The 57671-nt window shown below is 66.5% G+C and carries 47 protein-coding genes and 1 pseudogene (2 of these 48 running past the window's edge); 20 read left to right on the forward strand and 28 right to left on the reverse strand.

What is annotated here, in order from left to right:
- Window positions 1-911: the 3' portion of a M10 family metallopeptidase gene (locus tag A9D14_RS16035; protein WP_157668285.1), read on the forward strand. Its footprint begins 592 nt before the window's first position; 911 of the gene's 1503 nt are visible here — the last part of the coding sequence; its start codon lies off the left edge, out of view; its stop codon occupies window positions 909-911.
- Between the two features lie 90 nt (window positions 912-1001).
- Here the strand turns inward: A9D14_RS16035 and A9D14_RS16040 are convergent, their stop codons facing one another.
- From A9D14_RS16040 to A9D14_RS16065, 7 genes and pseudogenes are all read right to left on the reverse strand, one after another.
- Window positions 1002-2300, reverse strand: coding sequence for an HlyD family type I secretion periplasmic adaptor subunit (locus A9D14_RS16040; RefSeq protein ID WP_066850168.1), 1299 nt, complete (start codon window positions 2298-2300; stop codon window positions 1002-1004).
- Complete coding sequence (locus A9D14_RS16045) at window positions 2297-4069, reverse strand: type I secretion system permease/ATPase (protein ID WP_066850172.1); 1773 nt, start codon at window positions 4067-4069, stop codon at window positions 2297-2299. The genes A9D14_RS16040 and A9D14_RS16045 overlap by 4 nt, the downstream gene beginning before the upstream one ends.
- On the reverse strand, window positions 4066-5568 hold the full coding sequence (locus A9D14_RS16050; RefSeq protein WP_087910591.1) for a TolC family protein: 1503 nt from the start codon (window positions 5566-5568) through the stop codon (window positions 4066-4068). The genes A9D14_RS16045 and A9D14_RS16050 overlap by 4 nt, the downstream gene beginning before the upstream one ends.
- Window positions 5569-5637: 69 nt before the next feature.
- Window positions 5638-6273: a TetR/AcrR family transcriptional regulator gene (locus A9D14_RS16055; protein ID WP_157668286.1), complete on the reverse strand. Its 636-nt coding sequence runs from the start codon at window positions 6271-6273 to the stop codon at window positions 5638-5640.
- A gap of 60 nt (window positions 6274-6333) precedes the next feature.
- The gene (locus A9D14_RS20190; protein ID WP_066850689.1) at window positions 6334-7332 is read right to left on the reverse strand and encodes an NADPH:quinone oxidoreductase family protein; all 999 of its coding nucleotides are present in this window, start codon (window positions 7330-7332) and stop codon (window positions 6334-6336) included.
- A gap of 84 nt (window positions 7333-7416) precedes the next feature.
- Window positions 7417-8142 (reverse strand): annotated as a pseudogene (locus A9D14_RS20195) (tyrosine-protein phosphatase); the annotation flags it as partial.
- The gene (locus A9D14_RS16065; protein WP_087910606.1) at window positions 8139-8615 is read right to left on the reverse strand and encodes a MaoC family dehydratase; all 477 of its coding nucleotides are present in this window, start codon (window positions 8613-8615) and stop codon (window positions 8139-8141) included. The pseudogene A9D14_RS20195 and the gene A9D14_RS16065, both read right to left, overlap by 4 nt.
- A gap of 285 nt (window positions 8616-8900) precedes the next feature.
- Between A9D14_RS16065 and A9D14_RS16070 the strand changes: the two genes are divergently transcribed.
- From A9D14_RS16070 to A9D14_RS16100, 7 genes are all read left to right on the forward strand, one after another.
- Window positions 8901-9878 carry a phosphotransferase family protein gene (locus A9D14_RS16070; protein ID WP_083988164.1) on the forward strand — a complete coding sequence of 326 codons (978 nt, stop codon included), beginning with the start codon at window positions 8901-8903 and terminating at the stop codon, window positions 9876-9878.
- 32 nt (window positions 9879-9910) lie between these two features.
- Window positions 9911-10672: an SDR family NAD(P)-dependent oxidoreductase gene (locus A9D14_RS16075; protein WP_066850177.1), complete on the forward strand. Its 762-nt coding sequence runs from the start codon at window positions 9911-9913 to the stop codon at window positions 10670-10672.
- Window positions 10669-11463 carry an SDR family NAD(P)-dependent oxidoreductase gene (locus A9D14_RS16080; protein WP_066850178.1) on the forward strand — a complete coding sequence of 265 codons (795 nt, stop codon included), beginning with the start codon at window positions 10669-10671 and terminating at the stop codon, window positions 11461-11463. Before A9D14_RS16075 ends, A9D14_RS16080 begins: the two co-directional genes overlap by 4 nt.
- Window positions 11457-12233: an acyl-CoA thioesterase gene (locus tag A9D14_RS16085; protein WP_066850180.1), complete on the forward strand. Its 777-nt coding sequence runs from the start codon at window positions 11457-11459 to the stop codon at window positions 12231-12233. Before A9D14_RS16080 ends, A9D14_RS16085 begins: the two co-directional genes overlap by 7 nt.
- A 258-nt stretch (window positions 12234-12491) precedes the next feature.
- Window positions 12492-14546, forward strand: a complete 2055-nt coding sequence (locus A9D14_RS16090; protein ID WP_066850692.1) for a 3-hydroxyacyl-CoA dehydrogenase NAD-binding domain-containing protein — start codon at window positions 12492-12494, stop codon at window positions 14544-14546.
- A complete protein-coding gene (locus A9D14_RS16095; protein ID WP_066850184.1) occupies window positions 14539-15723 on the forward strand; it encodes an acyl-CoA dehydrogenase family protein in 1185 nt (394 codons plus the stop codon). The genes A9D14_RS16090 and A9D14_RS16095 overlap by 8 nt, the downstream gene beginning before the upstream one ends.
- Before the next feature lie 3 nt (window positions 15724-15726).
- Complete coding sequence (locus A9D14_RS16100; protein WP_066850187.1) at window positions 15727-16863, forward strand: acyl-CoA dehydrogenase family protein; 1137 nt, start codon at window positions 15727-15729, stop codon at window positions 16861-16863.
- Window positions 16864-16898: 35 nt separating this feature from the next.
- Here A9D14_RS16100 and A9D14_RS16105 read toward each other — a convergent pair whose 3' ends face one another.
- The 4 genes from A9D14_RS16105 to A9D14_RS16120 are packed head-to-tail and all read right to left on the reverse strand — an operon-like array spanning window position 16899 to window position 21680.
- Window positions 16899-17984: an acyl-CoA dehydrogenase family protein gene (locus A9D14_RS16105; protein ID WP_066850190.1), complete on the reverse strand. Its 1086-nt coding sequence runs from the start codon at window positions 17982-17984 to the stop codon at window positions 16899-16901.
- A 3-nt stretch (window positions 17985-17987) separates the two neighbouring features.
- The gene (locus A9D14_RS16110; RefSeq protein ID WP_066850199.1) at window positions 17988-19184 is read right to left on the reverse strand and encodes an acyl-CoA dehydrogenase family protein; all 1197 of its coding nucleotides are present in this window, start codon (window positions 19182-19184) and stop codon (window positions 17988-17990) included.
- A gap of 13 nt (window positions 19185-19197) precedes the next feature.
- The gene (locus A9D14_RS16115; protein WP_066850693.1) at window positions 19198-20406 is read right to left on the reverse strand and encodes a thiolase family protein; all 1209 of its coding nucleotides are present in this window, start codon (window positions 20404-20406) and stop codon (window positions 19198-19200) included.
- A gap of 8 nt (window positions 20407-20414) precedes the next feature.
- Complete coding sequence (locus tag A9D14_RS16120; protein ID WP_066850203.1) at window positions 20415-21680, reverse strand: acyl-CoA dehydrogenase family protein; 1266 nt, start codon at window positions 21678-21680, stop codon at window positions 20415-20417.
- A 162-nt stretch (window positions 21681-21842) separates the two neighbouring features.
- On the opposite strand from A9D14_RS16120, the gene A9D14_RS16125 reads away from it, so the two are divergent.
- Window positions 21843-22925 (forward strand): Zn-dependent alcohol dehydrogenase, encoded by a 1083-nt coding sequence (locus tag A9D14_RS16125; protein ID WP_066850694.1) that lies wholly within the window; start codon window positions 21843-21845, stop codon window positions 22923-22925.
- A gap of 9 nt (window positions 22926-22934) precedes the next feature.
- Here the strand turns inward: A9D14_RS16125 and A9D14_RS16130 are convergent, their stop codons facing one another.
- Window positions 22935-23792 carry an acyl-CoA thioesterase gene (locus A9D14_RS16130; RefSeq protein ID WP_066850205.1) on the reverse strand — a complete coding sequence of 286 codons (858 nt, stop codon included), beginning with the start codon at window positions 23790-23792 and terminating at the stop codon, window positions 22935-22937.
- Between the two features lie 287 nt (window positions 23793-24079).
- On the opposite strand from A9D14_RS16130, the gene A9D14_RS16135 reads away from it, so the two are divergent.
- The 3 genes from A9D14_RS16135 to A9D14_RS16145 all read left to right on the forward strand — a co-directional run bounded on the left by A9D14_RS16135 (window position 24080) and on the right by A9D14_RS16145 (window position 29952).
- Window positions 24080-25258, forward strand: coding sequence for an amidohydrolase family protein (locus A9D14_RS16135; RefSeq protein WP_066850214.1), 1179 nt, complete (start codon window positions 24080-24082; stop codon window positions 25256-25258).
- Between the two features lie 300 nt (window positions 25259-25558).
- On the forward strand, window positions 25559-26968 hold the full coding sequence (locus tag A9D14_RS16140) for a carboxylesterase/lipase family protein (protein WP_232468984.1): 1410 nt from the start codon (window positions 25559-25561) through the stop codon (window positions 26966-26968).
- A 56-nt stretch (window positions 26969-27024) separates the two neighbouring features.
- Window positions 27025-29952, forward strand: coding sequence for a TonB-dependent receptor domain-containing protein (locus A9D14_RS16145; protein ID WP_232468986.1), 2928 nt, complete (start codon window positions 27025-27027; stop codon window positions 29950-29952).
- Between the two features lie 64 nt (window positions 29953-30016).
- Here A9D14_RS16145 and A9D14_RS16150 read toward each other — a convergent pair whose 3' ends face one another.
- Window positions 30017-31252, reverse strand: a complete 1236-nt coding sequence (locus A9D14_RS16150; protein ID WP_066850216.1) for a serine hydrolase domain-containing protein — start codon at window positions 31250-31252, stop codon at window positions 30017-30019.
- Window positions 31253-31467: 215 nt separating this feature from the next.
- Here A9D14_RS16150 and A9D14_RS16155 point away from each other — a divergent pair, with 215 nt between their 5' ends.
- The 3 genes from A9D14_RS16155 to A9D14_RS16165 are packed head-to-tail and all read left to right on the forward strand — an operon-like array spanning window position 31468 to window position 35728.
- Complete coding sequence (locus A9D14_RS16155) at window positions 31468-32646, forward strand: acetyl-CoA C-acyltransferase (protein ID WP_066850697.1); 1179 nt, start codon at window positions 31468-31470, stop codon at window positions 32644-32646.
- 59 nt (window positions 32647-32705) lie between these two features.
- A complete protein-coding gene (locus A9D14_RS16160) occupies window positions 32706-34442 on the forward strand; it encodes a class I adenylate-forming enzyme family protein (RefSeq protein ID WP_083988165.1) in 1737 nt (578 codons plus the stop codon).
- A 50-nt stretch (window positions 34443-34492) separates the two neighbouring features.
- On the forward strand, window positions 34493-35728 hold the full coding sequence (locus A9D14_RS16165; protein WP_066850219.1) for a TetR/AcrR family transcriptional regulator: 1236 nt from the start codon (window positions 34493-34495) through the stop codon (window positions 35726-35728).
- Here the strand turns inward: A9D14_RS16165 and A9D14_RS16170 are convergent.
- From A9D14_RS16170 to A9D14_RS16200, 7 genes are all read right to left on the reverse strand, one after another.
- Window positions 35709-37022, reverse strand: a complete 1314-nt coding sequence (locus A9D14_RS16170) for an MFS transporter (RefSeq protein WP_066850222.1) — start codon at window positions 37020-37022, stop codon at window positions 35709-35711. The two genes, A9D14_RS16165 and A9D14_RS16170, sit on opposite strands and share 20 nt — an antisense overlap.
- Window positions 37023-37026: 4 nt before the next feature.
- Window positions 37027-38091, reverse strand: a complete 1065-nt coding sequence (locus A9D14_RS16175) for an acyl-CoA dehydrogenase family protein (protein WP_066850224.1) — start codon at window positions 38089-38091, stop codon at window positions 37027-37029.
- A 13-nt stretch (window positions 38092-38104) separates the two neighbouring features.
- Complete coding sequence (locus tag A9D14_RS16180; RefSeq protein ID WP_066850236.1) at window positions 38105-39316, reverse strand: acyl-CoA dehydrogenase family protein; 1212 nt, start codon at window positions 39314-39316, stop codon at window positions 38105-38107.
- 19 nt (window positions 39317-39335) lie between these two features.
- A complete protein-coding gene (locus tag A9D14_RS16185) occupies window positions 39336-40859 on the reverse strand; it encodes an MFS transporter (protein WP_083988127.1) in 1524 nt (507 codons plus the stop codon).
- A 288-nt stretch (window positions 40860-41147) separates the two neighbouring features.
- Window positions 41148-42416 (reverse strand): spinster family MFS transporter, encoded by a 1269-nt coding sequence (locus A9D14_RS16190; protein WP_066850239.1) that lies wholly within the window; start codon window positions 42414-42416, stop codon window positions 41148-41150.
- 118 nt (window positions 42417-42534) lie between these two features.
- Window positions 42535-43920 (reverse strand): sensor histidine kinase, encoded by a 1386-nt coding sequence (locus A9D14_RS16195; RefSeq protein ID WP_066850242.1) that lies wholly within the window; start codon window positions 43918-43920, stop codon window positions 42535-42537.
- A 13-nt stretch (window positions 43921-43933) separates the two neighbouring features.
- Window positions 43934-44608: a response regulator transcription factor gene (locus A9D14_RS16200; RefSeq protein WP_066850700.1), complete on the reverse strand. Its 675-nt coding sequence runs from the start codon at window positions 44606-44608 to the stop codon at window positions 43934-43936.
- 109 nt (window positions 44609-44717) lie between these two features.
- Here A9D14_RS16200 and A9D14_RS16205 point away from each other — a divergent pair, with 109 nt between their 5' ends.
- Complete coding sequence (locus A9D14_RS16205; RefSeq protein ID WP_066850245.1) at window positions 44718-46046, forward strand: hypothetical protein; 1329 nt, start codon at window positions 44718-44720, stop codon at window positions 46044-46046.
- 22 nt (window positions 46047-46068) lie between these two features.
- Here the strand turns inward: A9D14_RS16205 and A9D14_RS16210 are convergent, their stop codons facing one another.
- The gene (locus A9D14_RS16210; protein WP_066850247.1) at window positions 46069-47250 is read right to left on the reverse strand and encodes an acetyl-CoA C-acyltransferase; all 1182 of its coding nucleotides are present in this window, start codon (window positions 47248-47250) and stop codon (window positions 46069-46071) included.
- Window positions 47251-47331: 81 nt separating this feature from the next.
- Here A9D14_RS16210 and A9D14_RS16215 point away from each other — a divergent pair, with 81 nt between their 5' ends.
- A complete protein-coding gene (locus A9D14_RS16215; RefSeq protein WP_066850249.1) occupies window positions 47332-47967 on the forward strand; it encodes a TetR/AcrR family transcriptional regulator in 636 nt (211 codons plus the stop codon).
- A gap of 40 nt (window positions 47968-48007) precedes the next feature.
- Here the strand turns inward: A9D14_RS16215 and A9D14_RS16220 are convergent, their stop codons facing one another.
- The 3 genes from A9D14_RS16220 to A9D14_RS16230 all read right to left on the reverse strand — a co-directional run bounded on the left by A9D14_RS16220 (window position 48008) and on the right by A9D14_RS16230 (window position 50650).
- A complete protein-coding gene (locus A9D14_RS16220; protein ID WP_066850252.1) occupies window positions 48008-48937 on the reverse strand; it encodes an electron transfer flavoprotein subunit alpha/FixB family protein in 930 nt (309 codons plus the stop codon).
- Window positions 48938-48939: 2 nt separating this feature from the next.
- Window positions 48940-49686: an electron transfer flavoprotein subunit beta/FixA family protein gene (locus A9D14_RS16225; RefSeq protein WP_066850255.1), complete on the reverse strand. Its 747-nt coding sequence runs from the start codon at window positions 49684-49686 to the stop codon at window positions 48940-48942.
- A 202-nt stretch (window positions 49687-49888) separates the two neighbouring features.
- Window positions 49889-50650, reverse strand: coding sequence for an SDR family NAD(P)-dependent oxidoreductase (locus A9D14_RS16230; protein ID WP_066850257.1), 762 nt, complete (start codon window positions 50648-50650; stop codon window positions 49889-49891).
- A gap of 172 nt (window positions 50651-50822) precedes the next feature.
- On the opposite strand from A9D14_RS16230, the gene A9D14_RS16235 reads away from it, so the two are divergent.
- The gene (locus A9D14_RS16235) at window positions 50823-51704 is read left to right on the forward strand and encodes an HpcH/HpaI aldolase/citrate lyase family protein (protein WP_066850260.1); all 882 of its coding nucleotides are present in this window, start codon (window positions 50823-50825) and stop codon (window positions 51702-51704) included.
- 8 nt (window positions 51705-51712) lie between these two features.
- Window positions 51713-52972 carry a glycerate kinase type-2 family protein gene (locus A9D14_RS16240; protein ID WP_232468988.1) on the forward strand — a complete coding sequence of 420 codons (1260 nt, stop codon included), beginning with the start codon at window positions 51713-51715 and terminating at the stop codon, window positions 52970-52972.
- Here A9D14_RS16240 and A9D14_RS16245 read toward each other — a convergent pair.
- The 4 genes from A9D14_RS16245 to A9D14_RS20200 form a co-directional block, all read right to left on the reverse strand.
- Window positions 52969-53430 (reverse strand): MaoC family dehydratase, encoded by a 462-nt coding sequence (locus A9D14_RS16245; RefSeq protein ID WP_066850263.1) that lies wholly within the window; start codon window positions 53428-53430, stop codon window positions 52969-52971. The genes A9D14_RS16240 and A9D14_RS16245 overlap by 4 nt on opposite strands.
- 83 nt (window positions 53431-53513) lie before the next feature.
- Window positions 53514-54020 carry a hypothetical protein gene (locus A9D14_RS16250; RefSeq protein WP_066850266.1) on the reverse strand — a complete coding sequence of 169 codons (507 nt, stop codon included), beginning with the start codon at window positions 54018-54020 and terminating at the stop codon, window positions 53514-53516.
- 322 nt (window positions 54021-54342) lie between these two features.
- Window positions 54343-54636: a putative quinol monooxygenase gene (locus A9D14_RS16255; RefSeq protein WP_066850269.1), complete on the reverse strand. Its 294-nt coding sequence runs from the start codon at window positions 54634-54636 to the stop codon at window positions 54343-54345.
- Entirely contained in the window at window positions 54633-55442 is an 810-nt protein-coding gene (locus tag A9D14_RS20200) for a putative quinol monooxygenase (RefSeq protein ID WP_232468991.1), read from the reverse strand. Before A9D14_RS20200 ends, A9D14_RS16255 begins: the two co-directional genes overlap by 4 nt.
- An 89-nt stretch (window positions 55443-55531) precedes the next feature.
- Between A9D14_RS20200 and A9D14_RS16265 the strand changes: the two genes are divergently transcribed.
- Window positions 55532-57671, forward strand: the 5' portion of a protein-coding gene (locus A9D14_RS16265; RefSeq protein WP_232468993.1) for a TonB-dependent receptor. The gene runs 23 nt beyond the window's last position; 2140 of the gene's 2163 nt are visible here — the first part of the coding sequence; it begins with the start codon at window positions 55532-55534; the stop codon falls past the right edge of the window.

Below are 57671 nucleotides of genomic sequence, written 5' to 3' on the forward strand. Positions count from 1 at the left end.
ACGACCCGGACCTTCCGCTGAGCTATGCGAACTACGCCGAATATGCCCAGGATTCCGAGCAGTACACGATCATGTCCTACTGGTCGGCGCAGGAAACCGGTGCCCGCATCGTGAACTGGGACCTGTTGCAGTTCAACAATCCCCAGACCCCGCTGCTGCATGACATCTATGTCATCCAGGAAAAGTATGGCGCGGATCCGACGACGCGGACCGGCGACACCACCTATGGCTTCAATTCGACCGCCGATCGCGAAGTCTATGATTTCGACGCCAACCCCTTCCCCTATCTGTCGATCTACGACGCAGGGGGCGAGGATACGCTCGACTTCTCGGGCTTCTTCGGCGGTACCGTACTGAACCTCAACGACGGAGAGTTCTCGTCGGGCGGATCGGCCATTCCGAGTGCGGCCGAAATCAACGCCAACGCGCTTGAGCTGTATTACGAAACCGGCGAAGTCGACTACATCGGCGGTGTCGACCAGGCGACGATCGACTCGATCTCGTCGCGGTACATCAGCAACAACGCCCGCGATATCTCCATCGACACCGGATACACTGGCGTGAATGCGGTGAACTACGAGAATATCTCGATCGCCTATGGCACCATGATCGAGAATGCGGTCGGTTCGGAATATCGCGATATCATCATCGCGAACGAGCTGGACAATACGCTCACCGGCAACGGCGGCGCAGACGTGTTCGTGTTCCAGGACGGCGGCACCGACACGATCACCGACTTCCTCGCCGGCGAAGACCTGATCGACCTGTCGGCGCTGGCGGGTGAAGATACCGCCATCGACTTCGGCGCCGGCTTCCTCGAAGCCGACTTCGACGGCGACGGTGCGGTGGACCTGACGCTGGTGTTCGACAATGGCGCGGAACTGACCGCGGCGGACGTCTACATGGGCTGATCCGCCCAGGCATGATGTCCAGCGAAAAGGGCCGCGGGATCCGTTCCCGCGGCCCTTTTTTCGTTCGCCGCTACCGTGTCCTTCCCGGGCCTATTCGGTAAAGGCGCGCTGCTGAAGCCGGGTGAAGGGCCGCAATATATAGCTCAGCACCGAACGCTTCTCGCCGATCAGCGAGACTTCGGCAGTCATGCCCGGCCCGATCGGCAACTCGCGCCCCGCATTGTCGGTGATCGCCTGGGCCTGGGTGCGGACCTCGACTTCATAGAAGCTTTCGCCCGTGCGCTCGTCCAGCGTGGTATCTGGGCTGATCGTCACGACCTCGCCCGGCAGGCCGCCATAGACCGTGGGGTCATAGGCGGTGATGTTGACGCGCGCGGGCTGGCCGATGGCGACCCAGCCGATGTCCTGCGGACGGATGCGCGCCTGGACCATCAGCGAATCGTCCGACGGCACGATCTCGACCAGCGGCTCGCCGGGGGCGACCGATCCGCCCACCGTGCTGACCAGCACGCGGTTGACGCGGCCCGACAGCGGCGCGCGCAGCACGGTGCGGTCCACGCGCCCGCGCAGTGCGGGCTGCGCCTCGCGCTTGGCGGCCAGTTCGCCGCGCGCCTCGGCCAGTTCCGCCGCTGCGCGCGAACGCCAGTCCTGCACCTGCTGCGACATGCTGGCCCGCGCCTCGGCTACCGCGGATTGCGCGCGGGTGACGCCGGCTGCGGCGGCCGATACTTCGGATTGCGCGACCGACGCGCGGCTTTCCGCCTGGATCAGCGACAGGCGCGGCTCCACCCCGCTTTCGACCAGCGGGCGGACCAGCTCCAGCTCCTCGCGCGCGGCGCGGGCGTTCTCGCGCCGCGCTTCGGCTGCCGCCTGCGCTTCGGCGACCGCGCGTTCGGCCTGCGCCACGCGGGCGCGCGCCGCGCTGGTCAGGCTGGCAAGGTCGGACTGGCGGCTGGAATAAAGCGATCGCTCGATCTCCACCTGCTCGGCCAGTCGGGGCGACCCGGTCACCGGAAAGCGCGGAGCCCTGCCGGCGACCTCCGCCTCGAGCCGGGCGATGCGGGCCGCCAGCGCGGCGGAGGTAGCCTCGGCCGCCGACAGGCTCGATCCCGTCTCGGTCGCGTCCAGCCGGACCAGCGGGGCGCCCTGCCGGACCAGTTCGCCCGCGGAGACGAGGATCTGTTCGACCACGCCCCCTTCCAGATTGGACACCACCTGCAATTGCGATGACGGTACCACCCGCCCCTGCCCGCGCACGGTCACGTCCAGCTGCGCGAACGCCGCCCACAGCAGGAAGACGGCGACGAAGCCGGTCACGGCATACAGCAGCCAGTTCGCCGCGCGCGCGGGCGCGATATTCGCCATGCGATCCTCGACAAGCGTGGTCATGATGCGTTCCCGTCGTTGATCGCGGCGGTGCTGGTGGTTACGCGCGCACCCTGCTGGCCGCGCATGCGGGCGAGCACCTCGTCGCGCGGGCCGTCGCCCACGATGCGCCCGCGGTCGACCACGATCAGCCGGTCGACCAGCTGCAGGAACGGCGTGCGATGGGTGATGACGACCAGCGTCCGGTCCGCAAGTTCGCCCTGCAGCCGGTCCAGCAGCGCGGCTTCGCCCTGCGTGTCCATGTGGCTGGAAGGTTCGTCCAGCAGCAGCACGTCGGGCCTGCCCGCCAGCGCGCGGGCAAGCGCGATCGACTGCTTCTGCCCGCCCGACAGCCCCTCGCCCCGGTCGGCGAGCTTGCGTTCATAACCGTTGGGCAGCACCGACATGAACTCGTCCGTGCCCGACAGGCGTGCGGCGCGCAGCATTTCCTCGTCGTCGATGTCGTCGCGGCCCAGCGTAATATTGTCGCGCACCGTGCCCGAGAACAGCACCGTTTCCTGCAGCGCCGAACCGATCCGGCGGCGCAGCACGTCAGGCTCGAACTGGCGCAGTTCCGATCCGTCCACCATGACGGCCCCGCTCTCCGGCTCGTACAGGCCCAGCAGCAGGCGCGCGATGGTCGACTTGCCCGAGCCGACGCGCCCGATGATCGCCACCTTCTCGCCCGGCGCGATACGGAACGAGACATTGTCCAGCGCCTTCGCCCCGCCCGGATAGGAGAAGGTGAGGTCGCGCATCTCGATCTCGCCGCGCAAGGCGGGCGGAGACAGGCGGCGGTCCTCCGTCACCTCGTTCTCCTGCTGCATCAGCCGGTCGATCTGCGCATAGGCGACGCGGGTGGAGGTGAGCCGCGACAGCAGCTGCGTCAGCTGGGTCAGCGGCGCGACCGCCCTGCCCGCCAGGATCGAACATGCCAGCAGCCCGCCCAGCGACAGATCGCCGTCGCCCACCAGGTCCACGCCCACGATGACGACGCCGACATAGCTCATCATCTGGCCCGCCTGCGCCAGCGTGACCGCCAGGTTAGACACCAGCCTCTGCCGCAGCGATATGCCCGCATGATCCTGCAGCGCGCGGTCCCAGCGCCGTTCCAGCATCGGCGCGGCACCGCTGGCCTTGACCGTTTCCAGCCCGCCGATCGTCTCGACCAGCACGGTCTGCTTGCCCAGCCCATCCTTCATCGCCGCCGCGCTCAGCCGGTTCAGCACCGGTTGCAGCAGCCAGCCCGACAGAACGACCAGCGGAATGATGACCAGCGGCACCAGCACGACCGGGCCGCCGATCACGAAGATCAGCACCAGCGTGATCAGCGCGAAGGGCACGTCGACCAGCGCGGTAACAGTCGCGCTGGCGAAGAAGTCGCGCAATGTCTCAAGCTCGCGCATCAGGCCGGCCTGCGCGCCGGTCGAACCGCGGCGGCTGCCGAAGCGGATCGCGATCAGCTGGCGGAACACCGACGTACCGATGGCGCGGTCCACGCGCGCGCCCGCGAAATCGGTGAAATAGCCGCGCAGCAGCTTCAGCACGACGTCGAACAGGATGATGATGCCCATGCCGATGGACAGCGCGATCAGCGAATCCACCGCGTCGTTGGGCAGCACCCGGTCATAGACGACCATGGTGAAGATGCTGGCGGCCAGCGCGAACAGATTGGTGAACAGCGCCGCCAGCGCGATCCGCATATAGATCGGCCGGTTCTCGCGGATGGGGCCCGAAAGCCAGTCGGCGATGCGCGGCGGGCGCGCCGCGATGTCCATGTCGTTGTCGGTCATGTTGGGGGAATATCGCCTTCGTCGGGGACGCTGCCCCAATCTTGCGGAAGCGCAGCTTCGTCGTCCTGCGGCAGTCCCAGCGCGTCGATCAGCCGCCCGGTTCTTGCCAGCAGCACGTATCGGGCGGCGTCGCGGTCGGCGAGCACCTCTATATAGCGGGCCGCGATGGCGAAGAAGCTGTCCTGCGCCAGCATCACGTCCAGCAGGTCGCCGCGCGCGGCCTCGAAACGCAGGGCCAGCACGTCGCGGGTCTGCCGGCTGGCGACGTAATTGTCGGCCAGCGCGCCAAGCTCCAGCTCCAGGCTGTCGACATCGGCCCAGGCGATGGCGGCGGCGCGGGCAGCCTCGTCGGCCACGGCGTCGGCCCTTGCATCGGCGGCGCGGGCCTGTGCGCTGGCCCCGCGGGCGCGCGGGAATGCGCCGGTGAAAAAGTTCTGCCGCAGGGTCAGCACGGCGCGAATGTCGTAATCGCCGTTGTATTCGTCGCGCACCAGCCCATAGCGCCCACCCTCGAGCGAGCCGTCGATCACCGGCAGGCGTTCACCCTTCGCGGCCCTGGCATCGTCGCGCGCGGCGCGGGCCTCGGCCTCCGCCGACAGGACCGATGGCGTGCGGCGGGCTAGAAAAGCCGCCATCTCGGCGGTTACGGCGGGCACTTCGGGCGCGGGTGCTCGCTGCAGATCCTGGGGCGGGGGCGCGCCGATGAATTCGACATAGGCGGCTTCCGCCCCGGCCAGCATGCGGCGATACCGCGCCCGGTTGGTGCGCGCCAGCGCCAGCGAGGAGCGCAGCCGCGCTATATCGCCTTCCGCCGAAAAGCCACTGGCGATGCGCTGTTCCAGGTCGGCGACCAGCCCTTCCTGTTCGGCCACGAAACTGTCGCTGAGGCCGACCAGCGCGCGGGCGGCGAACACGTCGTACCATGCGGCGATGGCGGACATGGCGACCTGCTCGCGCGTAGCGTCCAGATCCTCGCGCGCGGCGCGCAGGCGCTGTCCGGCGGCGTCGATATTGGCGCCCGTCACGCCGAAATCCAGCAGGGTCTGGCGCACCTGGAACGTTCCGTCGACGCGGCTGCGCGCGCGGGTGCGTTCGAACTGGGTGCCAGGCTGGCCCGAAAAGCTGCTGGCGATGCTCTCGCGCGATTGCAGGCTCAGCTGGACATCGGGCACCAGCCCCATCCACGCCTCGTCCCGGCGGGCGTCGGCGGCATCGACCAGCGCCGCGGCAGAGCGCACGCTGCCATGGCGCGCGACCGCCCGGCCGACCGCCGCCCTGAAGCCGCCGCCATCGCCCTGCTCGCGCCCCAGTGACAGCAACGGATCGGTCTCGCTGGATTCAAGCGGACGTTCGGACACGGTGGGCAACGAGGGACCGGCCGGGTCGCCATCGCCATCGCCATCGCCATCGCCATCGCCATCAGCAGTCTGGCCGCTGGCGGCGGGCACAAACAGCAGCGCCGCGCCCATCGCACCGGTCAGCCATGCCCTGAATTTCATTGCCAGTCCCTCATTCACCCAAGGGGATAGCGAGGGGCAGGGGTAATCTCAATCGAAACCATCTGGCCGTTAACCATCATCAAGTCCGGCCTTTTCGCGGCCCTGGGGGCGCGGGACCTGCGCCTCGATCCCCGCGGCCAGCAGGCGGCTGCACAGGCGGTGTGCCTCGGTCCGGTCGAGGTGGCCCGCGCGCCATTGCTTGCCCGCTTCCTCGGGGATGACCGCCAGCAATTGCACCAGCGCCAGCGCATCGGGTGCGGGCATCTGCAAATCGCGCCGCGCCGCGCGGGTCAGCCTGCGATAGATGCGGCTGCGGATCGCCGAAGCCTCGGTCTGCAATTCGCGCATGACTTCCGGCTCGCGCATCACGATTTCCAGCACCGAACCGTGCCGCGCCACATGGTCCAGATAAATCGCCGCGACCCGCCCCGCCCGCTCGGCGAACGAGCCGTCCGTGCCTGCTTCGTCGAGCCCCGCGCCCAGCAGCAGCTCGGCCTCGCGGTCCAGCACCGCCTCGATCAAACGGTGGCGATCCGCGAAATAGGCATAGGCGAGCGCACGGCTGGCCCCCACCGCATCGGCGACGTCGCGCAGCGAAAGCTCGGTCGAACGCTCCCGCTCGATGATGGCATGGGCGGCATCGATCATCTGCGCGGCGCGTTCGTCCGCCGTCCGGTAATCGCGCTTGCCCGCCCCTTCGGCCATCGAACCTCCCCGCTCCATTCGAACGAGGTCTAGTCGATGGCGATGCGATCAGGCAATCGATCAGCCGGGCGTAACCACAATCTTGCCGATGGCCTTGCGGCTCGCCAGCCACTGGATCGCCTCGCCGCCCTGCTCCAGCTTGTACTGGCGGTCGATGCGCGGGGTGATCCTGCCCTGCTGCCACCACTCCATCAATTGCGCGACATGCTGCGCGTTACGCTGGGGTTCGCGGGCCGCGAACGCGCCCCAGAACACGCCGCACACGTCGCAGCTTTTCAGCAGCGTCAGGTTGAGCGGCAGGCGCTGGATCCCCGCCGGAAAGCCGACCACCAGATAGCGCCCCTCCCAGCCGATGGAGCGCAGCGCAGGCTCGCAGTAATCGCCGCCGACGGGGTCATAGATCACATCCGCGCCGTCCTTGCCGACGGCCTGCTTGAAACGGTCGGCCAGCGCCTTGGACTGCGCCTTGTCGAAAGGCGCGCGGTCATAGATCAGCGCCTCGTCCGCGCCCGCATCGCGCGCGGCCTGCGCCTTGTCCTCGCTCGACACCGCAGCGACGACGCGCGCGCCCAGTGCCTTGCCGATCTCCACCGCGGCCAGTCCGACCCCGCCCGCCGCGCCCAGCACCAGCAGGGTCTGCCCCGCCTGCAGATGGCCGCGATCGATCAGCGCGTGGATCGTGGTGGTATAGGTCATCAGCAGCGCCGCGCCCTGCACCGGATCGGCGCCCTGGGGCAGGCGGAAACTGCGGTTCGCGGGGACGGTCATCTGCTCGCACAATCCGCCATGGCCGGTCACGCAGATCAGCCGGTCACCCTGCGCCCAACCGGACACGCCCGCGCCGACCGCCAGTACCTCGCCGCAGATCTCGCTGCCCGGCGCGAAGGGGCGTTCGGGCTTGAACTGGTATTTGTCCTCGATGATAAGCACGTCGGGATAGTTGATGCCGCAGGCCAGCACGCGGACCAGCAGCTCGCCTTCCCTGGGATCGGGCGCGGGAATATCCTCTAGGCTGAGCGTGTCGGGGCCGCCGACTTCCTTCAACAAAAGCACCTTCATGGATTGGATCCTTCCCTGTTCCTGCAGCAATGCGCCGCCCATCCTCTGGCGCATGGCCTCGTCCACGCCCAAGCTGTCGAGATAGCCGATGACCGAGCCATGCGAGGCATCGATGGCATCCAGCGCAGACCCGATATAGGCAGGCGGCGCGGCCATCATTACCGCGATCGCCTCCGCGCCGAAACGTTCGTGAAAGGCGCTGCGCGAACCGTCCCGCAGCACCGCGCGCGCCTGGTCGCCGGTGTCCTGCCGGGTCAGCCCCGTCAGAGCGTAATCGGCAAGGATGAGGTCGCGCTCCACCCCCAGCGCCGCCAGCACCAGCGCCGCCGCCATGCCGGTGCGGTCCTTGCCCGCCGAGCAATGGATCACGCAGGGCACAGCGCCATCGGCGATGCGGTGCAGCACCTCGCCAAAGACATGCGCCATGGTGCGCGGCAGTTCGGCATAGAAATCGATCATCAGCCGGTGCGCGCCTTCCTCGGTCGGCGGATAATCCATCGCCATGTCGATCAGGCGGCGCTTGTGGCCGGGGCGGAAGACATGGGTTTCCAGATGCTCGCCGGTCCATGCGGTCGGATCGGCCTCCCGCTCATGCCGGGCACGCAGGTCGAAGATCGTGCGGATGCCCAGATCGTCCAGCGTGCGGCAATCCTGCGTGCTAAGCCGCGAAAGCCGGTTCGCGCGAAACAGCCGCCCGCGCCGCACGATCCGCCCGTCGGCCGCCGGATAGCCGCCAAAATCGCGGAAATTGCGCGCCCCGTCCAGCGCGACCAGCCGCTCGGCCAGCAAGGTTTGCGCTTCGCCCGTCATGCGGATGCGTCCACCACGAACTGCCCGATCCAGCGCGCGATCAGGGCGGGCTTGTCCTGCCCCTTCACCTGCATCTCGGCGTCCAGCACCTGTTGATAGCGGCCCGGCGCCTTTTCCTGGATGTCGGCAATGGTGAACCGCCCCCGCACCTCGGACTCCGTCCGAACCGGCTGGACGAAGCGGACCCGGTCGGTGCCGTAATTAATGCCCATCACCACCCCCGGTATCGCGGGCCTGCCCGCATCGGCCAGCAGCCGCGGCAGCAGCGACAGCAGCAGGAAGCCATGCGCGATGGTGCCGCCGAACGGCGTCTGCGCGGCCCGCTCGGGATCGACATGGATGTACTGGTGATCGCCGGTCGCATCGGCGAAGCGGTCGACCATCTGCTGCGACACGGCGAGCCATCCCGATGTATAGACCGCCCCCGTCATGCGGGCGATCACCTGCGCCCGTTCCTCGGCCATCTGCGTCATTCGGCATTCCTTTCCCGCGCGCAGCCTATGCGCGGCCATGCACCCGGCACAAGCCTTTTTTGAACTTGTGGTATTGAATGGGCCCGAACTTCAAACAAACGCATATCCCTTGTTGGCGGCGCGAATTGCTGTTGCCATCCGCGCTGCTTTGAACATAAGGTATCTATCAAACAGAACATCACGGGACGGGATGGAGCAAAGGTGACCAAGGAACCGGCCGCGCCGCAAGCGACTTCTGGCGATTCGCAATACGCGGACCTGGACGAGGACAGGCTGACCGCCTGGATGGGCGAGCATGTCGCGGGTTCCGGCCCGATCCGCTCCATCGTCAAGTTCCCCGGCGGCCAGTCCAATCCGACCTATCGGATCGATACCGACAGCCGGAAATATGTGCTGCGTCGCAAGCCCTTCGGCCCGCTGCTCCCCTCTGCCCATGCGGTAGAGCGCGAGTTTCGCCTGATCAGCGCGCTATATCCTACCGATGTCCCCGTCGCCCGCCCCTATGCTTTGTGCGAGGACGAGAATGTCATCGGATCGACGTTCTATGTCATGGAAATGGTCGAGGGGCGCACCTTCTGGAACGGCGCGCTGCCCGATTGCGCCCCGGCGGAGCGTACCGCGATCTATCGCGCGATGGTGGATGCGCTGGCGCAGCTGCACGCGGTCGAACCCGAAGCGGTCGGCCTTGGCGACTATGGCGCGCCCGGCAATTATTTCGAACGTCAGGTCCGGCGCTGGACCCGCCAGTACCGCGCCTCGCAGACCGACGACATTCCGGAAGTCGAGCGGCTGATCGAATGGCTGCCCAAGGGGCTACCGGTGCAGGACCGCGTCTCGATCATCCACGGCGATTACCGGATCGACAATCTGATCTATGCGCCGGACCGGCCCGAGATACTGGCGATGCTGGACTGGGAGCTGTCCACCCTAGGCGATCCACTGGCCGATTTCGCCTATCTGGCGATGAACTGGGCCATGCCGCAGGGTGAGCGCGGCGCGCAGCTGGGCGGTCTGGACCTGCCCGCGCTGGGCATACCGACGCTGGAGGAGATCACCGACCTCTATTGCGAGAAGACCGGGCGCAGCGGGGTGCCCGACCTCAACTGGTATTTCGCCTATAATCTCTTCCGCCTTGTCGGCATCGTGCAGGGCATCAGGAAACGCATCATCGATGGCAACGCCTCCAGCGCCGAGGCGGAGCGAACGGCGGCGCGGGTCGTTCCCCTGGCACAGCAGGCGGGGGCCTTCGCGCAGCAGGCTTGATCCGCCGCCATCAACATAGCAGGAGCATATCCATGTCGCTTTTCGACCTGACCGGCAAGACCGCCATCGTGACCGGATCCTCGCGCGGGATCGGCCGCGCCATCGCGCAGCAACTGGCCGCGCATGGCGCGAATGTGGTGATATCCAGCCGCACGCAGGAAGACTGCGACACGGTGGCCAAGGAGATCAACGCCAAGGGTGCGGGCCGCGCGGTCGCCATCGCCGCCAGCATCTCGTCCAAGCAGGCGCTTGAGGAGCTGGCCGCCAAGACTCGCGCCGAGTTCGGCCCGATCGACATCATGGTCTGCAACGCCGCCAGCAACCCGCATTACGGCTCGCTCGACGACATCAGCGACGATCAGTTTCGCAAGGTGCTCGACAATAATGTGCTGTCGAACCATTGGCTGATCCAGCAGGCGCTGCCCGACATGCGCGCCAGCGGCGGGGGCGCGATCATTGTCGTATCGTCCATCGGCGGCCTGCGCGGATCGCCCACCATCGGCGCCTATAACGTCTCCAAGGCCGCCGACTTCCAGCTGGTGCGCAATTACGCGGTCGAGAACGGCAAGCACAATATCCGCATCAACGCCATCGCGCCGGGCGTGGTGAAAACCGACTTCGCCCGCGCCTTGTGGGAGGACCAGAAGGTCCACGACGCGACCGCCGCCCGCACGCCGATGCGGCGCCTCGGCGATCCCGACGACATCGCGGGCGTCGCGGTCATGCTGGCCAGCCGGGCGGGCGGCTGGATGACCGGGCAGATGGTCGTGATCGACGGCGGCATCACGATATGAGCGGGGCGCTGGCAGGCAAGGTCGCGGTCATCACCGGCGCGGCATCGGGCATCGGGCGCGCCAGCGTGCTCGCCTTCGCCGGCGCGGGCGCCAAAGTTCTGGCCTTCGACCGCGAACCGGCGGTGGACGACCTTGCAAGCGAGAGCGTGATCGCGCAGCAGGGCGACGCGGGCAGCGAAGCCGACATCACCGCCGCGATTCAGCGGGCCGAGGCGGAATTCGGCAGGCTGGACATCTTCTATGCCAATGCGGGGATCACCGGGGGCACGCCCGGCGGCTATTTCGATGCCACGCCCGAATTGTGGCTGGAGGTGCTGCGCGTCAATCTGATCGGCCCCTTCCTCGCGGTGAAGCATGCCGCGCCCGTCATCGCACGCCATGGCGGCGGGGCGATCCTGTGCACCGCCAGCGTCGCGGGTTTGCGTTCGGGCGCGGGGCCGGCGCAATATTCGGCGTCGAAAGCGGCCGTCATCAGCCTGGTGCAGACCGCATCGCAGCAGCTTGCCGGATCGGGCGTGCGCATCAACGCGGTGTGCCCCGGCCTGATCGAAACCGGCATGACCCGCCCGCTGTTCGACGGCGCACGCGCGGCGGGCAAGCTGGACAAGGTGGGCATGCTGAACCCGCTGGGCCGCGGCGGAGAGCCGGACGAGATCGCCGCCACCGCGCTGTTCCTGTGCTCCGACGCGGCGAGCTATATTACCGGGCAGGCGCTGGCGGTCGATGGCGGGCTGTCCGCGTCGCACCCCACCGCGCACCGCCCGGCCGAACAGAAGGGCGCGGCATGGTAGCGGCAGGCGAATGGCTCGCATCGGCGCTGGTCGATGCCGGGCGGGTCGAGGGCGAGATCCCCAATGACTGGAAACAGGGCCGCACCTGCTATGGCGGGCTGTCGAGCGCGCTGGCATGGCGCGCCGCGGCCACGCTGCTGCCCGACCTTCCCCCGCTGCGCAGCGCGCAGATCGCCTTCGTCGGCCCGGTCGAGGGTCATGTCACCGGCTCTGCCCGCCTGCTGCGACGGGGCCGTTCCAGCGCCTTTGTCGAGGCCGAGCTGAAGGGCCCGCAAGGCGTGGTGCTGAAGGCGATCTTCGCCTGTCTGGACGAGCGCCCCTCGCGCGCCGAGCTGGCCGCGGCGCCCGCCCCGCCCGGCCCCGCGGCGGGCGAAATTCCGCAGGAGCTGCCCGAAAGCGCGCCCGCCTTCGTGCGCAAGATGGAATTCGCCCATTCGCTGCCGCCCGATGAGACCGGCGAACCGTTGCTGCGCCGCTGGGTCCGCCTGCGTGAGCGCGAGGGGCTGGATGCGACGACCGAGTTGCTGCTGATGGGCGACGGCCTGCCCCCTGCCGCGATCCGCCTGCTCGACGGGACCGGGCCGGTATCCTCGGCGACATGGACGCTGAACATCGTCACCGCCGATCCGCGCACCCATGACGGCTGGTGGCTGCTGCAATCGCGTAGCGACCAGGCGCAGCGCGGATTGTCGGCGGAATCGTGCGAAATCTGGAATAGCGCGGGCGAGGCCGTGGCCACCGGCTCGCAGACCGTCTCGATCTTCGGCTGAACCGCCGCCGAATCGCGCGCGGCAACCGCCGCCCTTCCCTCACATTCCTGTTTTCGGTTTGCCGGGCTCGCCTTGTGATGCCCGGTGGGATTGCCATGCCGATTGCGGCATTCGTCCGGGGTATTGCCACGATGCGTAAACGGCGCTTGATCTGGAAAGCGATTTGTTAGAATAGTGGGTATGCCAAGCCCGCCGCGACGGGCAGGGCCGCGCGATGCCATCGGCAAGCGGGGCCGCAACGGGATCGAGGAGAGTGCAATGTCCGTGATATCCACCCGCATCCAGGGCGACGTGCTGGTCGTCACTGCCGACAACCCGCCGGTCAACGCACTGGGCGCGGCGGTCCGGCAGGGGCTGATGGACGCGATGCGCCAGGCCGCGTCGGACGATGCCGTCAAGGCGGTGGTGATCCGCTGCGACGGGCGCACCTTCTTCGCGGGCGCGGACATCACCGAATTCGGCAAGCCGCCGGTCTCCCCCAGCCTGCCCGAAGTGATCGACGCGATCGAGAATTGCCCCAAGCCCGTCGTCGCCGCGATCCACGGCACCGCGCTGGGCGGCGGGCTGGAGGTCGCGCTGGGCTGCCATTACCGCGTCGCCGTGCCCTCGGCAAAACTGGGCCTGCCCGAGGTGAAGCTGGGCATCCTGCCCGGCGCTGGCGGGACGCAGCGCCTGCCCCGCGTCGTGGGGGTCGAGGCCGCGCTGCCAATGATCGTCACCGGCGATCCCGTTCCCGCGAAAAAGGCCAAGGCAATGGGCCTGCTCGACGCGCTGGTGGAGGATGAGGCAGGGCTGGAGGATGCCGCCATCGCCTTTGCGCAGGATGTCGCGGGCCGATCCGAACATCCGGTATCCAGCCGCCGCAGCGACCGCATCGCCGATACGCCGCCATCCGCCTTCGACGATTTCCGCAAGGCCAATGCCCGCCGCCTGAAAGGCTTCGAAGCGCCAGAGGCCTGCATCCAGGCAGTCGAGGCCGCGGTCAGCCAGCCCTACGAGGAAGGCATCAAGACCGAGCGGGTCCTGTTCCAGAAGTTCGTCACCGGCACGCAGTCGAAAGCCTTGCGCCACGTGTTCTTCGCCGAACGCGCCGCGCAGAAGATCGACGATCTCCCCAAGGACATCGAGATCCTGCCCATCCGCAAGGTCGGCATCATCGGCGCGGGCACCATGGGCGGCGGGATCGCGATGAATTTCCTGTCCGCGGGCATCCCCGTCACCATGGTCGAGATGAAGCAGGACGCGCTCGACCGCGGCATGGGCATCATCCGCCGCAATTACGACAATACCGCCAAGAAGGGCCGCATCACGCAGCAGCAGGTCGATACCGCGATGAGCAACCTGACCGGATCGCTCGACTATGCGGACCTCGCCGATTGCGATCTGGTGATCGAGGCGGTGTTCGAGCTGATGGACATCAAGAAGCAGGTGTTCGGCAAGCTCGATTCCATCATGAAGCCGGGCGCGATCCTGGCGACCAACACCAGCTATCTGAACGTGAACGAGATTGCCGCGTCGACCGGCCGTCCCGAATGGGTGATCGGGCTCCATTTCTTCTCGCCCGCCAATGTCATGCGACTGCTGGAAATCGTGCGCGGCGACAGGACCGCGCCGCAGGTGCTGGCGACCGCGATGAAGCTGGCCAGGACCATCGGCAAGGTCGCGGTCGTGTCGGGCGTGTGCCACGGCTTTATCGGCAATCGCATGCTCGCCGCGCGGCAGAAACAGGCCAATGCGCTGCTGATGGAAGGCGCAAAGCCGCACCAGATCGACCAGGTACTGCTGGATTTCGGCTTTCCCATGGGGCCGTTCCAGATGGCCGACCTCGCCGGCCTCGACCTTGGGTGGAAGGAAGAGGAATCGAAGGGCGAGACGATCCGCGACGTGCTGTGCGAACGCGGGCGGCGCGGGCAGAAGACCGGCAAGGGCTTCTACGATTACGACGAAAAGCGCAATCGCACCCCTTCGGACGAGGTGAACGCCATCGTCGCCGGTTTCGCCGCGAAATCGGGCAAGGCCCAGCGCGACATCGGCGATGACGAGATCCGCGAGCGGCTGCTTTTTCCCATGGTCAACGAAGGCGCGCTGATCCTGGAGGAAGGGATCGCCCAGCGCGCCAGCGACATCGATATGGTCTGGCTCAACGGTTACGGCTGGCCTGCCTATACGGGAGGGCCGATGTTCTGGGCGGACATTGTGGGGCTGAGCACCGTCGTTGCGGGGCTGGAACGCCACGGGGATGCGATGCCCGACCTCACGATCTCGTCGCTGCTGAAGGACAAGGCCGCGAAGGGCGAGCGGTTCAATGGCTGACGACCTTGCCGCCTTCCGCGCCGAAACCCGCGCGTGGCTCGAGTCGAACTGCCCGCCCGAAATGCGCACGCCGCCTCGCAGCGATGCCGATGTCTGCTGGGGCGGGCGCAAGTTTCAGCCCTCCAGCCCGGCGCAGGCCGAATGGCTGCGGGCGATGGGGGAGCGCGGCTGGACGGTGCCCGACTGGCCCGCCGAATATGGCGGCGGCGGGCTGACCGCCGCCGAGGCCAAGGTGCTGCGCGAGGAAATGGCCGCATTGGCCTGCCGCAATCCGCTGCAGAGCTTCGGCATCTCGATGCTCGGCCCCGCGCTGCTGAAATATGGGACCGAGGAGCAGAAGCACGAACACCTCCCCCGCATCGCGCGCGGCGAGATCCGCTGGTGCCAGGGCTATTCCGAACCCAATGCGGGGTCCGATCTCGCCAGCCTGGCCACCCGGGCCGAGGACATGGGCGATCATTTCATCGTCAATGGCCAGAAGGTCTGGACCAGCTATGCCGACAAGGCGGACATGATCTTCTGCCTGGTACGCACCGATACAAGCAGCAAGCAGGGCGGCATTTCCTTCCTGCTGTTCGACATGGAGCAGGAGGGCGTTTCCACGAAACCCATCCGCCTGATCAGCGGCTATTCCCCGTTCTGCGAGACCTTCTTCGACGATGTGAAAGTGCCCAAGTCGAACGTGGTCGGAGAGATCAACAAGGGCTGGGACGTCGCCAAATATCTGCTGGGGCACGAGCGGGAGATGATATCGGGCATGGGATCGCGCGGCGGCGGGGCATCGGTGCCGGATACCGCGCTGCACCATCTGGGGCGGGATGAGGACGGCCGGCTCGACGATCCGGTGCTGCGCGCGCGCATCGCCCTGTTCGAGGTGCGCAGCCGCGCCTTTGCAGCCATGGCCGAGCGTTTCATCGACACGCTGAAGGCCGGCAAGGCGCATGCCGCGCAGCCGTCGATGATGAAATATTTCGGGACCGAGCTGAACAAGCAGCGGCACGAACTGCTGATGGCGGCGGGCGGGCATGACGCGCTGGAATGGGACAGCGAGGGCAGCAATGGCGGCGCCGCGCCGCGCGCATGGCTGCGCACCAGGGCCAATTCGATCGAGGGCGGCACGTCCGAGATCCAGCTGAACATCATCGCCAAGCGCATTCTTGACCTGCCGGGGGGCTGACTTATGCCGACGTACTGGAACGAGGACCAGCAGATGCTGGCCGACAGCGCCCGCCCCTTTCTGGCCGACAAGGCGCCGGTATCGCACCTGCGCGCGCTGCGCGACGAAGGGAACGCCGACGGCTTCTCACGCGATTTGTGGCGCGAATTCGCGGACATGGGCTTCACCGGCCTGTTGGTGGGCGAGGAAGACGGCGGGCTCGGCCTCGGCCATGTCGAGGCGGGGGTGGTGCTGGAGGAGATCGGGCGCAACCTGTCGCCCTCGCCCTTCCTGACGACTTCGATCGGCGCGGTGACGGCGCTGAAATCCGGCAGTCCGGCAGCGCGGCAGGCATGGCTGCCCGGCATCGTCGCGGGCGAAACCGTCGCCGCGCTGGCGCTGGAGGAAGGCGCGCGGCACCGCCCGCACCGGGTCGCCACGAAAGCGCAGCGCAGCGGCAATGGCTTCCGCATCGACGGGGCGAAGAGCTTTGCCGTGCAGGCGCAGGCCAGCGACCTGCTGATCGTCTCCGCCCGTACCGCCGGCGGCGAGCGCGAGGCGGACGGCATCACTTTGTTCGCCATCCCGCGCAGCGCGCCGGGCGTGACGCTGCAGTCCGAAATGCTGGTCGACGGCGGCCACGCCGCCCGCGTGCTGCTGGAAGGGGTGGAGGTCGACGGCGATGCCGTTCTGGGCGAGGTTGACCGCGGATCTGACACGCTGGGCCATGTGCTGTCCGCCCTGCGCGCGGGTTCGTCGGCCGAGCTGGTCGGTCTTGCCGAAGGGGCGAGCGGCATGACGCTGTCCTATCTGCGCACCCGCAAGCAGTTCGACCGCATCATCGGATCGTTCCAGGCGCTGCAGCACCGCGCGGCGCAACTGTACTGCGAGATCGAGGTGGCGCGCGCCGCCACGCTGAAGGCGCAGCAATTGCTGGATGATGGCAGCGAGGGCGCGCATGAAGCCGCCAGCGTCGCCAAGGCGATGACCGGCATGGCCAGCGCGCTGGCGGTGCAGGAAGCGATCCAGATGCACGGCGGCATCGGCATGACCGACGAGCACGATATCGGCTTCTTCATGAAGCGCCAGCGCGTGCTGGCCGAAATGTTCGGCGACGCCGACTTCCATGCCGAGGCGCTGGCACGGGCCGCCGGATATTGAAACGGGGCGGGTCCGGCGGCCCGCCCCCCTTTTCGTCAGGCCGCCTTCCCCAGTTCGATGAAACGCGCGAGATGCTCGTCCTCATCCCCCAGCACATGGCCCAGCATGATCATGCGCTTGGCGTAATGCGACAGCGGCAATTCCCAGGTCATGCCGATGCCGCCATGCAGCTGGATCGCTTCCTCCGCCGCCAGGCTGCCGACCGCGCCCAGCGTGTATTTCGCCGCCGAGCAAAAGCGGTCGCGCGTCGCCGGGTCCTTGTCATAATTGGCGGCGGCGTAGATCGCGGCGGACCGTGCCTGCTCGATCTCGAGCGCGACGGTCGCCATGCGGTGTTGCAGCGCCTGGAACTTGCCGATCGGCACGCCGAACTGCTTGCGCGTGCGCAGATAGTCCAGCGTCATCGCGCGCAGCACGTCCATCACCGCGACGCCTTCCCAGGTGACGGCGACCAGTCCCATCGCCCTTGCCGCATCGATGGCATCGCCCGCCTTGCCGGATTCGCCCAGCAGGGTCGCGGGCGCACCGTTCAGCCGCAATTCGCCCGCCGATCCGCCGTCCACCAGCGGATAATCGCGGACCGTGACACCATCGGAGGACAAGTCGACCAGAAATGCCGATCCCTCGCTTGTGACTACCGCCTTGTCCGCGCTGCCCAGATATTCGACCACGCCCTTCGCGCCCGTCAGCGTCCAGCCGCCGTCGGCCTGCTTCGCGGTAACGTCGGGCAAGGGCGCGCCGTCGCTGCCGATGGCCGGGTCATGCGCGAATGTGACGATGCTTTCGCCCGAAATCATGGCTTCCAGCGCGGCGTGATCGCCCAAGGCTTCCAGCACCTTGCCCGCCATCAGACAGCCCAGGAACGGCCCCGTCGCCAATGCGCGGCCCAGTTCGCCGAAGGTCGCACCGACATCGAAGGCGCCGCCGCCATAGCCGCCCGCATCCTCGGCAAACCACGACCCGATCACGCCCAGTTCGGCCAGCCCGTTCCACAGCTCGCGGTTGAAGCCTTCGTCGCTGGCGATGGCGGTCTCGCGCGCCTTCCAGTCGAAATTGCCTGCCAGAAAACGCGACAGAGAATCGACCAGCATCTGCCGGTCTTCGCCCAGTGAGAAATCCATGAATCAGAGCTCCAGAATGGCCTTGGTGATGATCTCGCGCTGCACCTCGTTCGAGCCGCCGAAGATCGAAAGCTTGCGCGTGTTGAAATATTGCGCCGCGGTCGGCGCGGCCCAGTCGGGGCCCACCGGCTCGCCGTTGAAGCCTTCCTCCAGCGCCTCGGTGATGAAGGGCTGGGCATAGCGGCCCGCGGCGCGGCGCATCAGGTCGGTGATCTGCTGGCGGATCTCGGTCCCCCGGATCTTAAGCATCGAGCTTTCCGCCATCGGCGCCTGACCATGCCCCGCCGCGTCCAGCACGCGCAGGTTAGTGGTCTTCATGTTCTCCAGCTCAATTTCCAGCTTCGCCAGCCGGGCGGCGAACAGCGGATCCTCGGTCAGCGGCTTGCCGTTTCGCATGGTGGTGCGGGCGTGTTCCTTCAGCTGCTCGAACGCCGCCATCGATGCGCCCACGCCCGCGATATTGGTGCGTTCATAGGTCAGCAGGTACTTGGCATAGGTCCAGCCCTTGTTCTCCTCGCCGACAAGGTTTTCTACCGGCACCTTCACGTCGGTGAAGAACACCTCGTTCACTTCCATGTCGCCTTCCAGCAGCTTGATCGGGCGCACCTCGATCCCCGGCGTGGCCATGTCGATAAGGAGGAAGCTGATCCCCTCCTGCTTCTTGCCGGTGTTGTCAGTGCGCACGAGGCAGAAGATCATGTCGGCATACTGGCCCAGCGTGGTCCAGGTCTTCTGCCCGTTGACGATGTAATGATCGCCCTCGCGCCGCGCGCTGGTCTTCAGGCTGGCAAGGTCGGACCCCGCGCCGGGTTCGGAATAGCCCTGGCACCACCAGTCGGTGCCGTCGAGGATGCGGGGCAGCCAGTGCTTCTTCTGCTCCTCGCTGCCGTATTTGATCAGCACCGGGGCCAGCATCGACAGGCCAAAGGGCACGATGCGCGGGGCATGCGCCATGGCGACCTCGGTCTCGAAGATGAAGCGCTGGATCACGCTCCACCCGGTGCCGCCCCATTCCTGGGGCCAATGGTTCGCCAGCCAGCCCTTCTCGTTCAGGATGGCATGCCATTCCTCCATGTCCTCTTTCGTCAGGCGCTGACCCTGCCGCACCTTGTCGGACAGGCGGGCGGGCAGCTTTTCCTTCAGGAAGCTGCGTACTTCCTCGCGAAAGGCTTCGTCTTCGGGGGTAAAGTTCAAATCCATGGCTTGTGTCCTGTCATGAGGGGATTTCGAAAAGTCCGGCCGCGCCCATGCCGCCCGCCACGCACATGGAAACGACCACATGGCGCACATTGCGCCGCCGCCCTTCCAGCAGCGCCGCGCCGACCAGACGCGATCCGGTCATGCCGAAGGGGTGGCCGATGGCGATGGCGCCGCCATTGACGTTGAGCCGGTCGGGATCGATCCCCAGCCGGTCGCGGCAATAGAGCGCCTGGCTGGCGAAGGCCTCGTTGATCTCCCACAGCCCGATGTCGGCGATTGTCAGCCTTGCGCGGTCCAGCAGTTTGGGGATCGCGAAGACCGGCCCGATGCCCATCTCGTCGGGCGCGCAGCCCGCAGCCTGGAACCCACGAAAGATGCCCAGCACCTCGCGTCCCTCGGCCTCGGCGGCCGCGCGGTCCATCACGATCTGCGCGGCGGCGCCGTCGGATAGCTGGCTGGCGTTTCCAGCGGTGACGAAGCGGCCTTCTTTCACCTTCATCCCGTCCTTCCACACCGGCTTCAGCGCGGAGAGCGCCTCGGCCGTGGTGTCGGCGCGGATGCCTTCGTCGGCGCTGACGGTCAGCGTCTCGCGCCCCGTTTCGGTCCCGTCCTTCGCGCGCAGGATCTTTTCGACCGTGATCGGCACGATTTCGTCCGCCAACCTGCCCGCCCGGGTCGCATCGGCGGCGCGCTGCTGGCTGGTGGCGGAAAATTCGTCCTGCGCCTCGCGGCTGATGCCATAGCGTTCGGCCACGATCTCGGCAGTCTCGATCATCGCCATATAGGCGTCGGGCTCGGCCTCGCTCACGGTGGGGGAACGCCAGTGCGGCCCCGCGATGGGCGGCTGGCCCAGGGTGGTGGAGATCGATTCCGATCCGCCTGCCAACACCACGTCGGCATCCCCCGCGATAATGCTGCGCGCTGCCAGCGCCACCGTGGTCAAGCCCGACGCGCATTTGCGGTCCAGCGTGAACGCAGGCAGTTCCTGCGGCAGGCCCGCGGTGAACAGGCTCATGCGCCCGACATTGTAGAACTGCGGACCGAACTGCCCGCCTGCACCCCACATGACGTCGTCGATGCGCGCGGGATCGATCCCGGCACGGTCTATCGCGGCATTCATCGCATGCGCGGCCAGCACATCGGGCATGGTCGCATTGAACGCGCCGCGATGCGCCTTGCCGACGGGCGTGCGGGCGGTCGAAACGATGACGGCTTCGCGCATGGCAGGCATCAGCGCATCCCCGGCAGTTTCTGTTTAAGGTCAGCGTATTTGCCGAATTCCTCGCGCGCGATGGCGCGGCAATGCACCTCGTCCGGGCCGTCGGCAAAGCGCAAGGTGCGGATGCTGGCCCACATATGCGCCAGCACCGTGTCCTGCGACACGCCCGCGCCGCCATAGGCCTGGATCGCGTCGTCGATGATCTGCAGCGCCATGGTGGGCGCTTGCACCTTGATCATCGCGATCTCGCTCTTCGCCGCCTTGTTGCCCGCGCGGTCCATCATGTCGGCGGCCTTCAGGCAAAGGAGGCGGCTCATCTCGATATCGATGCGCGCGCGCGCGACGCGCTGTTCCCAGACCGAGTGGTCGGAAATGCGCTTGCCAAAGGCGACGCGCCCGGTCAGCCGGCGGCACATCATTTCCAGCGCGACTTCCGCCGCGCCGATGGTGCGCATGCAGTGATGGATGCGCCCCGGCCCCAGCCGGCCCTGCGCGATCTCGAACCCGCGCCCCTCGCCCAGCAGCATGTTGGTCGCGGGCACGCGGACGTTTTCCAGCACCACCTCGCCGTGGCCGTGCGGGGCGTGGTCATAGCCGAACACCGACAGCATGCGTTCGATGGTCACGCCGGGCGCGTCCATCCGCATCAGGATCATCGACTGGCTGCCATGGCGCGACCCGTCGGGATCGGACTTGCCCATTACGATGGCCAGTTCGCAGCGCGGATCGCCCACGCCCGACGACCACCACTTGCGCCCGTTGATCACGTAATCGTCGCCGTCGCGGATGATCGAGCATTCGATATTGGTCGCATCCGACGAGGCCACGGCGGGCTCGGTCATCAGGAAGGCGGAACGGATCTTGCCCTCCATCAGCGGCGCCAGCCAGCGGTCCTTCTGCTCGCGCGTACCATAGCGGTGCAGCACTTCCATGTTGCCGGTGTCGGGGGCCGAGCAATTGAACACCTCGCTCGACCATGGCAGCCGCCCCATCTCCTCGGCGCAGAGCGCATATTCGAGGTTGGTGAGCTGCTCGCCCTGAAATTCGAAGCTGTCGTCGACATGGGCGCGGCCTGCGCGCGGCGGCATGAACAGGTTCCAAAGCCCTGCTTCGCGTGCCTTTGGCTTCAGCTCCTCGACCACGGGGATGACTTTCCAAGGGTCGCCCTCGTCGTGCTGGGCGCGGTAATCGTCGGTGCGGGGGCGGATCTCGCTCTCGATGAAATCCCGTACCCGGTCGCGGAATGCGCGTTGCCGGTCGCTCAGCTCGAAATCCATTATACCCTCTTCCCTATGGCGTAGCGCACCCTTGCAGCGAGTCGCCCGTTCTATCGCGATTTACATACGCTATTTTCGATAAATTCAAAATTCCACGGAAAAACGTGCTTGGCAAGCGTGCCTGATTTATTATTTTGCGAATCAACCTTTGGGAGAGAGATGATGAAAGCAGCCGTTTTGCGCGCCGTCGGCGCCCCTCTGGAGATAGAGGATGTCGCCATTTCCAAGCCCGGCCCGCAAGAGGTGCTGATCCGCGCCATCGCCACCGGCGTGTGCCATTCCGACCTGCATTTCCAGAAAGGCCACTATCCCGCCGCGCTTCCGACCGTGCTGGGCCATGAATGTGCCGGGGTCGTGGAGCAGATCGGCTCCGAAGTGCGCACGGTGAAGCCGGGCGACCATGTCGTCACCTGCCTTTCCGCCTTTTGCGGGCACTGCGAGTTCTGCGTGTCGGGCCATCTGTCGCTGTGCGAGGAGCCGGAGCTGCAGCGCGCCAGGGACGAGGCCCCGCGGCTGGGCACCGGCGACAGGCCGATGACCCAGTTCCTCAACCTTTCCGCCTTTGCCGAGCAGTTGCTGATCCACGAACATGCCTGCGTGAAGATCCGGCCCGACATGCCGCTCGACCGGGCGGCGCTGATCGGATGCGCGGTGACCACCGCCTACGGTTCGGTCATCCGCACCGCCGAGCTGCGCCCCGGCCAGAGCGTCGCGGTGCTGGGCTGCGGCGGGATCGGGCTTGCCACCATCAATGCCGCCGCCATCGCGGGCGCCGGGCGGATCATCGCGATCGACCGGGTCGCGTCCAAGGAACAGCTCGCCCGCGAATTCGGCGCGACCGATTTCGTCGACGCATCGGACGGCGATGTGTGGAAAAAGGTGCTGTCCATGACCGCGGGCGGCGTCGACCATGCGTTCGAGGCGATCGGCCTGACCGCCACGGCAGAGGAAGCGTTCCGCATGCTGCGGCGGCGCGGCATTGCCACGATCATCGGCATGATCCCGGTGGGGCAGAAGCTGTCGCTGAACGGCTATGAATTCCTCAAGGAGAAGCAGATCCGCGGGTCGTTCATGGGATCGAACCAGTTCCCGATCGACATTCCGCGCATCGTCGATTTCTACATGAGCGGGCGGCTGAAGCTGGACGAGATGATCTCGCGCCGGATCAGGCTGGACCAGGTCAACGAGGCGTTCGCCGAGATGGAGAGCGGGGCCATCGCGCGATCGGTCATCACCTTCGACTGACGGCGGCGATCAGCCCTCTCGTTCGCGCGGGCGCATCAGGCTTTCCTGCATGACCGTCGCGATCAGCGCCCCATCGCGGTCGACCACGTGCCCGCGGCTCAGCCCGCAGGCATGGGCGGCCCAGGGGCTGTCGGTGACAAAGGCCAGCCAGTCGTTCACCTGCGGCGTTTCGTGGAACCAGATCGTGTGGTCCAGGCTGGCCGACTGCACATCGGGCGATCCCGGCCTGACCCCGTGCGGCAGCAGCGCGGTGCGAAGGAACATCATGTCGGACGCATAGGCCAGCACGGCGCGCTGCAATACCGGATCGGGCTTTACCGGGCGGCGCAGGCGCATCCACCATCCCGACGCGGGCTGCGCCTGCGCGCTGCCATACAGCGTCGCGGGGTCGAAGGGGATGACATCGACCGGGCGCTCCGCGAACCGGTCGATCATGCGGGCGAGCGGACCGTGGCGATTGGCCTCGGCCCATTCGTCGAAACGCTGCTGCGCTTCTTCCGGGCCGATCGGCGGGCTTATGTCGGCGGCATGGCGCCAGCCCTGCTCCGCCCGGTGGAACGAGGCGACCATGGTGAAGATCACGCCATTTCCCTGCGCCCCCTCGATCCGGCGGGTGGCAAAGCTGCGCCCCTCGGTCAGCGGCGTCACCGACAGATCCATCGGATCGGCGGCAGCCCCGGCCTTGAGGAAATAGGCATGCGCCGAATGGGCGAGCCGCCCTTCCCTCTCGGCCAGAGAGGCTGCCATCAGCGCCTGCGCAAAGGCCTGCCCGCCGAACAGACGGCTGCCAAAGCTTGGCCCCGTCGGCCCCCGATAAAGGCCCTCGCCGGTTTTCTCCGGCACCAGCAGCCCGCTCAGATCAAGCATTCGTTCTCCCTTTCGCGTGTTTTGACACTGACACCATTTGATTGTTGGGCTGTCTTAAATCGCCGTTGCTGTCAAAGGTGATTCGCGCCGTTGGATCGGCAGGACCTTCGGCACGTCATGCGGAGCGTATTGGGGCAAGACAACCTATTCAACTGATATAATACCTGTTTTCAGATAAAGCTCCGCCCCATGCCCGTCATCCAGAACCGCGCAAGAAAATCTTTTGACTCTCGCTCTACTTTAGCCGATGCTTGGAAAGTCACAGCAAGCACGTACAGGAGAGATTTATGACTTATGTCGGCGGGCGCATCGTCAATGACGCGGATGCCCACACCATGGAAACGCAGGACTGGCTGGCCCCCTATCTCGAGGGCGAATACAAGGAAAAATACTCGCAGGTGTATTCCAGGGGCGAGGGCGGCGAGCGGATCGTCAAGATGATCGACGCGGCCAAGGCGCGGAAGACCAACCCCGAGGAACGCGCCAAGGTCGCCGCCAATCCGATCGAGGGGCCCAAGGGCTGGCTCGGCTATGGCGGCTTCGACAAGGAGGAACGGGTCGAGGCGCTCGACTGGCTGGGCTTCAACAGCCAGCTGGTGTTCCCGACCTTCGGCCTCGCTGCGATCACCCGCGCCAAGTCCGAGGATCAGGCCTATGCCGCGGCGCGCGCGCTGAACCTGGCGCAGATCGATTTCTGCGACGCGGACGAACGGCTGGTCGCGGTGGCGTTCTGCCCGCTGGACGATCCGAAGCGCGCATTGGAAGAAGCGAAATTCGCGGTCGGCAAGGGCGCGGGCGCGGTGATGTTCTCCGCCGAGGCGGCGGGCGGACGTTCGCCGGGCCATCCCGACCTCGACCCGTTCTGGCAATATCTGCAGGACAATCGCATCCCGTTCCAGCTGCACATCGGGCCGGGCACCAAGCGCCAGCCCGAAGGCTACATGAACAACGGGCGCGAACGTTCGCCCGACCTGCACGGCGGGGGCGAGAACCTGCGCTTCCCCGATTTCATGTGCCTGTGGTACGCGCCGCAGGAATTCCTGACCGCGCTGGTCTATGATGGCGTGTTCCAGCGCTTTCCCGGCCTGCGCGGCGGGGTGATCGAATGCGGCGCGGGATGGGTGCCCGAATTCCTGCGCATGCTGGACCACGGCTATGTCTCGTTCTCGAAGTCCGATCCCTATCTGCAGTCGATGGACATGAAGCCTTCGGACTACATCAAGCGCGCCGTGCGCTTCACCCCGTTCCCGAACGAGGACGTTGGCTGCATGATCAAGGACAGCGTGCCCGAACTCTATATGTTCTCCAGCGACTATCCGCACCCCGAAGGGACGCGCGACCCGTTCGGCAAGTTCGAAGCCTCGCTCGAAGGGTTCGACGAGGATGTGAAGGACATGTTCTACCGCTCCAACTACGACCACATGCTGTTCCGCGAGGACCAGGCGGTGGCGGTCGCCGCCGAATAGGGCAGCGGCAGGCGCGAATCGCCCTGGGGCGGATCGTGGGGGCGTGTCGCCATTGGCGGCGCGCCCCTTTGCCTGTCCGGGCGCCCTTCTTCCGCCATACCGCCGAGCGGATCGGCCCATCACACGCATACGCCAGCCACCTTCTCTCCCGCACGCGAAACCCGGTATTCGGACTTTCGCCCGCGCTCTCGGTCCTTGCCTAGCGTCCCTCTTCGAAATTGCCATACCCTATATTCTATTTATGGGTTGGCAGCGGCAATCTTTGTGCTATGCATACTCCCGATACGAATGGGAGAAGGTATGATCGTCAGGCTGCTCTCGGCTGCTGCATGCGGCTCGGCAATCCTAGCCATCCCTGCGGTTCGGGCGCAGATGCCGCCTTCGCCCACGCCCGTCGTCGTCGATGTCGAACAAGGTTCGCTCTCGGGCGATTCGCAGGGCGGGGTCGATGTGTTTCGCGGCATACCCTATGCAGCACCGCCGGTCGGACCGCTGCGCTGGAAAGCGCCGCGGCCGGTTCCGGCCTGGCGCGGAATCCGTACCGCAACCGCGAACGAGCCTGCCTGCCCGCAGCCGGTCGATCCCGATCCATCGGTACCGAACTTCGGCGGGGTTCAGGGCGCGCAGTCGGAAGACTGCCTCTACCTCACGCTTTTCGCACCCGCGAATGCCAGCGGCGCCCCGGTGGTGGTGTGGCTGCACGGCGGGGCCTATTTCCTCGGCGCGGGCAGCCTCGGCTCCTATGACGGGACTGCCAATGCGCGTGACGGGGTGATCACGGTCGACGTCAATTACCGCCTCGGCTCGATGGCGAATTTCACCCACCCCGCGCTGGCCGCCGAAGGGGACGCGGAAGGCACCGGCAATTACGCGATGATGGACGCGGTCGCCGCGCTGGAGTGGGTGCGCGACAATATCGCGGCGTTCGGCGGCGATCCGGGCAATGTCACCATCGCGGGCCAGTCGGCGGGCGGCGGGCTGGTCACCGGCCTGCTCTCGCTCCCCGCGGCGGAGGGGCTCTATCACAAGGCGCTGATCCAGTCGGGATCGCTGCTGCGCCCCGACCGCGACGAGCGCGAGGCGAGCGAGGCCGTCGTCAAGGCGCTGGGCGACATCGGCCTGGGCGCGGATGCCAGCGCCGACGATCTGCGCAGCGTCTCGGCCCAGACGCTGGTGGCGACCCCGTCGCTGATGCGCGGCTTCTATTTCACGACCAATGCGTACAACCCCAACGCGACGATCGACGCGCTGAAGGCCGGGACCGAGCAGGACGTGCCGGTCATGGTCGGCACCAATGCGGGCGAAGGCGGCTTTGGCAATGCGCGCATCGTGGCGGATCTGGCCGGCGACAGCGGCGCGCCCGCCTTCCTCTATCGCTTCGACCATGTGCCCGCCTTCCGCCAGGCGGAATGGACGCAGGGCCCGGTCCACTCGGCCGAGCTGATGTTCAGCTTCGATTCCATCGACACCTCCAGCTGGGGCGGCCCCGACGCCGATGCCGCCGACCGGGCGCTGGCGGAAAAGATGCAGTCGTGCTGGACCGCCTTCTACAAGATGCCCGCGGACAGCCGCGCGATACGCTGCGCCGACGGTTTCGTGTGGGAACCTTATGGTGCAGCGCGGCAGGCCGCCATCTTCGAAACGGATGGCCCCGCGATGGCCCCCGCCGCCGATCTGCCCGACGGGCCGGAGGAAACCGCCAGCAACTAGACCGACAGAGGCCGACCCATGATCGGCCCATTACAGGGAAGTGGGAGAAGGACAGGATGAAGGTCAAATCATATTACCTGCTCGGTTCGGCAATCGGCGCGGTGGCGTCGATGGGACTGGCAGCACCCGCCATGGCGCAGGACGCGGACGCGGCCATCGCCGCCGATCCGCAGCCGCTGCGGACCGAACCGGCCCCGCGCGAGATCGTGGTCACCGGCTCCTACCTCCGCGTGGGCGAGCAGGAGGACGGCGCGCTTCCCGTGGACGTGTTCGGGGTAGAGGAGCTTGAGGTGCGCGGCATCGAAAGCCCGCTCGAATTCATCAAGACGCTGCCGTCGGTCGGCACCTCGCTGGGCGATTCCAACCAGTACGGTGCGGGCAACAGCCAGGGCGTCGGCTCGCTCAACCTGCGCAACCTGGGGCGTGAGCGTACCCTGGTCCTGTTCAACAGCCGCCGCTACATGCCCGAACCCGGCGACGGCGCGGTCGACACCAATTTGATCCCGATGTTCGCGCTCGACCGGATCGAGGTGCTGAAGGACGGCGCGGCATCGACCTATGGCTCGGACGCGATCGCGGGCGTCGCCAATTTCGTCACCCGCCGCGGCTTCGACGGGCTTGAGGTGGAGGGCAACTATACCTTCATCGACGGGTCCGACGGCGACTGGCAGGGATCGATCCTGTTCGGCAAGAACCTTGGCGATGCCAACATCATGCTGGGCGCCGGCTATCAGCGCCGGTCAGAACTGCCCACGACCGAGCGCGACTTCACACAGCAGGCGTTTTCGGACAATCCGTCGGGCTATTCCCCGGTCAGCAATCCGGGCATCTATATCCCGCTGTTCAACGGCACCCCGATCGCGGGGCCTGCACAGGACGGACAGCTGGTCGACGCATGCGAAAGCCTGGGCGGCATCGACGAGGGCGCGGTCTGCCGCTACTCCTATATCCCCTTCGTCAATCTGGTGGAGGACCAGGAACGCTATCAGTTCTACGGCCAGCTGGACGTGGATCTGAGCGACAGCACCCGCTTCCATTCCGAGGCGATCTATGCCCACACCTCGTCGGATTCGCTGGGATATTCGCCCAGCTATCCGATCACGTCGGGCCCCAACGGGCCGGGTAGCATCGGGCAATTCGTGGTGCCCGCCTATAATCCCTATTTCGGCGATTTCCTGAACCAGACCTTTGCCCCCGGCACGCTGCCGGTGGCGCCCAATGCCGCGCTGATCTATCTGTTCCGCCCCTTCGCGCTGGGCGGCAGCCCTACCGATCCGCGCGGCGCGGGGCTTGGCGGGGCCGAGAACAACGGCTGGCGCGTCGTCGGCGGGCTCGAGCATGATTTCTCCGACGATTTCTCGGGCCAGGTCTATGGCACCTTCCTGCGCAGCACGCGCACGGCCTATTCGCTCGACTTCATCAGCCAGCGGCTGCAGTCGGCGCTGTTCGGCTTTGGCGGGGAAGACTGCACCGGCGGCGTGCCGGGCGTGGGCGGGTGCGAGTTCTTCAATCCCTTCATCAATGCCGCACCGGGCAATCCGGCGCTCGGCCTCGACAATCCGGGCTATGTTCCGGGGAACGAGAACAGCACCGCGCTGCTCGACTGGGTCCGCCAGCCCAGCGGCACCACCGGGATCGAGGAGCAATTCATCCTCGACATGGTGTTCAACGGCTATTCGAACCTGTTCGGCATGGATCTCGACTATGCGTTCGGCGGGCAGTACCGGCATACCGACTATCGCAACAAGCCGATCAACCGGTTCAGCGATCCGCTGCTGTACCCCTGCGTGAACGACGGCGATTTTTCGTGCCTGGAAGATCCGGACGACAACAACTTTCCGACCGGGCCGTTCACCTTCCTGGGCCAGTATCCCGCCGACAGCCTGAACCAGAGCGTCTATGCCGTCTTTGCCGAGGCGCGGATCGAGCCGTTCGACGGTTTCGAGCTGATCGGCGCACTGCGTTACGAGGATTACGGCGATCCGGTGGGATCGACGCTGAATCCCAAGCTGTCGGCCCGCTGGGCGGCGACCGAGTGGCTGACTTTGCGCGGATCGGTGGGCGACACGTTCCGCGGGCCGCTGCCGGTCAATCTGACGCTGGGCGGACCCAGCGGTGTTGCGGGCATCGACGTGCTGGGCAACAATTACAAGGCGACCGACAATACCGGCAACCCGGACCTCGATCCCGAAACCGCGCTGACCTATAACGTCGGCGCCGTGGTCGAATTCGGCGGCTTCAGCGCAAGTGTCGACTTCTGGACCTATGAGTTCAACGGACGCTTCACCGATTTGCCGGTCCAGGCGATCGCCGCCGCGGTCGCGCCGGGCGGGACCAGCGGCAACCAGCTGGCCGATTGTTCCAGCCCCTTCACCCAGTTCGTCACCTTCGCGGGCGGCGTGTGCGAACAGGGCACGACCATCGGCGACGACATCTCGCGCATCCGCACGCTGACCGTGAACGGGCCCGACGTGACGACCCGCGGGCTCGACTTCTCGCTCAGCTATGTGCGCGACTTCGGCAATTTCGGCCTCTCGGCGGGCGCGAACGCGACCTATACCCTGGAATATGACTTCACCGATTTCGTCTATGAAGGGCTGACCTTTTCGGAAGGATACGACGCCAAGGGCTTCGCCAACTACAACCGCGCCCCCGGCACCGTGTCGCCCTGGCGCGCCAACGGCTATGCCTCGGCACGGTTCGGCAATGCGTCGCTGACCTGGAACATGACCTATATCGACGGGGTGACCGACAATCGCACGCCCGACGATCCGTTCGCGGGCACGGTAGGGTCCTTCTTCAAGAACGACCTGCTGGGCGCCTACACCTTTGACATAAAGGGAGGCCAGCTGCGCCTCAGCGCCTCGGTCGAGAATATCTTCGACCAGGATCCACCGCTCGCGCGCCTTGAATACAGCTATGATCCGTTCATCGGCACCGCTCTTGGCCGGACCTATCGGCTGGGTGCCAGGGTCTCGTTCTGACTCCACTCCGGACGAGACCGAGATGGGGCCGGGGCTACGCGCACCCGGCCCCTTTTTTTGCGCGTCAGGCGCGGCTTTCGTCCAGCGCCGCATAGATCAGCGTCTTGAGCTGGCGGCGCAGCGGATAGATGTTCGAAGGATAGAGCTGCGTCATGAAGACCATGGTGATCGCCTCCACCGGATCGACGAAGAAGGCGGTCGAATAGGCCCCGCCCCAATAGAATTCGCCCTTGCTGGCGGGCATCAGCGTGCGGGCCGGATCGATCACCGTGGCGAAACCCAGACCAAAACCGGTGCCTGCATTGCTCGCCTCGGAAAACAGGCTTTCGGACATCTGCGACAGATCCTTGCCGCCCGGCAGATGGTTCGCAGTCATCAGCGCCAGCGTCTTGGGCGCCACGATCCGCGCGCCGTCCAGCGATCCGCGATTGCCCAGCATCGTCACGAAGCGCTGGTAATCCGCCATCGTCCCGGCCAGCCCGCCGCCGCCGCCCTGGAACTTCGCGGGACTCGCGAAGCGGCTGCTGGCACCCGGATCGATCATCCTGGGCGCGCCGCCCGGCTGATAGGCCCAAGCATCGGCCAGCCGATCCAGCTTGTCTTGCGGCACATGGAAGGCGGTATCGGTCATGCCCAGCGGGGCAAAGATGTGCTTTTCAAAATACTCGCCCAGCTTCATCCCCGACAGGCGCTCGATCGCGATGCCCAGCACGTCGTGCGACACCGAGTAGTTCCAGCGCTCGCCCGGATGAAAATCCAGCGGGATGGCGGCGAGCTTCGCGACATATTCGTCCCCGTCCATCTCTCCGCGCGCAAGGTCCAGATTGTGCTGGCGATAGGCGGCGTCGACATTGGTGCGGTTCTGGAAGCCATAGGTAAGCCCGGACATATGCGTCATCAGGTCGACAAAGCGCATCGGGTGCGCAGGCAAAGTGGGCGCAAAGGGCACCGCCCCGCCGCCGCCCGCATAGACGCCCAGCTTCGCGAATTCGGGAATGACGCGCGATACCGGATCCTCCAGCGCGACCGCGCATCTTTCGACCAGCTGCATGAAGGCGATGCAGGTTACCGCCTTTGTCATCGAGGCGAGGCGGAAGATCGCGTCGTCGCGCATTTCTGTCCCGTCCTCGCGCATCCGGCCCTGCATGCCATAGTGTACCGGCGTGCCTTCGCGCGCGACCAGAACCTGCGTCATCGGCAGCTTTCCGCTGTCGATGTAGTGCTCCTTCAGGAAGCTGTCGATCCGCTTCAGCCGGGCGGCATCCATGCCCAGCTGCGCCGGGTCGGTGATGTCGAACATATATTCTCTCCCGCTACATACCCTTGTTTCATTCCGCGCGATGGCCCGATCGGGTGCAACCGGACCTGAAAGCATCGTTCTGCGGGGATCACTCTAATCACTCGCGACTAGAAAAACATACCCGTTCTTCATTTTTATGATTTCCGGGCTTGCGCTCGGCGGGCTCTCCGATCAAGATGCGGGTCAACAACACAACATCCAAGGAGAGGTTCACGATGCGCGAAGCCGTGATCGTATCGACCGCGCGAACACCGCTGGCCAAGGCGGTGCGCGGTGCGTTCAACGCCGCCCACGCCGTCCAGCTGGGCGCATGGTCGGTGGCAGAGGCGGCAAGGCGCGCCAATCTTTCCGGCGAGGAAGTGGACGACGTGCTGATCGGCGCGGCGATGCAGCAGGGGCAGCAGGCGCCCAACATGGGCCGGCTGGTCGCGCTGCGCGCCGGATTGCCGGTGACGGTCGCGGGCATGACCATCGACCGGCAATGCTCGTCGGGGCTGATGACCATCGCCACCGCCGCCAAGCAGATCATCGTCGACCGCATGGACATCTGCATCGCGGGCGGCGTCGAATCGATCTCGGCGCTGCGGTCGGGCAAAAGCAATATCGTGCCCGACGAAGGGCTGATCGCGATGCATCCCGCCACCTATATGCCGATGATCGGCACGGCAGAGGTCGTCGCAAAGCGCTATGGCATCAGCCGTCAGGCGCAGGACGAATATTCGCTGCGATCGCAGCAGCGCACCGCCGCCGCGCAAAAGGCCGGGCGCTTCGATGACGAGATCGTGCCCGTCACCACCACCATGAACGTCACCGACAAGGCGACGGGAGAGGTCTCGCAGCGCGAAGTCACGATCGACATGGACGATTGCAACCGCCCCGACACCACGCTGGAAGGGCTCGCCTCGCTGCAGCCGGTGATGGGCGAAGGGCACACGATCACCGCGGGCAATGCCAGCCAGCTGTCCGACGGCTCCTCCGCCGCGGTGCTGATGGAGGCCGGCGTCGCCAGGGAACGCGGGCTTGCCCCGCTGGGCCGCTATGTCGGCATGGCGGTCGCGGGGACCGAGCCAGACGAGATGGGCATCGGCCCCGTCCATGCGATCCCCAAGCTGCTGGACCGGTTCGGCCTTTCGATGGACGACATCGGCCTGTGGGAGCTGAACGAGGCGTTCGCAGTGCAGGTGCTCTATTGCCGCGACAGGCTGGGGATCCCGGACGACAGGCTCAATGTCAACGGCGGCTCGATCTCCATCGGCCATCCGTTCGGCATGACCGGCGCGCGCTGCACCGGCCATGCGCTGATCGAGGGGAAGCGGCGCGGCGCCCGATATGTCGTCGTCACCATGTGCGTGGGCGGCGGCATGGGCGCGGCCGGGCTGTTCGAGGTTCTCTGACCGTGGAAACGACCGCACTGGACACGTCCCGCTGGACGCCCCCCGCCGGCTGGCCCGCCATGAGCCGCCGGCAATGCCGCGAGATCCTGACCGCGCCCGGCCAGCGATTCGAGATGGAAGAGGTCGAGATCCGCGGCGTGCGCCTGCGCACCTGGAAGAACGCCCCGCCCAGCCTGCGCGCCATCGCGCTGGCGGGCCGCACACATGGCGACAGCGAATTCGTGGTGTACGAGGATGAGCGCGTCACCTTCGACGGCTGGTTCCGCGCCGTCGCCACCCTGGCGCATCATTTGCAGGAACTGGGCGTCCGAAAGGGCGACCGCGTCGCGCTGGCGATGCGCAACCTGCCCGAATGGCCGGTCGCCTTCTTCGCCGCCACTTCCATCGGCGCGATCATCGTGCCGCTCAACGCATGGTGGACCAGCGCGGAACTTACCTATGGCCTGTCGGATTCGGGCGCCAAGGTGCTGATCTGCGACGACGAGCGGTGGGAGCGCATCGCGCCGCATGCGGGCGAATTGCCCGGTCTGGAACGCGCGCTCGTCTCGCGCGCGGCAACGCCGCTCTCGCCTCCGGCCTCCGCGCTGGAGGATCTGATCGGCACGCCGCCCGATTACACTTCTCTGCCCCCGCGCGAACTGCCCGATGTCTCGATTCTGCCCGATGACGATGCCACGATATTCTACACCAGCGGCACCACCGGCATGCCCAAGGGCGCGCTGGGCACGCATCGCAACATCACCACCAATGTGCTGTCGGGCGCCTATGCGGTCGCCTGCGCCGCGCTGCGCCGGGGAGAGGTTCCGCCCGAGCCGGTGAAGAAGACCGGGCTGGTCGTCATACCGCTGTTCCACGTCACCGCCTGCTCGGCCAGCCTGATGGGCAGCGTGGTCGCGGGCAACCGCGCGGTCTACATGTACCGCTGGGACCCGGAAAAAGCCTTCGCCATCATCGAGCGCGAGAAGGTCAACGCCACCGGCGGCGTGCCGACCATCGCATGGCAATTGCTGGACCACCCGGCGAGGGACAGGTTCGACCTCTCCTCGATCGAATCCATCGCCTATGGCGGCGCCCCCGCCGCGCCCGAACTGGTCCGCCGCATCCACGCCGAATTCGGCGCATTGCCCAGCAACGGATATGGCATGACCGAGACGATGGCGACCGTCACCAGCCATTCGAGCGAGGACTATCTCAACCGCCCCGACAGCTGCGGCCATCCCGTGGCGGTCGTCGACATCAAGATTACCGGCGAGGACGGCGAGACCGAACTGCCGCCCGGCGAAGTGGGCGAGATCTGGGTGCGCGGGCCGCAGGTGGTGAAAGGCTATTGGAACAAGCCCGAGGAAACCGCCGAATGCTTCATCGAAGGCTGGGTCCGCACCGGCGACCTGGGCCGCATGGACGAGGAAGGCTTCCTGTTCATCGTCGACCGCGCCAAGGACATGATCATTCGCGGCGGCGAGAACATCTATTCGTGCGAGGTCGAGAACGTGCTCTACGACCATCCAGCGGTATCCGACGCCGCGCTGGTCGGCCTGCCCCACCCCACCCTGGGCGAGGAACCCGCCGCCGTCGTGTATCTCGCCCCCGGCAAGACCGCGAGCGAGGCGGAGCTGCAGGCCTGGGTGGGCGAGCGGCTCGCCCGCTTCAAGGTGCCGGTCAGGATCGGCTTTTCGCCCGAAACCCTGCCGCGCAACGCCAATGGCAAGATCCTGAAGGGCGAATTGCAACATCTGCTTGACGGCGCTACGGAAAAGGCGACGACGGGCGAGGTCCGGCCGCCGTCGAGCGGCTGAGACCTCTTGGCCGAAAGGCCGCATCGAGGGGCGCGCGGACCAGGAAAGACATGGCAGTGAAGGCGAGCGCCGAAACCGAACGGTTCGAGAAAAAGCGGCAGGACGTCATCGACGCCGCCTCGGTGCTGATCAACGAGCTTGGCGTCAAGGGCATGACCTTTGCCGATGTCGCGGCCGAGGTGGGGCTGAACGCCACCAGCATCACCTATTATTTCGGGCGCAAGGAAAGGCTGGTCGTCGCGGTATACGAAGCGACTCTCGACCGGCTGGAGGCGATGGCGGCCGAGGCGGGCGCGCAGCCCGATCCGCGTTCACGCGTGCGCCATTTCCTGCACGCCAATATCGAACTGCGCAAACGCATCCGCCGGGGCGAGCGCGGGCTGATCACCGTGCTGGCCGAAATGCGCACGCTGGACGAGGATGCGCAGCAGCCGCTGCTGGATCATTTCCGCCGCATCTCGCACTGCCTGCGCGATTTCTTCGGCCCCGCGAAGGACCCGATGGGCAAGGCGCTGAACACCGCGCGCGCGCACGCGCTGCTGGAATCGGTGTTCTGGTGGCCGATCTGGTCGCTGCGCTATTCCACCCACGATTTCGACCGGATCGAGGAGCGCTGGTTCGACATCCTCGAAAACGGCATTGCGGCCCGCCCCGGCGAATGGCAGCCGCAGCCACTGGGCCGCGACTGGCGCACCGATGACGAGGGCGAGGCGAACACGCTGGACCAGTTCCTGAGGTCCGCGACCGCGATGATCAACCAGCGCGGCTATCGCGGCGCGTCGGTCAATCGCATCGCAAAAGAACTGAACGTCACCAAGGGCAGCTTCTATCACCACCACAGCGCCAAGGACGACCTGGTGCTTAGCTGTTTCGAGCGCAGCTATGACCGGCTGGCGGCGGTGCAGCTTGCCGGACAGGCGCTTGAGGCCGATTACTGGACCCGCCTGTCGAGCACGCTGGCCGAGCTGATCGATTTGCAGTTCTTCGACGGCATGCCGCTGCTGCGCACCACCGCGCTCCACGCCATTCCCAGCGAGGAGCGCGAGGATGTGGTGACGCGGTCGAACCGGCTGGCGCGGCGCTTTGCGGGCATGCTGATCGACGGGATCGCCGATGGCTCGATCCGGCCGGTCGATCCGCTGATCGCCAGCCAGGTGATCATGTCGACGCTGAACTCTGCATATGAAGCGCGCCACTGGGCCGAGCGGTTCGACGATCCGGCCAAGGCGGTGCGCTATTACGGCTGGGTCTTCACCGCCGGGCTGTTCACGGATCCGCCGGATTGATCCCCTGCGCCGCCGCGGCGGGCAGGTGACGCGGTTCGCGCACCCGCGCCAGCAGCACGACCAGCGCGGCCAGTAATGCGACGATGATCGCACCAAACAGCGGCACGAACCCGGCCAGCGCCACGGTCACGCCCGCCAGCACCGGGCCGAGGGCGGCGATCGCGCCCTCCACCGTGGTCACGAAGGCGAGGCGCATCGGCGTGTCCTTCTCCTCGCCGAATTCCAGCACCATCGTGCCGGCCGCCAGCATCCAGCCCGAACCGCCCGCGCCCAGCAGGACGAAGGCCGCATAGATCGCCGTCTCGCCTCCCGCGACAAGCAGCAGGACAACCCCCGCCAGCGAACAGGCGAGCGAGGCGGCATAGACCCCGCGAAAGCCCCAGCGGTCCCCCGCATTGCCCCAGATCACGTTCGACAGCGTATCCGCGCCCAGATACAGCAGGCTCAGGCTGCCGATCAGCGCGCCGTCCAGCCCAAGCCGCGTGCCCGCATAGATCGTCCAGAATGGCGCCCCCACCCGCGCCGCGGTGCCAAGGCTGTGCGCGACAAGGTAGAAGCGGAAATCGCGGTCCTCCATCAGTTGCGGGAATTCGCGCAGCCTTTCGCGAAACGGGCGCTGCGGGCGGGGAAAGACCAGCGCAGGCTCGCGGATCATGGTTTTCAGCACGACCAGCCCCATCGACGTCAGCACGAAGGCGGTCAGGAAAGTGGTGGCATAGCCGTTGCCCAGCACGTCGCCCTCGATGAAGACGGTCCCCGCGACCCAAGCCAGCACCGCCGCGATGGCCCCGCCCGCAAGATTGCGATAGCCTTGCAGCCGCCCGCGCTTGCGGATCGGGATCAGCTTGGCCATCAGCATCTGGAAGGCGACCCGCTGCGCCCCATTGAAGAAGCCCAGCACGAACAGGAATAGGAAGACCAGCGCCGCTTCCCACACCCCCGTCAGCAGCCAGCCGGTCAGCGCAAGGCCCAGGATCTGCACCCGCATCATCGTGCCGATGCGGATCGCATAGGGCAGGATGTGGCTCCGATGCTCGATCCGCGTCCCCGCCGCGATGGGAGAGATTGTGGCGCCCAGTTGCAGCAGCGCGCTGCCCAGCCCCACCGCGGCGGCGCTGCCCGTCAGCATCTGCAGATAGGCGGGGATGATCGTGGGTGCATAGATCAGGCGAAAGCCGGTCAGCCCAAGCACGCCATGGATGAAATTGGCGACATAGTTGCGCTTCAGGTTCTCCTCGACAAAGCGCGCGTTCGCCGCGACCGGGTCCTGCGGTGCGTCTTCTGAAGGTTCCAAGCCGTCAGTAACCCTCCAGCCCCGCGAAGCGGTCGCGCAGAAAGGCGCTGCTGCCCCAGCGGTTTTCCAGCACGCGGGCGCGTTTCAGATAGTCGCCCACCGGGTATTCGTCGGTCATGCCGATGCCGCCATGCAGCTGGATCGCCTCGCGGCTCATCAGGTTCAGCACATCGTTGGCGCGCGCCTTGGCGATGCAGGCCGCCTGCGGCACCCGCCGCCCGCTGTCCAGCGCTTCCAGCCCGCCCTCGACCGCCGCGCGCATCGATGCGATCTCGGCGAACAGGTCGGCCATGCGGTGCTGCAGCGCCTGGAACGTCGCCAGCACCTGGTTGAACTGCACACGCTGCTTCAGATAATCGAGCGTGGTGTCGAACAGATGCTGCGCCATGCCCAGCATCTCGCAAGCGGTCAGGATACGCGCGCGGTCGAGCTTCCGCTCTACCATCTCCGCGTCGCCCAGACGCGTGGCGGGCGCGGCGTCGAACAGCACTTCGCCATGGCTGCGCCGGTCGGCCAGCACGCGCGCGTCGACCGAGACTCCCTCGCCCTTCTCCACCAGCCACAGCCCGTCCCCGACCGCGACGATGAAGATGCCCGCTTCCGCCGCATCGGCGACGAAGCTCTTGGTGCCGGTCAGCTTGCCATCCTCGACCCTGGCATCGATCTTGTGGAGCGCATGGCGCGGCCCCTCGTCCACCGCCAGCGCGGCAATCGTCTCGCCGCTTGCCAGCGCGGGCAGGTGGCGCGTTTTCGCGCCGTCGCTTTCGCCCTGCGCGATGGCCCAGGCGGCAATCGTGACGCCCATGATCGGGCTGGCCGCCAGCACCTTGCCCAGTTCCTCGACCACCAGCCCTGCCGACATCCAGCCGAAGTCGGACCCGCCGTGATCTTCGGGCACCATGATGCCCGCCCAGCCCATGCCGGCCATCGCCTGCCACGCATCAGGGTCAAAGCCCGCTCCGCTTTCGCAATCCCGCAGCGCGCGCCACGCCGTGAACGGGCTTTCGTTCGCCGCCCATTCGCGCGCCATGTCGCGCAGCATCGCCTGTTCGTCGTTCAGAACCGCCATCGTCCCAACTCCCTTACTGATGGTCCAGCATGCCCAGCACGCGCTTGGCGATGATATTGTTCTGGATCTCGGTCGACCCGCCATAGATCGTGGTCGCCTTGCCGAAGAGCCATGTGCGAACCCCCGCAAGCTCGGCTGCGGTAAAGCCCTCGCCTTCCCAGCCCAGACCCTGCAGGCCCATGATCTCGATGGCGAGCTCGGCACGTTCCTGCCCCAGTCTCGTGCCCGCCTTCTTCAGCACCGAACTGATTTCGCTGACCCCGCCCTGCGCCTTCGATTCCTCCGCCGCCTTGCGCGCGGTGAGCAGGAAGGCGGCCCAGCGGATCTCGAAATCGGCGATGCGGTCGCGCAGCACCCTGTCGGCCAGCTGCCCGTCCTCGCCCGTCTCGCGGTACATCTTCGCCAGTTCGCCCAACGTCGGCCCGCCCAGCCTGCCCATCGCATTACCGCCCGACAGATTGGTGCGCTCATGCTGCAACAGGCGCTTGCCGATGGTCCAGCCCTGCCCTTCCTCGCCGACCAGGTTCTCCTTGGGCACCTTCACATCGGTGAAGAAGGTCTCGCAGAACGGGCTCATCCCGCTGATCATGCGGATCGGGCGCACTTCCACGCCGGGGGCGTCCATGTCGATCAGCAGGAAAGAGATGCCCTTGTGCTTGTCCGACCGGTCGGTGCGGACCAGGCAAAAGCACTTGTCCGCCCATTGCCCGCCGCTGGTCCATGTCTTCTGCCCGTTGACGAGGTAATGGTCGCCCTGGTCCACCGCGCTGGTCTGCAGATTGGCAAGGTCCGACCCGGCATTGGGTTCGGAATAGCCCTGACACCAGCGGATCTCTCCCCGGCAGATCGGGGGGATGTGTTCCTTCTTCTGCGCCTCGCTGCCGAATTCCAGCAGGGTGGGGCCGAACATCATCACGCCCATGCCCTGAATCGGGTTATAGGCACCCGCCTTGGCAAGTTCCTCCTGCAGGATCGCCGCCTCGCGCCGCGACAACCCGCCGCCGCCATATTCGGCGGGCCATGTCGGAGTGCCCCATCCTCGCGATCCCATCGCCTCGCGCCATTGGCGCTGCGACTCGCTTTCGCCCGCGCCGCTTTCGACGCTGGCGAGCGCGTTGGATGCGCCCTTCAATTCGGGCGGGAAATTGGTCTGGATAAAGGCGCGCACATCCTCGCGAAAGGCGCTCTCGCTGACCTGCGCGGCGGGTTCGGCAGTGGTGGCCATGGGTATGCTCCTCGGGTCCTTACGTGGTGCCGGCATCGCGCACGACGCGCGCCTTCTCGGCGGCTTCGACCGCCTTGATCCGCGCGACATTCTCGCGGTGCCGCGCCTCGGTGATGGGGTAGAACAGCAGGAACAGCGTGCCGATCGTCCATAATCCCAGCGATGCGGGGATGTAATGCGCCAGCAGGCTCTGCTCCATCGCATAGGTGACAGCAGCAGGGTCGGCCTTTTCCGGGATGCCCGCCGAAGACACCACCAGCCCGGCGGCGAAAATGCCAAGGCCGGTCGAACATTGCTGCATGAAGCTGGCCGCGGCAAAGAACACGCCCGCCGCATGCTTGCCGCTGCGCGCGGCGTGATCCTCGACCACGTCAGCCAGCATGGAACTGGTGTTGATCAGCGACACCGCGATCATCGCGCCGTAACACGCACCGATGGCGAACAGCACCGGTACCAGCAGCGGATGGCCCACCGGCAGGAACAGCCCCAGATACGTTAGCGCCAGCGGCGAAATGCCCAGCGTGATGCCGGCGACGGCCATCACCATCGAAGTGGTGCGCTTGCCCCACCACTTGCTGAACTTGGGCGCCAGCGGCGCGGCAATGGTCGCCGCGACCAGCGAATCAAAGGTCAGCAGCGCGATCTGCCCCGCCCCCAGATCGAAGACATAGGTATAGAAATACAGCGTCGACGCGCTGTAGAGCCCGATCGCGGTGAACTTGAACACACCAAAGCCGAAGATCGCCAGAAAGCCGCGATTGCCGAAGGCGGACCCCATCTCGCGCAAATGACCCAGCGCGCTGGACTTCGGCTGGCCCACCGGGGCCTGCCGCATGTGGGCGATCTGGCTTTTCGTGCCGAAGCCGCAGACCAGTATCGCGACGAAGATCAGCGCGCCGCCCGCGATAGCAAAGCGTTCATAGCCCGCTGGGTTGAGCTGCCCGCGCGGAAACTCCAGCGTGGCGACGAAGAACACCGCCAGGCTAAAGGCAAGAAAACCGTACGACCCGACATAGCCGAACCAGTACCGCAGCGAGAACAGCCGCGTGCGCTGCGCGTAATCCGACGTCATCTCGGGGTTCATCGCGCTCGACGGGATTTCGAACATCGAGATCGAGATGCGCGTCAGCGAGGCCAGCGCGAAGATCCAGATGCCGGTCTGCACATCGGTCAATCCAGCGGGCGGAAACCATGTCAGCATGAAGAAGAAGGCGGTCGGGATCGCCGATCCGATGATGAACGGATGCCGCCGCCCCCAGCGCGAGCGGGTCGAATCGGACCAGCGCCCGATGACCGGATCGGCCACCGCATCGACCAGCAGCGTCAGCGCGATGGCGACCGACACGATGGCGGCGGGAATGCCGATGACCTGGTTGTAGAACAGCAGCAGATAGGCCGAAAACGCGGCATTCTTGACGCCGGTGGCGACCGCACCGAAGCCATAGCTGGCCTGCGCGGCGGCCGGGATGCGGCGCAGCACCTCATCCTCGGGCGCGTCGGCATCGACGGATGCGGGGATTGAGGCGGCGACGGCCGTGTTCATGCGCTATCCCCGCCGCCGGAAAAAGGGGCGGGATCGCGATACCGCATATTCTGAACGGCGACAGTCTCGCCCGGGCAACGGCCTATCGCGACGGGCGCATAGGACGCGCTGCGGATCACCCGCTCTCGCGCAACCGGCCCGCGCCGCCTTGCGGACGCATGGATTGCGGGTGTGTCGTCGAAATGCCAAGCCATCGGCCTCTCCGCCATTGCGCGCGCCCTTTCCGGAGCGTCGCCATCACCATACCCTGTTTTTGAATAGAGGCAACCGGCTTTATCGCCTGGGGCCTCACGCCTCCTCCACCCAGTCCTGCCGCAGCCTGCGCGATGCCAGCAGCATCAGCACCGCGGCGACCAGATAAAGCAGCTGCCCGAAGATCATCGACCAGCGCAGCGATTCCGTACCGAATTGCGGAGCGAGCAGGTCGGACATCTGACCCAGCACATAGATGCCCCCGCCCAGCCCCAGCAGATTGTTGATAAGCAGGAACAATGCCGACGCGGTCGACCGCTGCGCCGGCGCGACAAGGTGCTGCACTGCGGTCAACACCGGCCCAAGCCAGACATAGGCCATCGCCTGCGGGATCAGGAACAGCGCAAAGGCCAGCCCCAGATTGTCGGTCATGAAAATCGCCGCGACGAAGAACGGCGTCGCAATCGCATAGGCCATCGCGGGCAGCCGCGCATACCATGCCTTGTCGCGCGCGCCCATGCGGTCGCCCAGCAGGCCGCCCGTCAGCGTGCCGATCACTCCGCCCACCAGCATCAGTGCGCCCAAAAACCACGACGTCTGCAACAGGTCCAGGCCAAAGCTGCGGATCATCAGGCTGGGTTTCCAGAACAATATGCCATACCCCAGCATCGATCCCGAAGCCGCCCCGAACGACAGCAGCCAGAACGACGGCTTGCGCGCAAGGATGCGCGCGACCGTGGCGATCCTGGCGGCATCCGGCACATCCGTCGCCGCGGCGACCGGACGCGGCAGGTCGCGCACCACCAGCTTGAACAGCGGCGCGATGATCACGCCCGCGCATCCGACGACGACAAAGGCCAGCCGCCAGTCGATCGTCGCCGCGATCCAGCCGCCCGCCAATATGCCGCCCGCCGATCCCAGCGGAATTCCCATCGAATAGATCGCCAGCGCCAGCGAACGCTTCTTCGGCGGGAAATAATCACCGATCAGCGCATAGGAGGGCGCGACGCCGCCCGCCTCCCCCACGCCGACGCCAAGCCGGGCGAAAAAGATGTGCCAGAACCCCTGCGCCAGCGCGCAGGCGGCGGTAAAGCCGCTCCACACGACAAGGCTGATGGTGATGACCCAGCTCCTGCTGGTCCGGTCGGCCAGCGAAGCCAGCGGCACCGCCAGCGTGGAATAAAGCAACGCGAAAGCCAGTCCGCCCAGCAGCCCCATCTGCGCATCCGACAGGCCAAGATCGGCCTGGATCGGCGCGGCCAGGATCGCCAGGATCTGCCGGTCGAGGAAGTTGAAGATATAGACCAGAAGCAACATCGCCAGCACCGCGCCCGGCGATCGCGGCAGGTCCCGCCGTTCGATCATCACCCTCTCCCAGATAAGATGTCGGCGGCGTGTTTTGTCATACCGCGCTTTGGAAGAGGATAGGTTCTCCTGTTACTTTGTCCATACCCATTCTGGTAATCGGTCGCGCCCGTCCCTGTCATTCGATCCGCGAAAGCGGGCCGGGGCGCGGCAGTGTGATGGCCACGCTGGTCCAGTCGCCGCTGCTGACGATGTCGAGCTCGCCCTCGTGACGGCCGACGATGGCGGCGACCAAAGTCAGCCCCAGCCCGTGCCCCGGCAACCCGATCGCGCCCGATCCGCGGAAGAAGCGCTCGCTCAGCCGCTCGGCCTCGCCCTGGCGCAGCGGCGGGCCGTCATTGCCGACGGCGATCCGCACGCGGTCGCCCAGATCGGTCAGCGACACGCGGATCGCGCCGTCCGCCCGCCCATATTTGACGGCATTGTCCAGCAGATTGCCGATCGCCTGGAACAGCAGGTCGCGGTCGCCTTCCAGAACCGCCCGGCTCGGCCCCTCGGCCGACAGGGCGATCCCGCGCTGCGCGGCGGCGGGTTCGTAAAGCTCGACCGCGTCGCGCATGATCGCGGCCAGGTCGATCCCGGCGAAACCGATGTCGTGGCGATGCTCCTCGATCCGGCCGATCCGCAGCAGCGCGTCGAAGATCGCCTGCAGCCGCGCCATTTCGCGCAAGGCGGCGTCCAGCACCTGCATCCGGGTCCGCTCTCCCGCGTGGACCTGCACCGCTTGCTCAAGCTGCGCCTGCACGCGCGACAAGGGCGTGCGCAGCTCGTGCGCCAGATTGTCCGACACGCGCCTGACCGACTGGAACAGCGCTTCGTTGCGCTCCAGCATCAGGTTCAGCGTCTCGCTCAGCCGGTCGAAGTCGTCGCCGCTGCCGTGCACCGGCACGCGTTCGCCCAGCCGCCCGGTCATCACCTTGCGCGCGGTGACGGAAATCGCCTCGATCCGCAGGCCGATGGCGCGGCTCATCAGATAGCCCCCCGCCACCGCCAGCAGCAGGACCAGCACGATCAGCACGGGAAACGCCGCCCGCGCCGCCTGCTCGCGCTCCTCGAAACGCTCGGCATTGCGGCCCACGATCAGCCTTGTGCCATCGGCAAAGATGCGTTCGCGCGACAGCGCGCTGAAATCGATCTCGCCCCCTTCCAGGCTGACATCGGCCTCGATCGCGTAAAAGCCGTCGCGCGAGGTGCTGGGCCAGCTTGTCAGATTGCTGGTGACGACCCGGCCGTCCGGCGCGATCAGCGCATGGAACGCGCGCTCCGCCGTGCGCGAGCGGCGCGCCCGCTGCTCCAGCCTTTGCGCCAGCGCGTCGCGGCCTCCGGCTTCGTGAACCTGCGCCAGCGCGGCAAGCTCGCCGTCTACCTGCGTGCGGATCGCAGCCAGCGGGCGCGCGACCGCCAGCCAGTAATAGGCCGCGAACAGCAGCACCAGCGACGCGCAGAACAGCCCCGCATAGGTCAGCGCCAGCCGGAAGGAGAGCGACTTGACGATCCGTTCCATCAGACCGCTTTCCTCACGACCCGATCATATAGCCCGCGCCGCGCACCGTGCGGATCAGCGGGGCGTGCCCGCCCTCGTCCAGCTTCTGGCGCAGATTGCTGATATGCTGGTCGATGATGTTGGTCTGCGGGTCGAAATTATAGTCCCACACCCGCTCAAGCAGCATCGACCGGGTGACCACGCGGCCCGCATTGCGCACCAGCTCGATCAATATGCCGAATTCGCGGGTGGTCAGATCGATGCGTTTTCCGGCGCGGCGCACGGTGCGGGCCAGCGGATCTATCTCGAGATCCGCGAACAGGATCGGGCCGGACGGTTCGGGCTGGGGCGACTTGCGGCGGGCAAGCACTTCCACCCGCGCCAGCAGTTCGGACAGGGCGAAGGGCTTGGGCAAATAATCGTCGGCGCCTGCGCGCAGCCCCTTCACCCGCTCGTCCACGTCGCCCAGCGCGCTGACGATCAGCACCGGCGTCTCGTCATCGGTGGCGCGCAGCGCGGCCAGGATCTTCATCCCGTCGACATTGGGCAGCATGCGGTCGAGGATGATGACGTCATAGCTCTCGCAGCTGGCCTGCAGCAGGCCCTGCCGTCCGTCGGCGTGGCAGGTCACCACATGGCCCGCCTGGCGAAGCCCGGACGCGACATGCGCCGACAGCGCCTCGTCATCCTCTATCAGCAAGATCTGCATGCGCTTTTCGGTATCCAGCCGGGGCAGGGGCCGCGACGTTACCGGCTGATCCCCCTGCGGTCGAGTTCGGGAATGGTTCGACGCGGGAATCGGGCACCCGGCAGCGAACATGGGCAAAATCACATCTTGCTTCCATGCGCCGCCCACGGCTGCGCGCAACATCCATTGGCGTGAGCACATCCCCGACGCCCCCTGCACCCGCGCCCCCTTCACCCGCGACCCGCGCCCCGAAGCCATGACTCCGATCCTGCATGTCCCGGCAATCGGCGGCCAGCACCAGTTCGCGCATTTCCTGCCCGTCGCCTTCGAACTGGCGGCGAGCGGTACCTGCGATGTGCGGATCTTCGTACCCTCCCCCGCCGACGCGCACGCGGTAAGGGCGCTGGCGGCCCGGCTGGGCATGGCGGCGCCCGACATCACGGTGATGGACATGCCGCGCGCCGCCCGCGCGTCGCTGCCTTTCGCGCTGCGCAAGATCGCGCAGCTGCTGGCATGGGCGCCCCGCATCCGCCAGGCCGATGCGATCCTGTGCGCCGAACGGACCAGCACGATCCTGAAGCGCCTGCCGGGCCGCTGCCCGCCGCTGATCCACATCCCCCATGGCGCGGGCGACCGCGCAGTGGGGTTCGAGGATCGCTTCCGCTTCTTCGACCGGGTGATCGTGTCGGGCGCGAAGGACCGCGACCGGCTGATCCGCGAAGGCTGTGTCGCGGCGGATCGCTGCAGCGTCGGCGGCCCGGTCAAGCTGGCGGCCCTGCTGCGGCCAGGGGCCGAAAGGCCGCGCCCGCTGTCGGGCGTGCGGCCGGTGATCCTTTATAATCCGCATTTCCATCGCCGGATGGGCACTGGCCCGTTGATCGCGCGGCAGCTGGCGGAAACGATCCGCGCCGGCGACCGGTACGATTTGATCATCGCACCCCATGTCCGGTTGGCGCAGGGGCTGGGCCGCGCCGCGCGCGCCGAATGGGAAGCGCTGGCGGTGCCGGGCCGCGTGATGGTCGACCTCGGTTCCGAACGGTCGAGCGACATGAGCTATACGCTGGCCGCCGACCTCTATGTCGGCGACGTCAGCAGCCAGGTCTATGAATATCTGGTCCGCCCCCGTCCCTGCCTGTTCGTGAACGGGCACGGCGCGCAGTGGCGCGGCAATCCCGACTACGCGATGTGGCGCTTCGGCCCGGTGATAGAGCCGGGCGCGGATCTTGCCGCCGCCATCGACCATGCCTTCGCCAGCTGGACCGATTTCCGCGAGGCGCAGATGGCGCAGACGCAGGCCGCCTTCGACGGGATCGGCTGGGACGCGGCGGGCCATGCGCGCTTCCACGGCGCCGACCCGGTGCAGCGCGCCGCCGCCATCGTCACGCGCGAACTGGCGCAGGGCAGCGTGCCAGCCTGGGTGCCCGCGGGCGGGGAAACGCTGGCACCGGTGAGCGGCTGAGCCGGTCGCTCGCGCTAGCGGCTTACATCCGCTCCAGCGCGATCGCGGTTGCCTCGCCGCCGCCGATGCAGATGGCGGCGATGCCGCGCTTGAGGTCGCGCGTTTCCAGCGCGCCCAGCAGCGTCGCCATAATGCGCGCGCCCGATGCGCCGATCGGATGGCCCAGCGCGCAGGCCCCGCCGTTGACGTTGAGCTTTTCGCGGTCGATGCCCAGCTCCTTCTCGGCGATCAGCGCGACGACGGCAAAAGCCTCGTTCACCTCGAACAGATCGACATCGTCCATGGTCCAGCCGATGCGCTCCATCAGATTGCGCGTGGCATGCACTGGCGCGCTGGTGAACTTCGCGGGCTCATGCGCGAATGACGCATGGCCGACCACCTTCGCCACCGGCGTCATGCCCAGCCTCTCGGCCGTGCTGGCGCGGCACATCACCAGCGCCGCCGCCCCGTCCGAGATCGAGGAGCTGTTCGCCGCCGTCACCGTGCCATCGGGCACGAAGGCAGGGCGCAGCGTCGGGATCTTGTCGGCATTGGCCTTGCCCGGCTGCTCGTCCTCGCTCACCGTGTGGACACCCTTGCGGGTCTTTACCTCGACCGGCGTGATCTCGCGGTCGAAGGCGCCGGTTTCCTGCGCCTTCTTGGCCAGTGTCAGCGACCGGATCGCGTAATCGTCCTGCGCCTCGCGCGTGAACTGGTATTCGGTGGCCGCGCGGTCGGCGAACACGCCCATCAGCGTGCCTTCTTCATAGGCATCTTCCAGCCCGTCGAGGAACATCGAATCATTGACCGTGTCATGACCAAGCCGCGCACCGCCGCGATGCTTGGGCAGCAGGTAGGGCGCGCCGGTCATGCTCTCCATGCCGCCCGCGACCACCACGTCGGCGCTGCCGCCCGCGATCGAATCATAGGCCATCATCGCGGCCTGCATGCCCGATCCGCACATCTTGTTGATGGTGGTCGATGGCACATGCTCGCCCAGCCCGGCATGGATCGCGGCCTGCCGCGCGGGCGCCTGCCCCAGCCCCGCAGGAAGCACGCAGCCCATGATCACCTGGTCGACGTCGCTGCCCTCGATTCCGGCACGCTCGATCGCGGCCTTGACCGCAGCGGCGCCAAGCTGGGTGGATTTCACATCGGCAAACGCGCCCTGCAGGCCGCCCATGGGCGTGCGGGCATAGGATGCAATCACGATCGGATCGGTCATGGCGGGGTCTTTCTTATTACGCTTGAGAATATAGATTACTTGCTAGTATAACGACTTGCGGAGCAACGGTCAGGAGCACGCATGGCGCAAACCCCCTCTCCCTTCAGAACCGCCGAACAGCGCAGCCGCGACCGGCAGGCCAAGAAGCTGGCGCTGATGGAAGCGGCGGTACGCATGTTCAACACGCGCGGATTTCACGCGACCTCGCTCGACGACGTGGCGGCCTCGCTGGGCGTGACCAAGCCGACGGTCTACCACTATCTCGGCAACAAGGAGAGCGTGCTGCTCGAATGCCTGCGCTTCGGGCTGAAGCAATTGCTGGATGCCGCCACCGCCGCACGCGCCGAAAAAGGCATTGCGGCGGACCGGCTGCGCAGCTTCCTGATCGTCTTCGCGCAGGTGAACATGAGCGATTTCGGCCGCTGCGTCATCCGCACCCCCGATGAAGCGTTGAGCGAGGAAAGCCGCGAGGTCCTGCGCGGGCTGAAGCGCCAGATCCACGCCGAAATGCGCAGCCTGATCGCCGAGGGACAAGCCGACGGCTCGATCGCTTGCGGGGACCCCAACCTGCTCGCCTTCACCCTCGCGGGCGCGCTCAACTGGCCCGCGCGCTGGTTCGATGCCCACGCGTTCGGCGAAGGCGGCGGTCATTCGCCCGAGGAAACCGCGAGGAGACTGGTCGACAATCTCGCCGCGGGCTTCCTGCCCCGATCCTGATCGGAACCGGGGCGGAGCGAATGGCGCGCCGCCCGTCACCTCACAGCTTTTCCGTCAGCTCGGGCACGGCCTTATACAAATCGGCGACGAGGCCGATGTCGGCGACCTGGAAGATGGGTGCGTCCTCGTCCTTGTTGATGGCGATGATGGTCTTGGAATCCTTCATGCCCGCCAGGTGCTGGATCGCGCCAGATATGCCGATGGCGATGTAGACTTCGGGCGCGACGATCTTGCCGGTCTGGCCGACCTGGTAGTCGTTGGGGACATAGCCTGCGTCGACCGCGGCGCGCGATGCGCCCACGCCCGCACCCAGTCTGTCGGCGAGCGGCATGATGATCTGCTCGAACGTCTCGCCGTCCTTCAGCGCGCGGCCGCCCGAGACGATGATCTTCGCGCTGGTCAGTTCCGGCCGCTCGCTCTCGGCCAGTTCGGCGGACACGAAGCTGGACTTTCCGGTGTCGCCCGTGGATGCAACAGCCTCGATTTCGGCGCTACCGCCCTCGGCCTCGGCCTTGTCGAAGGCGGTGCCGCGTACGGTGATGACGAGCTTGACATCCGTGCTCTCGACCGTGGCGATGGCGTTGCCGGCATAGATCGGGCGGGTGAAGCTCTTCTCGCCCTCCACCGACAGGATGTCGCTGATCTGCATGACATCGAGCAGCGCCGCCACGCGCGGCGCGATGTTCTTGCCGGTGGTGGTGGCGGGGAACAGCACCGCGTCGTGGTGATCCATTAGCCCCTTGATCAGCGGCGCGACATTCTCGGCCAGCTGGTGTTCGTAGGCCGTGTCATCCGCGACATGGACCTTGCCCACGCCCGCGATCTTGCTTGCGGCTTCGGCGACCGCGCTGCAGCCCGCGCCCGCGACCAGCAGGTGCACCTCGCCCAGCTTCGATGCCGCCGTTACGGTTGCCAGCGTCGCATCGCCCAGATGCGCATTGTCGTGATCGACATAAACAAGCGTCTTCATGATCAGGCGACTCCCATTGCTTTGAGTTTTGCGACGAGTTCATCGACATCGGCGACCTTCACGCCTGCCTGCCGGACCGGCGGTTCGGACACCTTCAGCGTCTTCAGGCGAGGCGCGATGTCGACGCCGTAATCGGCCGGCGTCTTGGTCTCCAAGGGCTTCTTCTTCGCCTTCATGATGTTGGGCAGCGACGCATAGCGCGGCTCGTTCAGGCGCAGGTCCGTCGTGATGATCGCGGGCGTCGACAGGCGCACCGTCTCAAGCCCGCCGTCGACTTCGCGCGTCACCTTCACGTGATCGCCGTCCATCTCGACCTTCGATGCGAACGTGCCCTGCGGCAGTTCCATCAGCGCGGCCAGCATCTGGCCCGTCTGGTTGCTGTCGTCGTCGATCGCCTGCTTGCCCAGGATGATCAGGCCCGGTTCGACCTCGGCCGCGACGGCTTTGAGAATCTTGGCCACCGCAAGAGGCTCGACCTCCTCATCGGTCTCGACCAGCACCGCGCTGTCCGCGCCCATCGCCAGCGCCGTGCGCAGCGTTTCTGCCGCCTTCGCAGGCCCGATGCTCACCGCCACGATCTCGCTGACCGCGCCCGCTTCCTTCAACCGGATCGCTTCCTCCACCGCGATCTCGTCGAACGGGTTCATGCTCATCTTCACATTCGCAAGATCGACACCAGAACCATCCGCCTTAACTCGCGGCTTCACATTGTAGTCGATCACCCGCTTTACCGGGACCAGGGCTTTCATGATTTGGCTTCCTTCTCGATAATGTCCGACCGCCCCCGCAAGATGCGGTTCGCGGTCAAGTCTTGTCCGTCATCTTCCTGCATTCGATCGGCAATTCCGCCCGGCTTTCGCAAGGGCCGACCGGGCGCGAAACAGGTGTCGCTGGCTGCAACACTCCAATCCGGCGCGCCCGATCCTGTTCCGCGCGGAATGCTGCGCCGGATCACTTGGGCGCCATCCTGATCGCACCGTCAAGGCGGATCGTCTCGCCGTTCAGCATCGGGTTGGCGACAATCGATTCGACAAGCTGCGCATATTCGTCGGGCTTGCCGAGACGGCTGGGGAACGGCGCCTGCTTGCCCAGCGATTCCTGCACTTCGGGCGAAAAGGATTCCATCATCGGCGTCAGGAACAGCCCCGGCGCGATGGCCATCACGCGGATGCCATGGCGCGCCATCTCGCGCGCGATGGGCAGCGTCATGCCGACTACCCCGGCCTTCGACGCGGCATAGCCCGCCTGCCCGATCTGCCCTTCATAGGCCGCGACGCTGGCAGTGCTGATCGCCACGCCGCGCTCCTCGCCGATTGGGTCGGCATCGATGATCCGCGCGGCGAATTTCGACAGCACGTTATAGCTGCCGATCAGATTGATGTTCACGATCCGCGCGAAATCGGCGAGCGGAGCCGGATTGCCGTCGCGGTCCACCATCTTCCGGGGCGGAGCGATCCCCGCGCAATTGACGAGGATGCGGGCCTTGCCGTTCGCCGCCTCGGCTTCCTCGACCGCCCTGGCCACGCCGTCCTCGTCGGTGACGTCGACCTTGGCGAACCGCCCGCCGATTTTCGCGGCATGCGCCTCGCCCTTGTCGGTGTCGAGGTCGAAGATGGTCACCTTGCCGCCCAGCCCGGCGAGATGCGCGGCGGTTGCGCCGCCCAGTCCCGACGCGCCGCCGGTGACGATGGCTGCCAGCCCTTCCACTTTCATGTCCTCGATCCTTCGTTCTGCTTTTATGCGCCCGTATAGGCGCCAGTATGTATACCCGCCAGTAGATAATAGCCCAGCCCGTATGCTGTCAACGTGGCTTGATCCCCCGCGCAGCACCTGTAAGCCCGGCCGGATCGACTGCCACCGGCGCAGGACAAGCGAGAGAGGTTCCATGACCGAGACCATCCCGATGCGATCATGGCTGTTCGCCCCGGGCGACAGCGAGCGCAAGATGCTGAAATGCGCCGAAAGCGATGCGGACATTGCGCTGTTCGACCTTGAGGATGCGGTCACCGTGGACCGCAAGCCCGACGCGCGCTCGATGGTCCGCGATCTGCTGCATTCGCGCGATTCCGGGCGCGAACGGCTGTGGGTGCGGATCAACCCGGTCGACGGCCCATTCGCGGTGGACGACCTTGCCGCGGTGATGCCCGGCAGGCCCGGCGGCATCATGCTGCCCAAGTCGCGCGGACGCCGCGATGTCGAACTGCTGGACCATTACCTTACCGCGCTGGAAGCGGCGAACGGGATCGCACAGGGATCGACGAAAGTCATCGCGCTCGTCACCGAAGCGGCAGAGGCGATGTTCACCACCGGCGATTACGCGGGCGCGCCGCGACTGGCCGCCATGACCTGGGGCGCGGAGGATCTGGCCGATGCGCTGGGCGCCAGCAACAACCGCGACGCCAGCGGCGACTATGATTTCACCTACAGGCTGGCGCGCAGCCTGTGCCTGATCGGCGCGGCCAGCGCGGGCGTACTGCCGATCGAGACGATCCACGGCGATTTCCGCGACATCGACGGACTGCGCGCCCGCGCCGACATGGTCCGCGCGCAAGGCTATCGCGGCATGCTGGCGATCCACCCGGCGCAGGTCGCGGTCATCAACGAGGCGTTCACCCCCAGCGAGAAGGAAATCGCCGCCGCGCAGGAGATCGTCGACCTGTTCGCCGCCAATCCCGGCGTGGGGGCAATCGGCTACAAGGGGGGCATGCTCGACCGCCCCTATCTCGCGCGGGCCGAAACGGTGCTGCGACTGGCGGGGCGTAGCTAGGGCCGCCAGTGGACCGGGCCGAGGACCGCGAGTGCCGCGCCTTGCTGCGCAGCATGTTCGGCGCCGCCATCGCCGCGGCTGCCCCCGACCGCGCGGTCGCGGCCAACCTGCCCGACCGGCCCGGCGGGCGCTGCCTGGTCGTCGGCGCGGGCAAGGCCTCGGCCGCGATGGCATTGGCGGTGGAAGCGGCATGGCCCGATGTCGCGCTGCAAGGCGTCGTTTCGACCCGCTACGGCCATGGCGCTGCCTGCAAGCGGATCAGGATCGTCGAGGCGGGCCATCCGGTCCCCGACGCGAACAGCCTCGCCGCGGCGGACGCCATGCTGGAACTGCTGCAGGGCGCGGGGCCCGGCGATCTGGTGCTGGCGCTGGTCTCCGGCGGCGGCTCGGCCTGTCTCGCCCGCCCGATCGCGGGGGTGACATTGGCCGACAAGCAGGCGATCACCCGTGAATTGCTGCGCAGCGGCGCCCCGATCGGCGAGATGAACCGGGTCCGCAAGGCGCTATCGGCGGTCAAGGGCGGCGGACTGGCCCGCGCCGCCGGATCGGCGCGCATATGCACCCTGGTCATCAGCGACGTGCCCGGCGACGATCCAGCCGATGTCGCATCCGGCCCGACCATCCCCCATGCCGGACGGCCCGAAGACGCGCTCGAGATTCTTGACCGCCACGGCATCGCCCTGCCCGACCGGGTGCGAACCGCCATTCTGGCGCAATCCGCCCTCCCCGCCATCGACCGCCCACAGGACGAGGTGCGCCTGATCGCCAGCCCTTCGCAATCCTTGGCCGCCGCCGCATCGCTGGCGCGCGATCATGGCTATGCCATCGTCGATCTGGGCGACCGGGTTCAGGGCGAAGCCGCGCAAGTCGCCGCCCGCCATGCCGAACTGGCCCTGCGCCTCGCGGCGCAAGGCGGCCCGCCCACCGCCATAGTGTCGGGCGGAGAAACCACCGTCACCCTGCCGCAAGGCTGCACGGGATCGGGCGGGCGCAACAGTGAATATCAGCTTGCGCTGGCCCGCGCCTTGGACGGCCATCCGCGCATCTGGTCCATCGCGGGCGATTCCGACGGGATCGACGGCGCTTCCGATGCGGCAGGGGCGATCGCTGCACCCGGCACGCTGGCCCGCGCATCACGCCTCGGGCTCGATATCGACCGCGCGCTGGCCGATCACGATTCGCACAGGTTCTTCGCCGCGGGCGATCTGGTGATCACCGGACCGACGCGCACCAATGTGAACGACATCCGCATCCAGCTGGTCCGCTAGCCTGCCGCAGCCCCCGACCCTTTCAGCAGCGCCATGCGCAGGCACTGGCACACGATTTCCTCGCGCTGGTTGACCAGCTCGTGCCGAAAGGTGACGATCCCGCATCCGGGGCGCGAGCCGGAATCCTTCAATTCCACCACCTTGGTCCGCGCCCGCAGCGTGTCGCCGATGAACACCGGCGCTGGCATCGTCAGCCTGTCATAGCCCAGATTGGCGACCAGCGTGCCCAACGTGGTGTCCCCCACCGACAGCCCGATCATCAGCGCGAAGGTAAAGGTCCCGTTGACCAGGATCTGCCCGAACTCGCTCTGCCTCGCCGCCTCGACGTCAAGATGCAGCGGCTGCGGATTATGGGTCATGGTGGTGAACAGCAGATTGTCGGTTTCGGTCACCGTCCGCCCGATCTCGTGCGTCAGCGTGTCGCCCACGCTCCACTGGTCATAGAATCGGCCCGCCATCTCTCTTCTCCCCGGAATGGTCCTGCCAGCCCTGTCGCGCCTGAAGCCCGATACTGCAATGGGCTTGGCGGTTCGCGGCCCGGCTAGACCAGCGTGGGGCGAGAGCGGATCGCGTTCAGCACCTGCGGGGCGACGATATAGACCGCGTGCCGCCCGCCGCCGCGATTGCGGTGGTCCTTGACCCGCCCCGCGTAATGGCGGCGCACGAAGCCCGCCTTTACCAGGTCGGAGACCGCGCGGCTGACATTGGCCTTGCCGACCGCCAGCGCTTCCTCCTCCAGCGCGGCGTCGACCAGCCCTTCCTCGCTGGCGCGCGGGCCCAGACGCAGCTCCACCTTGCGGCGCATCGCGGCGCGGCGATGGTCGCGCGCCGCCAGCGGTACCAGCTTCTCCGCCACCCATTCGCGCAGGGGTTGGCGCACACCCCCCGGCCCCGCCACCCAGGGCCCCGCCTGCCCGTCGGGGCGCGCGGCCTCGGCAATCAGGCCCAGCACCATGAAGGCATAGCGCGGCCGCCGCGAATTCTGCGCCAGCGCGTTAAGGATCGAGCCAAGATCTTCGGCCCGCGGCGAGCTTTGCTGCGTGTACATACCGTGAATCTGCCACGCCGCGAATCGCTTGTGAATCCCTCTCGTGCCGCGGTCTGCCGGCGGGGTGCACGTTTTGTCATGCGTGACACTTTGCCCGCGAGCTGCCGTCCGAAATCTGGCATTGTCCAGCCCGCTTTCCGAACTCGCCCTGCAAAATGGCGGACAGCAGGCCGAACGATCGAAACGACAAGCCCAGAGCAGAAGCGCCGCGCCCCGGCAAAGTGTCACCCGTGGCCGCCAATCGGCAAAAGACGCAGCGAAGCAGTCGGCGGGTCGCAAAGGCACCCCGCCCGCTGCCTGCCGCCAATGAAGCATGCGCCGTTCAGACGGAACGGTAGAAGGCGATGCTCATCTCGCCCTCGACGCATTCCATGATCAGCGGGACCAGCCGGTCGTGGAAATCGATGCTCATATGCGTGTCGAACGCGGCATCGTCGCGAAAGGTGGCGACGACCTGGAACAGGTCGGGATCGTCCTCGGACTGGAACAGCTCATAGACGACGACGCCCGGCTCCTGCTCGAACGCCAGCGTCTTCAGCTCGCTCTGATAGGCGATGAGGTCGCCTCGCCGGTCCGGCTTGGCGCGCAATTGCGCGATGAAGCTCTTCCCGCTCATCGGGCGGGCTCCAGGTCGTGCAGCATCTCGCGCTCGTAATGGCCGTCCATGCATTCGATCATCTCGGCGATCAGCGGCTTGTTCTGCTCGTATTCCATGTGTGCCTTGTCGGCGTTCTCGTCGGTAAAGGATTCAAGCACCGCGAACATGTGCGGTTCGTCGAGGCGGAAGAACTGGAAATGCAGCACGCCCGGCTCCTGCGGCGCCTGCTCCTCCATGCGCCGGGCCGCCGCGACAAAGCGGTCCTCCTCTCCGGGCTTGATGCGAAAACGCGACAGGAAGCTATAGGCCATGTGATCCTCTCCTCGGCAGCCGGCCTGAACGCCGGTTCTTGCACCAATAAAAAACAGACATGTTTGCATTTGGAAAGGGTCATTGCGCGTCGGCGTGCAGGTCTCACCCTCGGAAACCGCGCTCACACCGGCCGGTGCAACCTGCGCAACAAGGGGCTTGCAAAAAATACAAACATGCATGAATGTCTGTTTATGCCCGGCCCGGGCTTCATTGCCGTCTCCGCAAAGAGGGACGGAATGGGGAGAGGAAATGCCATGAACACCAAGTTCGCCGCCCAGTGTGCCCTGTCCGCATTGGCCATCGCCACCCTGCCGGCCACCGCCTTCGCGCAGGACATGACGGACCCCGCTACCGACGAAACCGAAACCGCAGGCAATGCGGAACAGGCCGATCCGGCGCCCACCCCGCGCACCGGCCTGAACGAGATCGTGGTCACCGCCACCCGTCGCAATTCCGACCTCCAGACCACGCCGATCGCGGTGTCCGCGATCGACAGCCAGCTGATCCAGCAATCCTCGCCGCGCGACATCGGCGACCTGGCCGCATTCGTTCCGAATTCTCGGCCGCGACCATCGCCAATTTCAACGCCGCCTCGTTCGCCATGCGCGGCGTGGGCCAGACCTCGATCATCGTCTATTTCGAACCGCCGGTGGCGGTGCTGGTCGACGATTTCGTGGTGCCCTCGGTCCAGACCCAGCTGCTCGACACTTTCGACATCGAGCAGGTAGAGGTGCTGCGCGGACCGCAGGGCACGCTGTTCGGCAAGAACACCACCGGCGGCGTGGTCACGGTCCGCACCAAGCGCCCCGTGCTCAATTATGTCGGCGTGGAAGGGCGCACCGAAATCGGCGAATTCGGCACCGCCCGGCTGCAGGGCGCGATCAACGTGCCGCTTGGCGACTGGGCCGCGGCCCGGCTGGTGATCGGCTCCGAAACATCGGACGGCTATTACAGGAACGGCCATTGCTATGGCCCCGTCACCGGTTTCGTCCCGAACAAGTTCCAGGGGCAGCAGGGCTGCCTGAACGGCGACAGGCTGGGCGGCAAGGAGGTATGGCAGGCCCGCGCCAAGCTGCTGGTGGAACCCACCGACAATATCAGCGCCCTGTTCCAGTACGAATGGATCCGCGACCGCTCCGATGTCGTGCCCTCGGTCAACGTGAACTATCTGTACGAGGGGGATACCCCGCTGCTGACCGATCTGCTGGGCCTGACCGATCCCAACGCCCAGAACATCGATCCGCTCGACCGCGCGGCCTATACCGGCCGCACGCTGCCCAGCGTAAACCTGGAAGCAGGGCAGCGCATCTCGGTCGACGGCGTCTATGCCAATATCGACTGGAGCATCGATCCCGGCACCTTCACCTCGGTCTCGGGCTATCGCTACCAGCGCTCGCAGATCCCCAACTCCTATGCTGGTGCCACGGCCATCGGCACCGACGGCGAGCCGCTGTCCTTCTTCGATGCCTCGCGCGACGACGATCGCAAGACGTGGCAGCAGGAACTGCGCTTTGCCAGCGACCTGGGCGGGCCGTTCGATTTCATCGCCGGCGGCTTCTACCAGCGCGACACGATCGATTTCTGCGTGTCGCAATTGCTCGGCTTCCTCGACCTGACGTCGGGGCCGCTGCCGTTCGGGGAATGGAATTCCACACCCTATGTGCTGTGCAACGCGCAAAAGGCGACTTCCAAGGCGGTGTTCGCCGAGGGCACCTATGATTTCACCCCCGAACTGACGCTCAGCGTCGGGGGCCGCTATACGTGGGACGACAAGACCTGGCGCGGCCGGCAGCAGGTGTTCGCGGCCGAACTGGGCGGCGGTTTCGACCTGTCGATCCCGCTCGACACCGCGCTCGACGCCAGCGTCTATGACTATCCCGCCAATGTGGTGACGGTGGAAGACAGCTGGAAGGAACCGACCTATCGCGCCAGCCTGGGCTGGCAGGCGACGCCAGATCTCTATCTCTACGGCACCTATTCGCACGGCTACAAGGGCGGCGGCTTCAACGACCAGATCGGCGGCTTCGCGGCATTCGGCACCGACCTCGACGCCTTTGCCGAGGCTGCCCGCGCGACCGATCCGGAAACCGCCGACAGCTTCGAGGCGGGCTTCAAGTCGGAATTCCTCGACAACCGCCTGCGCTTCAACCTCACGGCCTTCTATGTCGAGTACAAGGACCTGCAGAAGCAGCTGAACGTGCCGATCGTGGTGAACGGCCAGCCCAACCAGGTCACTTTGTTCGTCAACGCCGCCAGCGCCGAGGTGAAGGGACTGGAGATGGAGGCATCGGCCAATCCGTTCCGCGGCTTCACCCTGCGCGGCGTGGTCGGTTACCAGGACGGCAAGTACAAGGAATATGATGCGCCCAACGCAGGTTACGACCTGTCGACCGCGCCGCTGGACCGTGCTCCCGAATGGCAATGGACGGTCGACGGCAATTACGAACTGCCGCTGGGCGCGGACCATGCGCTGACCTTAAACGGCAATGTCGCCTATACCGGGCGCAATCTGAACACCCAGGCGATCGACGATCCGCTGGGCAACACCTTCCTCGATTCCCGCACGCTGGTGAATGCATCGATCACGCTGGGCGAGATCGACGGGCGCTATTACCTGCGCGCCATCGGCCGCAACCTGACCGACGAGCGGTACCGGGTGGGCATCCAGAACGTCGCCGGGCTGTGGGTGAACGCGCAATACGGGCCGCCGCGCTACTTCGGCCTGGAGCTTGGGGCGCGGT

The sequence above is a fragment of the Croceicoccus marinus genome (assembly GCF_001661675.2).
Taxonomy (GTDB): Bacteria; Pseudomonadota; Alphaproteobacteria; order Sphingomonadales; family Sphingomonadaceae; genus Croceicoccus; species Croceicoccus marinus.

What these genes read in the sequence shown, in the direction of transcription:
- A9D14_RS20190 (WP_066850689.1), bottom strand. Translation starts at nt 7,332, where the DNA reads ATGAAGGTGCTTTTGTTGAAGGAAGTCGGCGGCCCCGACACGCTCAGC.
- A9D14_RS16140 (WP_232468984.1), top strand. Translation starts at nt 25,559, where the DNA reads ATGATCGTCAGGCTGCTCTCGGCTGCTGCATGCGGCTCGGCAATCCTA.
- A9D14_RS16185 (WP_083988127.1), bottom strand. Translation starts at nt 40,859, where the DNA reads ATGAACACGGCCGTCGCCGCCTCAATCCCCGCATCCGTCGATGCCGAC.
- A9D14_RS16150 (WP_066850216.1), bottom strand. Translation starts at nt 31,252, where the DNA reads ATGTTCGACATCACCGACCCGGCGCAGCTGGGCATGGATGCCGCCCGG.
- A9D14_RS16225 (WP_066850255.1), bottom strand. Translation starts at nt 49,686, where the DNA reads ATGAAAGCCCTGGTCCCGGTAAAGCGGGTGATCGACTACAATGTGAAG.
- A9D14_RS16190 (WP_066850239.1), bottom strand. Translation starts at nt 42,416, where the DNA reads ATGATCGAACGGCGGGACCTGCCGCGATCGCCGGGCGCGGTGCTGGCG.
- A9D14_RS16255 (WP_066850269.1), bottom strand. Translation starts at nt 54,636, where the DNA reads ATGAGCGGGAAGAGCTTCATCGCGCAATTGCGCGCCAAGCCGGACCGG.
- A9D14_RS16055 (WP_157668286.1), bottom strand. Translation starts at nt 6,273, where the DNA reads ATGGCCGAAGGGGCGGGCAAGCGCGATTACCGGACGGCGGACGAACGC.
- A9D14_RS16080 (WP_066850178.1), top strand. Translation starts at nt 10,669, where the DNA reads ATGAGCGGGGCGCTGGCAGGCAAGGTCGCGGTCATCACCGGCGCGGCA.
- A9D14_RS16040 (WP_066850168.1), bottom strand. Translation starts at nt 2,300, where the DNA reads ATGACCACGCTTGTCGAGGATCGCATGGCGAATATCGCGCCCGCGCGC.
- A9D14_RS16195 (WP_066850242.1), bottom strand. Translation starts at nt 43,920, where the DNA reads ATGGAACGGATCGTCAAGTCGCTCTCCTTCCGGCTGGCGCTGACCTAT.
- A9D14_RS16095 (WP_066850184.1), top strand. Translation starts at nt 14,539, where the DNA reads ATGGCTGACGACCTTGCCGCCTTCCGCGCCGAAACCCGCGCGTGGCTC.
- A9D14_RS16120 (WP_066850203.1), bottom strand. Translation starts at nt 21,680, where the DNA reads ATGGATTTCGAGCTGAGCGACCGGCAACGCGCATTCCGCGACCGGGTA.
- A9D14_RS16070 (WP_083988164.1), top strand. Translation starts at nt 8,901, where the DNA reads ATGGGCGAGCATGTCGCGGGTTCCGGCCCGATCCGCTCCATCGTCAAG.
- A9D14_RS16230 (WP_066850257.1), bottom strand. Translation starts at nt 50,650, where the DNA reads ATGAAAGTGGAAGGGCTGGCAGCCATCGTCACCGGCGGCGCGTCGGGA.
- A9D14_RS16115 (WP_066850693.1), bottom strand. Translation starts at nt 20,406, where the DNA reads ATGCGCGAAGCCGTCATCGTTTCGACCGCCCGCACGCCCGTCGGCAAG.
- A9D14_RS16250 (WP_066850266.1), bottom strand. Translation starts at nt 54,020, where the DNA reads ATGTACACGCAGCAAAGCTCGCCGCGGGCCGAAGATCTTGGCTCGATC.
- A9D14_RS16165 (WP_066850219.1), top strand. Translation starts at nt 34,493, where the DNA reads ATGGCAGTGAAGGCGAGCGCCGAAACCGAACGGTTCGAGAAAAAGCGG.
- A9D14_RS16085 (WP_066850180.1), top strand. Translation starts at nt 11,457, where the DNA reads ATGGTAGCGGCAGGCGAATGGCTCGCATCGGCGCTGGTCGATGCCGGG.
- A9D14_RS16065 (WP_087910606.1), bottom strand. Translation starts at nt 8,615, where the DNA reads ATGACGCAGATGGCCGAGGAACGGGCGCAGGTGATCGCCCGCATGACG.
- A9D14_RS16220 (WP_066850252.1), bottom strand. Translation starts at nt 48,937, where the DNA reads ATGAAGACGCTTGTTTATGTCGATCACGACAATGCGCATCTGGGCGAT.
- A9D14_RS16155 (WP_066850697.1), top strand. Translation starts at nt 31,468, where the DNA reads ATGCGCGAAGCCGTGATCGTATCGACCGCGCGAACACCGCTGGCCAAG.
- A9D14_RS16050 (WP_087910591.1), bottom strand. Translation starts at nt 5,568, where the DNA reads ATGAAATTCAGGGCATGGCTGACCGGTGCGATGGGCGCGGCGCTGCTG.
- A9D14_RS16200 (WP_066850700.1), bottom strand. Translation starts at nt 44,608, where the DNA reads ATGCAGATCTTGCTGATAGAGGATGACGAGGCGCTGTCGGCGCATGTC.
- A9D14_RS16110 (WP_066850199.1), bottom strand. Translation starts at nt 19,184, where the DNA reads ATGGATTTGAACTTTACCCCCGAAGACGAAGCCTTTCGCGAGGAAGTA.
- A9D14_RS16135 (WP_066850214.1), top strand. Translation starts at nt 24,080, where the DNA reads ATGACTTATGTCGGCGGGCGCATCGTCAATGACGCGGATGCCCACACC.
- A9D14_RS16090 (WP_066850692.1), top strand. Translation starts at nt 12,492, where the DNA reads ATGTCCGTGATATCCACCCGCATCCAGGGCGACGTGCTGGTCGTCACT.
- A9D14_RS16175 (WP_066850224.1), bottom strand. Translation starts at nt 38,091, where the DNA reads ATGGCGGTTCTGAACGACGAACAGGCGATGCTGCGCGACATGGCGCGC.
- A9D14_RS16145 (WP_232468986.1), top strand. Translation starts at nt 27,025, where the DNA reads ATGAAGGTCAAATCATATTACCTGCTCGGTTCGGCAATCGGCGCGGTG.
- A9D14_RS16100 (WP_066850187.1), top strand. Translation starts at nt 15,727, where the DNA reads ATGCCGACGTACTGGAACGAGGACCAGCAGATGCTGGCCGACAGCGCC.
- A9D14_RS16125 (WP_066850694.1), top strand. Translation starts at nt 21,843, where the DNA reads ATGAAAGCAGCCGTTTTGCGCGCCGTCGGCGCCCCTCTGGAGATAGAG.
- A9D14_RS16215 (WP_066850249.1), top strand. Translation starts at nt 47,332, where the DNA reads ATGGCGCAAACCCCCTCTCCCTTCAGAACCGCCGAACAGCGCAGCCGC.
- A9D14_RS16245 (WP_066850263.1), bottom strand. Translation starts at nt 53,430, where the DNA reads ATGGCGGGCCGATTCTATGACCAGTGGAGCGTGGGCGACACGCTGACG.
- A9D14_RS16045 (WP_066850172.1), bottom strand. Translation starts at nt 4,069, where the DNA reads ATGACCGACAACGACATGGACATCGCGGCGCGCCCGCCGCGCATCGCC.
- A9D14_RS16075 (WP_066850177.1), top strand. Translation starts at nt 9,911, where the DNA reads ATGTCGCTTTTCGACCTGACCGGCAAGACCGCCATCGTGACCGGATCC.
- A9D14_RS16105 (WP_066850190.1), bottom strand. Translation starts at nt 17,984, where the DNA reads ATGGATTTCTCACTGGGCGAAGACCGGCAGATGCTGGTCGATTCTCTG.
- A9D14_RS16210 (WP_066850247.1), bottom strand. Translation starts at nt 47,250, where the DNA reads ATGACCGATCCGATCGTGATTGCATCCTATGCCCGCACGCCCATGGGC.
- A9D14_RS16205 (WP_066850245.1), top strand. Translation starts at nt 44,718, where the DNA reads ATGGGCAAAATCACATCTTGCTTCCATGCGCCGCCCACGGCTGCGCGC.
- A9D14_RS16160 (WP_083988165.1), top strand. Translation starts at nt 32,706, where the DNA reads ATGAGCCGCCGGCAATGCCGCGAGATCCTGACCGCGCCCGGCCAGCGA.
- A9D14_RS16130 (WP_066850205.1), bottom strand. Translation starts at nt 23,792, where the DNA reads ATGCTTGATCTGAGCGGGCTGCTGGTGCCGGAGAAAACCGGCGAGGGC.
- A9D14_RS16180 (WP_066850236.1), bottom strand. Translation starts at nt 39,316, where the DNA reads ATGGCCACCACTGCCGAACCCGCCGCGCAGGTCAGCGAGAGCGCCTTT.
- A9D14_RS16235 (WP_066850260.1), top strand. Translation starts at nt 50,823, where the DNA reads ATGACCGAGACCATCCCGATGCGATCATGGCTGTTCGCCCCGGGCGAC.